This window comes from Streptomyces luomodiensis (assembly GCF_031679605.1).
GTDB lineage: Bacteria > Actinomycetota > Actinomycetes > Streptomycetales > Streptomycetaceae > Streptomyces > Streptomyces luomodiensis.
Window position 1 is genome coordinate 3376950 of sequence record NZ_CP117522.1, and the last position, 57671, is coordinate 3434620.

At 72.2% G+C, this 57671-nt stretch carries 50 protein-coding genes and 2 pseudogenes (1 of these 52 only partly in view); 16 read left to right on the top strand and 36 right to left on the bottom strand.

Annotation, left to right across the window (positions count from 1 at the left end; all coding sequences use genetic code 11):
• Positions 1–114: 114 nt before the first annotated feature.
• Both PS467_RS14630 and PS467_RS14635 read left to right on the top strand, forming a co-directional pair.
• The gene (locus PS467_RS14630) at positions 115–2367 is read left to right on the top strand and encodes a hypothetical protein (protein ID WP_311035657.1); all 2253 of its coding nucleotides are present in this window, start codon (positions 115–117) and stop codon (positions 2365–2367) included.
• Position 2368: 1 nt separating this feature from the next.
• Positions 2369–2602, top strand: coding sequence for a hypothetical protein (locus PS467_RS14635; RefSeq protein WP_311035658.1), 234 nt, complete (start codon positions 2369–2371; stop codon positions 2600–2602).
• Between the two features lie 27 nt (positions 2603–2629).
• Here the strand turns inward: PS467_RS14635 and PS467_RS14640 are convergent, their stop codons facing one another.
• Entirely contained in the window at positions 2630–3655 is a 1026-nt protein-coding gene (locus tag PS467_RS14640; protein WP_311035659.1) for an Lrp/AsnC family transcriptional regulator, read from the bottom strand.
• A 141-nt stretch (positions 3656–3796) separates the two neighbouring features.
• On the opposite strand from PS467_RS14640, the gene PS467_RS14645 reads away from it, so the two are divergent.
• Positions 3797–4519, top strand: coding sequence for an SDR family NAD(P)-dependent oxidoreductase (locus PS467_RS14645; RefSeq protein ID WP_311035660.1), 723 nt, complete (start codon positions 3797–3799; stop codon positions 4517–4519).
• 8 nt (positions 4520–4527) lie between these two features.
• Positions 4528–5595: an amidohydrolase family protein gene (locus PS467_RS14650; RefSeq protein ID WP_311035661.1), complete on the top strand. Its 1068-nt coding sequence runs from the start codon at positions 4528–4530 to the stop codon at positions 5593–5595.
• Here the strand turns inward: PS467_RS14650 and PS467_RS14655 are convergent.
• Genes PS467_RS14655 through PS467_RS14670 form a run of 4 tightly spaced genes read right to left on the bottom strand, consistent with a single transcriptional unit; the run spans position 5558 to position 9122 of the window.
• Positions 5558–6499, bottom strand: coding sequence for an SUKH-3 domain-containing protein (locus tag PS467_RS14655; RefSeq protein ID WP_311035662.1), 942 nt, complete (start codon positions 6497–6499; stop codon positions 5558–5560). The two genes, PS467_RS14650 and PS467_RS14655, sit on opposite strands and share 38 nt — an antisense overlap.
• Positions 6496–6885, bottom strand: a complete 390-nt coding sequence (locus tag PS467_RS14660; RefSeq protein WP_311035663.1) for a YwqJ-related putative deaminase — start codon at positions 6883–6885, stop codon at positions 6496–6498. Before PS467_RS14660 ends, PS467_RS14655 begins: the two co-directional genes overlap by 4 nt.
• On the bottom strand, positions 6878–7354 hold the full coding sequence (locus PS467_RS14665; protein WP_311035664.1) for an SUKH-3 domain-containing protein: 477 nt from the start codon (positions 7352–7354) through the stop codon (positions 6878–6880). The genes PS467_RS14660 and PS467_RS14665 overlap by 8 nt, the downstream gene beginning before the upstream one ends.
• A 37-nt stretch (positions 7355–7391) precedes the next feature.
• Positions 7392–9122, bottom strand: a complete 1731-nt coding sequence (locus PS467_RS14670) for a WXG100-like domain-containing protein (RefSeq protein ID WP_311035665.1) — start codon at positions 9120–9122, stop codon at positions 7392–7394.
• Positions 9123–9338: 216 nt separating this feature from the next.
• On the opposite strand from PS467_RS14670, the gene PS467_RS14675 reads away from it, so the two are divergent.
• Positions 9339–9812, top strand: a complete 474-nt coding sequence (locus tag PS467_RS14675; RefSeq protein ID WP_311035666.1) for a carboxymuconolactone decarboxylase family protein — start codon at positions 9339–9341, stop codon at positions 9810–9812.
• A 90-nt stretch (positions 9813–9902) separates the two neighbouring features.
• Here the strand turns inward: PS467_RS14675 and PS467_RS14680 are convergent, their stop codons facing one another.
• Positions 9903–10310 carry a YndA family protein gene (locus PS467_RS14680; RefSeq protein WP_311035667.1) on the bottom strand — a complete coding sequence of 136 codons (408 nt, stop codon included), beginning with the start codon at positions 10308–10310 and terminating at the stop codon, positions 9903–9905.
• A 349-nt stretch (positions 10311–10659) separates the two neighbouring features.
• Between PS467_RS14680 and PS467_RS14685 the strand changes: the two genes are divergently transcribed.
• Together PS467_RS14685 and PS467_RS14690 are read left to right on the top strand one after the other, a co-directional pair.
• Positions 10660–12012: a S8 family peptidase gene (locus PS467_RS14685; RefSeq protein WP_311035668.1), complete on the top strand. Its 1353-nt coding sequence runs from the start codon at positions 10660–10662 to the stop codon at positions 12010–12012.
• Positions 12009–12296, top strand: coding sequence for a hypothetical protein (locus tag PS467_RS14690; RefSeq protein ID WP_311035669.1), 288 nt, complete (start codon positions 12009–12011; stop codon positions 12294–12296). Before PS467_RS14685 ends, PS467_RS14690 begins: the two co-directional genes overlap by 4 nt.
• A gap of 30 nt (positions 12297–12326) precedes the next feature.
• Here PS467_RS14690 and PS467_RS14695 read toward each other — a convergent pair whose 3' ends face one another.
• On the bottom strand, positions 12327–12842 hold the full coding sequence (locus PS467_RS14695; protein ID WP_311035670.1) for a GNAT family N-acetyltransferase: 516 nt from the start codon (positions 12840–12842) through the stop codon (positions 12327–12329).
• A 151-nt stretch (positions 12843–12993) separates the two neighbouring features.
• Here PS467_RS14695 and PS467_RS14700 point away from each other — a divergent pair, with 151 nt between their 5' ends.
• Positions 12994–13635 carry a GNAT family N-acetyltransferase gene (locus tag PS467_RS14700; protein ID WP_311039854.1) on the top strand — a complete coding sequence of 214 codons (642 nt, stop codon included), beginning with the start codon at positions 12994–12996 and terminating at the stop codon, positions 13633–13635.
• A 57-nt stretch (positions 13636–13692) separates the two neighbouring features.
• Positions 13693–14775 (top strand): glycoside hydrolase family 18 protein, encoded by a 1083-nt coding sequence (locus PS467_RS14705; RefSeq protein WP_311039855.1) that lies wholly within the window; start codon positions 13693–13695, stop codon positions 14773–14775.
• Positions 14776–14843: 68 nt separating this feature from the next.
• Here the strand turns inward: PS467_RS14705 and PS467_RS14710 are convergent.
• The 3 genes and pseudogenes from PS467_RS14710 to leuA form a co-directional block, all read right to left on the bottom strand.
• Positions 14844–15170: pseudogene (locus PS467_RS14710) on the bottom strand (response regulator transcription factor); the annotation flags it as partial.
• Between the two features lie 530 nt (positions 15171–15700).
• Positions 15701–16414 carry a TerB family tellurite resistance protein gene (locus PS467_RS14715; protein ID WP_268971957.1) on the bottom strand — a complete coding sequence of 238 codons (714 nt, stop codon included), beginning with the start codon at positions 16412–16414 and terminating at the stop codon, positions 15701–15703.
• Positions 16415–16698: 284 nt separating this feature from the next.
• Positions 16699–18492 carry a 2-isopropylmalate synthase gene (gene leuA, locus PS467_RS14720; RefSeq protein ID WP_311035671.1) on the bottom strand — a complete coding sequence of 598 codons (1794 nt, stop codon included), beginning with the start codon at positions 18490–18492 and terminating at the stop codon, positions 16699–16701.
• A gap of 345 nt (positions 18493–18837) precedes the next feature.
• Between leuA and PS467_RS14725 the strand changes: the two genes are divergently transcribed.
• Entirely contained in the window at positions 18838–19965 is a 1128-nt protein-coding gene (locus tag PS467_RS14725; protein ID WP_311039856.1) for a M4 family metallopeptidase, read from the top strand.
• A gap of 27 nt (positions 19966–19992) precedes the next feature.
• Positions 19993–20259: a protealysin inhibitor emfourin gene (locus tag PS467_RS14730; protein ID WP_268971959.1), complete on the top strand. Its 267-nt coding sequence runs from the start codon at positions 19993–19995 to the stop codon at positions 20257–20259.
• Between the two features lie 57 nt (positions 20260–20316).
• Here PS467_RS14730 and era read toward each other — a convergent pair whose 3' ends face one another.
• The 17 genes from era to hrcA all read right to left on the bottom strand — a co-directional run bounded on the left by era (position 20317) and on the right by hrcA (position 39238).
• Positions 20317–21273, bottom strand: coding sequence for a GTPase Era (gene era / locus PS467_RS14735; protein WP_268971960.1), 957 nt, complete (start codon positions 21271–21273; stop codon positions 20317–20319).
• Between the two features lie 107 nt (positions 21274–21380).
• Complete coding sequence (locus PS467_RS14740; protein ID WP_311035672.1) at positions 21381–21731, bottom strand: cytidine deaminase-like protein; 351 nt, start codon at positions 21729–21731, stop codon at positions 21381–21383.
• A 70-nt stretch (positions 21732–21801) separates the two neighbouring features.
• The gene (locus PS467_RS14745) at positions 21802–24783 is read right to left on the bottom strand and encodes a beta strand repeat-containing protein (protein ID WP_311035673.1); all 2982 of its coding nucleotides are present in this window, start codon (positions 24781–24783) and stop codon (positions 21802–21804) included.
• A gap of 536 nt (positions 24784–25319) precedes the next feature.
• Positions 25320–26633 carry a hemolysin family protein gene (locus tag PS467_RS14750; protein ID WP_268971963.1) on the bottom strand — a complete coding sequence of 438 codons (1314 nt, stop codon included), beginning with the start codon at positions 26631–26633 and terminating at the stop codon, positions 25320–25322.
• Complete coding sequence (ybeY, locus tag PS467_RS14755; protein ID WP_268971964.1) at positions 26630–27127, bottom strand: rRNA maturation RNase YbeY; 498 nt, start codon at positions 27125–27127, stop codon at positions 26630–26632. Before ybeY ends, PS467_RS14750 begins: the two co-directional genes overlap by 4 nt.
• 12 nt (positions 27128–27139) lie before the next feature.
• Positions 27140–28144, bottom strand: coding sequence for a PhoH family protein (locus PS467_RS14760; protein ID WP_268971965.1), 1005 nt, complete (start codon positions 28142–28144; stop codon positions 27140–27142).
• A gap of 167 nt (positions 28145–28311) precedes the next feature.
• Positions 28312–29424 (bottom strand): carbohydrate kinase family protein, encoded by a 1113-nt coding sequence (locus tag PS467_RS14765; RefSeq protein ID WP_268971966.1) that lies wholly within the window; start codon positions 29422–29424, stop codon positions 28312–28314.
• Positions 29425–29509: 85 nt separating this feature from the next.
• Positions 29510–30430: a ribonuclease Z gene (locus tag PS467_RS14770; protein ID WP_311035674.1), complete on the bottom strand. Its 921-nt coding sequence runs from the start codon at positions 30428–30430 to the stop codon at positions 29510–29512.
• Between the two features lie 3 nt (positions 30431–30433).
• Positions 30434–30793, bottom strand: a complete 360-nt coding sequence (locus PS467_RS14775; RefSeq protein WP_311035675.1) for a histidine triad nucleotide-binding protein — start codon at positions 30791–30793, stop codon at positions 30434–30436.
• A gap of 77 nt (positions 30794–30870) precedes the next feature.
• On the bottom strand, positions 30871–31590 hold the full coding sequence (locus PS467_RS14780) for a hypothetical protein (protein WP_311035676.1): 720 nt from the start codon (positions 31588–31590) through the stop codon (positions 30871–30873).
• A 118-nt stretch (positions 31591–31708) separates the two neighbouring features.
• Positions 31709–32608: a short-chain dehydrogenase/reductase gene (locus tag PS467_RS14785; protein WP_311035677.1), complete on the bottom strand. Its 900-nt coding sequence runs from the start codon at positions 32606–32608 to the stop codon at positions 31709–31711.
• A gap of 139 nt (positions 32609–32747) precedes the next feature.
• Positions 32748–34379, bottom strand: a complete 1632-nt coding sequence (locus PS467_RS14790) for a phytoene desaturase family protein (RefSeq protein ID WP_311035678.1) — start codon at positions 34377–34379, stop codon at positions 32748–32750.
• A complete protein-coding gene (locus PS467_RS14795; RefSeq protein ID WP_311035679.1) occupies positions 34372–34875 on the bottom strand; it encodes an SRPBCC family protein in 504 nt (167 codons plus the stop codon). Before PS467_RS14795 ends, PS467_RS14790 begins: the two co-directional genes overlap by 8 nt.
• 199 nt (positions 34876–35074) lie before the next feature.
• On the bottom strand, positions 35075–35818 hold the full coding sequence (locus PS467_RS14800) for a 16S rRNA (uracil(1498)-N(3))-methyltransferase (RefSeq protein ID WP_311035680.1): 744 nt from the start codon (positions 35816–35818) through the stop codon (positions 35075–35077).
• Positions 35815–36906 (bottom strand): nitronate monooxygenase, encoded by a 1092-nt coding sequence (locus tag PS467_RS14805; RefSeq protein ID WP_311035681.1) that lies wholly within the window; start codon positions 36904–36906, stop codon positions 35815–35817. The genes PS467_RS14800 and PS467_RS14805 overlap by 4 nt, the downstream gene beginning before the upstream one ends.
• A gap of 181 nt (positions 36907–37087) precedes the next feature.
• Positions 37088–38221: a molecular chaperone DnaJ gene (gene dnaJ, locus PS467_RS14810; RefSeq protein ID WP_311035682.1), complete on the bottom strand. Its 1134-nt coding sequence runs from the start codon at positions 38219–38221 to the stop codon at positions 37088–37090.
• Positions 38222–39238: a heat-inducible transcriptional repressor HrcA gene (gene hrcA / locus PS467_RS14815; protein WP_268971976.1), complete on the bottom strand. Its 1017-nt coding sequence runs from the start codon at positions 39236–39238 to the stop codon at positions 38222–38224.
• Positions 39239–39401: 163 nt separating this feature from the next.
• Between hrcA and PS467_RS14820 the strand changes: the two genes are divergently transcribed.
• Both PS467_RS14820 and PS467_RS14825 read left to right on the top strand, forming a co-directional pair.
• Positions 39402–40124 (top strand): MBL fold metallo-hydrolase, encoded by a 723-nt coding sequence (locus tag PS467_RS14820; RefSeq protein WP_311035683.1) that lies wholly within the window; start codon positions 39402–39404, stop codon positions 40122–40124.
• 272 nt (positions 40125–40396) lie between these two features.
• A complete protein-coding gene (locus tag PS467_RS14825; protein WP_311035684.1) occupies positions 40397–41221 on the top strand; it encodes a DUF3097 domain-containing protein in 825 nt (274 codons plus the stop codon).
• Between the two features lie 83 nt (positions 41222–41304).
• Here PS467_RS14825 and hemW read toward each other — a convergent pair whose 3' ends face one another.
• From hemW to lepA, 4 genes are all read right to left on the bottom strand, one after another.
• The gene (gene hemW / locus PS467_RS14830) at positions 41305–42537 is read right to left on the bottom strand and encodes a radical SAM family heme chaperone HemW (RefSeq protein ID WP_311035685.1); all 1233 of its coding nucleotides are present in this window, start codon (positions 42535–42537) and stop codon (positions 41305–41307) included.
• Between the two features lie 147 nt (positions 42538–42684).
• The gene (locus PS467_RS14835; protein WP_311039857.1) at positions 42685–44697 is read right to left on the bottom strand and encodes a SpoIIE family protein phosphatase; all 2013 of its coding nucleotides are present in this window, start codon (positions 44695–44697) and stop codon (positions 42685–42687) included.
• 242 nt (positions 44698–44939) lie between these two features.
• Positions 44940–46829, bottom strand: coding sequence for an AMP-dependent synthetase/ligase (locus PS467_RS14840; RefSeq protein ID WP_311035686.1), 1890 nt, complete (start codon positions 46827–46829; stop codon positions 44940–44942).
• Between the two features lie 284 nt (positions 46830–47113).
• Positions 47114–48991 carry a translation elongation factor 4 gene (gene lepA / locus PS467_RS14845; RefSeq protein WP_311035687.1) on the bottom strand — a complete coding sequence of 626 codons (1878 nt, stop codon included), beginning with the start codon at positions 48989–48991 and terminating at the stop codon, positions 47114–47116.
• A gap of 204 nt (positions 48992–49195) precedes the next feature.
• Between lepA and rpsT the strand changes: the two genes are divergently transcribed.
• Together rpsT and PS467_RS14855 are read left to right on the top strand one after the other, a co-directional pair.
• Positions 49196–49462, top strand: a complete 267-nt coding sequence (rpsT, locus tag PS467_RS14850) for a 30S ribosomal protein S20 (RefSeq protein WP_268971983.1) — start codon at positions 49196–49198, stop codon at positions 49460–49462.
• 233 nt (positions 49463–49695) lie between these two features.
• A complete protein-coding gene (locus PS467_RS14855; RefSeq protein ID WP_311035688.1) occupies positions 49696–50574 on the top strand; it encodes a hypothetical protein in 879 nt (292 codons plus the stop codon).
• Positions 50575–50603: 29 nt separating this feature from the next.
• Here PS467_RS14855 and holA read toward each other — a convergent pair whose 3' ends face one another.
• The gene (gene holA, locus PS467_RS14860; RefSeq protein WP_268971985.1) at positions 50604–51593 is read right to left on the bottom strand and encodes a DNA polymerase III subunit delta; all 990 of its coding nucleotides are present in this window, start codon (positions 51591–51593) and stop codon (positions 50604–50606) included.
• 44 nt (positions 51594–51637) lie between these two features.
• On the opposite strand from holA, the gene PS467_RS14865 reads away from it, so the two are divergent.
• On the top strand, positions 51638–51916 hold the full coding sequence (locus tag PS467_RS14865; protein WP_432280583.1) for a hypothetical protein: 279 nt from the start codon (positions 51638–51640) through the stop codon (positions 51914–51916).
• 139 nt (positions 51917–52055) lie between these two features.
• Here PS467_RS14865 and PS467_RS14870 read toward each other — a convergent pair whose 3' ends face one another.
• The 4 genes and pseudogenes from PS467_RS14870 to PS467_RS14885 all read right to left on the bottom strand — a co-directional run.
• Positions 52056–52724, bottom strand: a complete 669-nt coding sequence (locus PS467_RS14870) for an O-methyltransferase (RefSeq protein WP_311035689.1) — start codon at positions 52722–52724, stop codon at positions 52056–52058.
• 91 nt (positions 52725–52815) lie between these two features.
• Positions 52816–55473 (bottom strand): annotated as a pseudogene (locus tag PS467_RS14875) (ComEC/Rec2 family competence protein); the annotation flags it as partial.
• A gap of 164 nt (positions 55474–55637) precedes the next feature.
• Positions 55638–56858 (bottom strand): helix-hairpin-helix domain-containing protein, encoded by a 1221-nt coding sequence (locus PS467_RS14880; protein ID WP_311035690.1) that lies wholly within the window; start codon positions 56856–56858, stop codon positions 55638–55640.
• 160 nt (positions 56859–57018) lie between these two features.
• Positions 57019–57671 carry the 3' portion of a DegV family protein gene (locus PS467_RS14885; protein ID WP_311035691.1) on the bottom strand. It continues 193 nt past the right edge of the window, so the window shows 653 of its 846 coding nt (coding positions 194–846); its start codon lies beyond the right edge, outside the window; its stop codon occupies positions 57019–57021.

A 57671-nucleotide genomic window follows, 5' to 3' on the forward strand; every position in this document is an offset into this window, starting at 1 on the left:
TGCCGGGGCGTCGCTGCCGTGAAGGCCCGTCACAAGTGCCCTTACTGATAAGCGATGTGATGCCGTATCTTGCCAAAGCGCGAGCACGGGCGGAAGCGACTTGGGGGAGTCACCGTGGGCGACCACTACTGGCAGAACACATCCGGCAAGCCTCAACTGCCCACCTGGCAGCAGACCCCCCGAGCCGTGCCACCGCCGCTGGGACAGCCGGCACCGCCACCGGACCCGGCACAGCAGCCGCCACCTTCGGGCGGGCAGCCTTCCTCGGGCGGGCAGCCGTCTTCGGGCAAGCAGGCGCCAACGGCGCCGCCGCCGTCCTCGGCGCGGCCCCCGTCCCGCACGCCGGATCCGGCCCGGACCCGCGGCGCAGGGACCTCGACGTGGTCCGGCAGTGCGCCGAAGCCCACCACCACGCCAACCCCCACCCCCACCCCCGCCCCCACTTCCTCTCCCGCCGCCTCATCCGTCTCGCCCCAAGGCGGCAGCCACCGCCCGGCCGCCGCGGCGGCGGCCCTCGCCGCACTCCGGCGCCGCGCGGGCCTGCGCACCGCGGCGATCGTGGTCTTCTGCGCGGTCGCGGCCCTCGTCGCGGGACTGCTGATCTTCCTGCCGCCATCGGACGACGACCACCGGCCGGCCACGCGGTCCATCGCGCACCGGGAGCCCTTCAACCGGGCGCTGGCCAATCTGGCGGCGGCCCGGGGCCTGCGGTACAAGGACACCTCCGCCGACGGCTCACAGAGCCGCGACATCACGGTGTCCCAGGGCGGGAACCTGTACGGCACCACCGGCTCGGCCACGGACCCGCAGGACGTGCTCCGGGTCGACGGCAAGACCTACACCAAGGGGAACGCCACCCCGTCGGACGCCGGGGACGGCACGCGACAAGACGAAGGCCGGCGCTGGACCGTCGGCGCTCCGCAGGACGCGGTGTCGACCGGCGCACTCGACCGGTTCACGTCGCCCGGTGAACTGGCCGCCCAGCTGTGGATCGCGCTGGACCGCACCGACAGCCTGCCGGACCCCGACGACCCGCGGTCGACGCCCGAGTCCGTGGACGGGGTGCCCGCCCTGCGCGCCGACACCCCCGCCGGCAGCCTGCTGGTGGCCAAGGACGCGCCGTACCGGGTGCTCCGCCTGGAGCCGCACCGGCCGTCCGGCGGACAGCCGTCCGGCGCGCGCAGCCAGCTCACTCTGTACGCCCCGGCATCGTCCGGCGCGCGCAGCCAGCTCACTCTGTACGCCCCGGCATCGTCCGGCCCCTCACAGGTGAGCACGGGGCCCCTGCCGGGCACCGACTCGGCGGGCGTGGATCTCGCCCCGCTCTCCGACGAGCAGGCCGACCGGATGTACGACGCCCTGGAGACGGGCACCCGGCAGCTCGCCGACGCGGTGGACGCCGGGGTCACGTTCACGCTGGACACCGACGGCAACATCAGCTGCGGCAGCTCGGGCTGCTCGGTCCACCAGCAGTTCACCGGCACCCTGACCACGGACGCCCGCACCCGGCTCACCGGCGGCAGCGTCACGGCCAGCATGGACGCGTCCATCGCCATCGACGGGCAGGACGCCGGCACGTGCAGCAGCTCGCGCAGATCCTTCCCGATCACCGGCAGAACGGTGACGGGGACCCTGTCCTGCTCCGCCCCCGGCGCCGGTCCCATCTACGCCGCCGTCGACGCCAAGTACCGGGCGCAGGCGGAGGCGGAGTCCCAGGCCTCCGGCGGGCAACCCGTTCCGTACAGCTTCCCCTACACGGCCAGGACCTTGGTCGACGCGGCAGCCCTCGCCACGGCCGAGGTGGACCGGCTGGTCGGGCAGGTGCGGCAGGACCGGCAGGGCGGCGACTGCCGCACCACCGGCGCCCGCGGCACCTCCGTCGTGGCCTCCTTGGCGGGCAGGCGGGCGGCGCTGCCGGCCGTGTTCGTCATCGCGGCGCGCTCGGCCCCTGGCTGCGCCGGGCTGCCCGCCGGCGTCACGGTCAGCCGCGACGACGGGTCCATTACCATTTCCCACCCGGAAAGCGGGTCCATGGCGCTCGCCCTGCTGGACAGGCAAGGCAAGCTGACGCTCGGTATAGACCGGCTGAAAGGATCCACCATCTCCGGAAAGCAGATGTTTCAAATGATCATGAAGCACTTCGGTGACCGGGTGCGGAGCATCGAGGGAAACTGGTCGTACGGCGACAACCTGGCCGCCTTCAACAAGGCGGTGGCCGACGGCGTGCCCCTGAAGAGCGCCGCCCGACAGACCTGGACCGGAAAGCGGGCGGCCGAGTACGGCTTCACCGGCGTGCGGATCACGCGCGCCATTCCGGCCGCGGACGGCGGATACGCGGCCGTGTCGGCGCTCTACCGGAGGCCGTAGCGTGCCCGGGGAGTGGGTCGCGGAGCTCCGCCGGCTGGCCGGGGCGGGGCTCGACATCGTGCAGATCGCCGAGTACATGCGTGAGCACCACGCGGAGTTCCAGGAGAGGTCGCTCGTCACGCTGAACGAGTACCGGCTGGCGTTCGACCTGTCGGTGCGGCAGATGCAGGACATCGGCGGCTGGTACGAGGGCGGCCTCACGTCCGAGTACCTGCGCAGCGTCATCCCGCTGTAGGGCGGCGCCGTGAGCCCGGTGCCCGGTTCACCGGCCCCGGCGCCCGGCGAGACGGTCACCGGACAGAAGCGTGCCGGCCTGCTTGATCTGCTGGAACAGCGGAGAGACCGCCAGGCTCTGGAGGCCGGGCAAGGACCCGATGCGGTCCGATGTGAATTCGAACAGGTCATCGAGATCCCGGCAGTGCGCGACGGCGTGGATGTTGTCGGGCCCGGAGACGGCCGCCGCGAAGGCGATCTCGGGTTCCCGCGCGAGTGCGCGTCCGACGCTTTTGACCGCCGACGGGTGCACGCGGAGCCAGAGGTGGGCCTGAGCGTGGTAGCCCAGTGCCGCCGCGGCGATCTCGACGTCGATGTGGACGACGCGGCGCAGGATCAAGGCGTGCAGGCGGCGTGATGCGCGTCCAGGCGTGAGGTCCGCCGCCGCGGCGAGATCGACGAGGCTGGCACGACCGTCCGCGGCGAGGACGTCGAGCATCTTCTCGTCCCCGGGGGTGAGGCGCACCGGATCGCGCGCGACGATCGGGGACTCCGTGAAAGGGGCTTCGTCGTTCCCGAGGAGCGCTTCCTGCTGCGGGGTCAGCGCGCCGCGCAGTGCGGCCCAATAATGGCCGCGGCCGCCGAGGAACTGACGGAGCATCACCGACGCGTTGATGTCGAGGACCGCCGCGGTGCGCGGAAGCCGCTGGCCGAGCAGGTCGTCGCGCTGTTCCGGAGTCCGCGACCGGACCGCGCAGGTGACTTCGGAGCCCGCGGCGCCGAGGGCCACCCAGTTGACATCGTCGCGCTTCGCGAGTGCGTCGGCGATCGCCGCCGCACTGCCGGGGCGGCAGCGCAGCCGCACCAGCCACTTGCTCTGCCCCAGCGCCCCCGGGTCGACGACGCCGGCGACGCGGATGACGCCATCGGCGCGCAGCCGGCGATAACGGCGGCCGACGGCGCCCTCGGTAAGGCCGAGCGCGTCCGCGATCGAGGCGAACGAGGCCCGCGGAGCGACCTGGAGTGCCCGAATGAGACGCACATCATCAGGCTGCACAGCGCCGGATTCGGTCATGGACGCGCTTGTCATGCGGGCAATCGTACAAATCTGCCCTGTGGACGTGCCCCGGAGGCGGCGTAACGGCAAGACTCCCACGAGGCAGCTCGGTGCGAGCTCGCCATCGTTCGAATGTTCGAAGAAGGAGGATGACCCGAAGTGTCATCAACGGAAACCGACGCGGACCGGCACCCGCCGACCGCTCTCATCGTCGGGGCGTCGCGCGGTCTCGGCCACGCGATGGCGGCCGAACTTTTCGACCGGGGATGGAACGTCATCGGAACGGTCCGGGACGCCACGGCCCGGACCCTCTTGCACGATCTCGCGGACCGCTCCGACGGGCGCGTCTCCGTCGAGCACCTCGACATCAACGAGCCCGATCAGCTGGCGCCCCTGCACGAGCGTCTCGGTTCACGAGAACTCGACGTGCTTTTCGTCAACGCGGGGACCACGAGCCATGAACAGGCGCCGATCGGTGCGGTTCCGACGGCCGATTTCATCGACGTGATGGTCACCAACGCGCTCAGCCCCATGCGCGTCATCGAAACACTCGAAGACCTCGTGTCTCCGACGGGACTCATCGGGGTGATGTCCTCCGGACAAGGCAGCATCACGAACAACACGTCCGGATCGCGCGAGGTCTACCGGGGCAGTAAAGCGGCCTTGAACATGTTCATGCGCAGCTTCTCGGTCCGGCAGTCCGAGACCCAGCGCGCCTTCGTCCTCATGGCACCTGGCTGGATCCGTACGGCCCTGGGCGGGCCGGACGCGCCCTACACCATGGAAGAGGCCGTCCCGCGGGTGGTGGACGTCCTGCTGTCGAGGCTGGGGAAGCCCGGTCTCGAGTATCTGGACCGTTTCGGTCAGACCGTGCCGTGGTGAACCGGAGCATGAGGAACGTCATCGCCATCGAGGAGCACTGGACCACCGACGGCATCGACCGGGCGCTCCGGGCGCGGCCGGTACCGTCGCGCGACGAGAGCGTGGCGTTGAACGACAGTGGGGACATCCCCGAGCGGCTGCTCGACATCGGCGAGCGACGTATCGCGGCGATGGACGCGGCGGGGGTCGACCTTCAGATCCTCTCGATCGCCCCGCCGGGGACCCACGGACTCCCGGCCCGTGAGGCCATCGCGCTGAGCCGCGAGGCGAACGACCGCGCCGGCGAGGCCGTCAGCCGCTACCCGACGCGTCTGCGGGCGATGACGACGTTGCCGATGTCGGATCCGGACGCCGCCGTGACCGAGCTCGAGCGCACCGCGAACGCGCCCGCTCATGTCGGGATCATGTCCTACGGCCGCAGCGGCGACCGCCCGCTGGACGATCCCGCCTACGACGAGTTGCTCGCGACCGCCGCCGCCCTGCGACGGCCGGTGTTCATCCATCCCCAGATCCCGCCGAACGCGGTCAGGGACGCCTCCTACCGCGGGTTCGACCCCACCGTCGAGCTCGCGCTGGCCACCTTCGGCTGGGGCTGGCACATGGAGGCGGGACTCGCGGCGCTCCGCCTGATCCTGCGCGGCACGTTCGACCGGCACCCGGATCTCCAGATCGTGCTGGGGCACTGGGGCGAGATGCTGCTGTTCGCCCTCGACCGGGTCGACAGCCTCTCGAACGTCGCGACCGGCCTCGATCGTCGTGTCGCCGAGTATGTCCGGACCAACGTCCACATCGCGACCAGCGGCATGCTCACCCCCCGTTTGCTGCGGCACGCGCTGGACTTCACCAGCGTCGACCGGATCCTGCTCTCGGGCGACTATCCCTTCCACCGTCTCGACACCGCGACGCTCGCCGACTTCCTCGGGACGCTCCCCGACCGCGAGGACCAGCACAAGATCGCGTACGCCAACGCCCAGGCGCTCTTCCGCCTGGAACCGTCGTCGTCCGGCCCGGACGGCGGGACAGCGCCGATCGGCTCCCTCACCGGGTCGCGGCGTAGCGCTCCACCTCCGCCGTAGCGTCGTCCACGGCGCGCCTGCGGTCCGCGTCGAGCATGAATCCCGCACGGGCCGTCAGCTGTACGAGGATGCCCTGGACCGGGATTCCGCCGACGCGCTGTCCGCCCACGGCCAGCGAACAGCCGATGGCGGGCCGCTTCGCCCCGGAACCGGCCGGGCGCAACTCCAGACGCACCTCGGTGGTGTCCAGGGGCGCCGGCCCGAGTGCCTGCCCGATGTCGTCCGCCAGCGGGGCCGCGTTGGCCTCCAGTGTCTTGCGCCGCAGCCGGAACTCGCGGTCCAGGTAGACCCCGCCGAAGCCCCGGAAACCGACGGCACGGGCCCGTATGGCACGCGTCACCAGGAGCCCGTGGCGGTGCAGTACGTAGGCGAGCACCAAGGCGGTCTTCACCAGGTCGGTGACGACGTCCTCCGCCGTCCGGACGAGCTCCCGGTCCCGGCTCCATGACGTCACGCGCTGGGGTGCCCGTCCCTCGGCCAGTGACACCAGCCCCTCGGCCACGGACTCGCCCAGCAGCCACCAGCCGCTGTGGTCGACGGCGAAGAGCCGGCCTTCGTCGTCCACCGCCAGCAGGGCGTCGGCGTCGGTGCGGCCGAACGGGAACAGCCGGTGCCCGAGCCCCTCCTGGAACGCCGCGAAGGTGCGCAGGGCATGGCGCCCCAGGGTCGGATCGACCACGCACCCCGTCGCGGCGACGTCGGCGCCGGGCCCTGCCGGGGTCACGGCGAGCCCGTGGAACTCCCGCAGCGCGCGCTCCGCGGCGGGGAAGGTCTGCCAGGCGGTGACCCCGTCGACGGCCACCGTGCTGGTCGTCTCGAGAATCCCCAGGAGCGCCCGGTTCCCGGCGTCCCTTCCCGGTTGCCACCCCGCGGCGACCAGCGCCTCGTTGCCTCTTCCGGTCACGGCCGCATGATCTCCACACCGAGACGCTCCAGGAGAGCGGTGCAGGAACGGCACGGTGTGGTCGTGCGGCCGTGCTCGGGGTCGCCCTCTTCACGGATCAGCTTGGACACGATCACGGCTCCGGCGAAGTGCGGACCGGCCTCGTCGAGCCCGGTCCAGCGCCCGTCCGAGCGGCCCTCGTCGAGCGACCACAGCTGGTCCGAGATCAACGCGGATTCGGCGCAGTAGCCGATGAAAGGCTCACGAAGTGCGTGGGGAAGGGCGGTGAAGAAATCCGTCACGGCGGGGTGGAGGTCGGGGGTTCCTTCGCCGGAGAGATTGGTCTGGCTGAAGATATGACCCTGGATCAGCAGGCTCGACGAAACGCCGAGATCGATGTCAGACATAGAATTCCTCCGCATCGGACTGATCTCCGGTCAGGAGACTGTTCAGCACATCGTCCCGCTCCTCACCCAGGTAATAATATCCCGACCAGTGAGTGTAGAAGACCCTGCCGAGCGGATCCATGACGGCGGTGCCCCGCTCCATCCGTTCGAAAGCCACCGGAAACAACGGCTGCTCCAGCAGCTCGGACAGCTCCGCAATCTGCTCGGCCCTGATCGCGTCGACGAATCGCACCTCGAATACGCAGTGTTCCTGCGGAGGCGCACCAGGAGATTCGAGATCGAGAAAAGCGAACTCCCGGAGAAAGTCGGTGGCAGCCGGGAACGGGCTGACGGAGTACCCATGGGAGCGCAGTTCGGCAGCGGCGGACTCCATGAGTTCGCCCACGTCCTCCCCGACATCTCGTCCCGGGTGCCAGCCTGCCGCGCGCAGTCGTTCTTCGATCTCTTCGTGGGTGAGCCGACGAGGCATGAGGTAGTGCTTCCTGTCTCTCTGTTTCTGAGCCGGTCTAGTGGGTGGTAGTGATACCGAGGGCCGGCAGGGCATGCCGGCACGAGTGACATGCCGGCAGAAAGTCTCCGTGCGGTATGACGTCTCCGGTGTCCGGATCAACCTGCTCCCCGATGGAACGGGTATCGATCACCGCTCCGGAAAGAGCGTTTCGCGCGTCTTCGACGGTTCTGATCGATTGTCCGGTCGGATCCATCTGATGCAAACGGTCCGAAATGAGGGCGACCTCGGCACACTGACCGTGACCTCGCCCCGTCCGCTCCCCGGAATCCGCGATCTGCTGGTAGAGGTCACGCACAGCCGGGTGGAGGTCCGGTGTCTGCGCGGCCACCGCCTGGTCTCTGGCATCCCCCGTCAAGTTCTTGGATATCTTCATCCGCTGCATGCTGGTGTGGGCCGTGATCTCGCCATTGTGCAGCAGACTGCCCGCACACCCCGAGTTGACGCGGCTCTTGCCGATCGGCGCCACACCCTTCTCGCTGTCCGGTCGCTTTTTCTGCGCCTCGTTCGCCAGCCGCTGCGACTCCGCCTCGAGCTCGCGCCGCTGGGCTTCGGGAGACAGATGACGCACGTCCCGCGTGTCCAGCCGATGGTGCCGTGTCTGCCGAGCCGTGCGGCCGTGCCAGTTCTGACCGCCGCCTGAGCCGTTGCCGCCGCCACCGGGCGGTTGGCCTCCGCCGCCGCCTCCGTTCGCCGGCGGCTCACCGGAGTGCGACCCGCGTTCCTTCTGGAAGCTGTCGCGCGTCTTCTGGTTCTGCGTCTTCTGGCCCTCACCGGCCTTGACCAGCCCGTCTCCGACCTTGTTCAGATGCGTCCGCAGCTTTCCGTGCGCATCTCCCAGAGACGTCATCGCCTCCTCGACGACCCCCTCGATCGCTTGCGCCAGCGAGCCGCGGCCCTTGGTCCTGCCCAAGGCCGTACGACCGCGCCGGAGGTGGGCGCTGCCCTTCTCGTCGAGGTGCTTCGAATGGTCGTACACCCGCGAGGCGAACAGCCCGTGTTCGTGGTCGTCGAAGACGAGGTCACCCACGCCTCCGCCCGCTCCCCCGCCGCCGACCCCCGCGAGCACCAGTCCCCCGCCCCCGGCGCTCGCCAGCTGCATGCCGTCCTTGCCCGCCTGCGCCGTCTGGCCGAGATCGATACCGTCCTGGATGCCCGCGCCATCGGCGGCGACCTGCACGATGAGATCGGTCGTCATGGCCCCCAACGCGGCGAACACCGGGCCGGTGGCGACGGCCAGCAGCTCCTCGGCCGCATACTCCGCGGCCTCCCTCAGGAGGCGTTTGACGATCGTGCGCGTGGTCGCCACGCCGGCCACTGCCCCGAGTTCCGACAGACCCAAGGTGAAGGGGGCCGCGGCCTGCGCCGCCGCCACCTCCGCCGCCAGGATGCCGAGTTGGACGATCGCGGCGCCTTTGGCGCCCTCGACGAGGATCGCCGCCCCGTCCAGCCCACCGGCCAACAGCCGCCCGGCCTCGGCCAGATTGTGCAGATGTTCCGCGTTGAGCTTTCGCATGTGCGCGTCGATGGCATCGGCCATCTCGCCGCGGTTGGTCGAGATCAATCGGTTCAGGGCCGTGTTGGTGTCCCCGCGCCCGGTGTCCACGTCGTCCGCGAACGTACGCAGCGCGTCGGCCATGTCGCGGTAGTCGTCCTCGTCCACGTTCGGCCAGCTCACGCCGATCAGATCGAGCACGAAGGCCAACTCGTCAGGCAGCACGACGCCCATATCTGCACCCCCCAGTGACGTTCCGGGCCCAGTGAGCCCGAACCAGCTTACGGGGGCGTGTCAGGTCTCCACCTGTGCTGTGACCTGCTGTGACAGAGTCGTTGAGATATACATGCACAAGGAGAGACGCAGGTCACACCCACCCCTGTCACATTCCGCCGAGCCATTCCGTCAGTGAGGTGTAACCAGCAGCAAGCAACCGCATAGGAGCCCACCATGGACGCTCGCCTGAACCTCTTCGACAGCCCGCTCGCGACCACATTCGTGAAGCACCTCGTCTCGGCGGGCAAGGTGTTCGCGGACTCGGCGCTGCCGGCCGCGACACAGGAGCTGGTGAAGATCCGCGCCAGCCAGATCAACGGCTGCGGCTTCTGCACCGACATGCACACCAAGGAGGCCGCGCACGCCGGGGAGACCTCGGTGCGCCTCAACCTGATCGCCACCTGGCGGGAGGCCACCGTCTTCACCGACGCCGAGCGCGCCGCGCTGGAGCTGGCGGAGCAGGGCACCCGCATCGCCGACGCGGCCGGTGGGGTCACGGACGAGGCGTGGGCGAACGCCGCCAAGCACTACGACGAGGAGCAGCTGGCCGCTCTGGTGTCGCTCATCGCCATCATCAACGCCTTCAACCGCCTGAACGTCATCGTCCAGCAGCCGGCCGGCGGCTACCAGCCCGGTCAGCTCGGCTGACGAGGAGTGCCCCGCCGGGGCCGCCGGGGCCATCGCGGAGGCGCGATGGCACCGGCGGCCCCGTGAGGCGCTGGAGCGGCGCGCGGCGCCTCAGTCGTAGAAGTCCACCTTGTACGCCCACGGGTCGTTGGTGGCGATGTACAGCTCTGCCCTGTTGTTGCTGCCGTCGACGTAGGCGCTGACGTTCCAGGTCTCGCAGCCGCCGGCCGTCTGGGTGCGGATGCTCCCGATCCGCTCGTGGGAGCTGTCCGGGTCGGATTCGTAGAGGGCGTACTGCGCCTGGCCGGTCAAGCTGGTGTGGATGCAGGCGTGGAATTCGCCGCCGTGCGACTCGGCGTTGTAGCTGTAGTAGACGCCGGCGATCTCGAAGAACTTCGTGGACGTGACGTAGTCCCAGCTGGGCGGCACGTCGGCGGTCGTGGCCGACGCGGGGACGGCGAGTCCCAGGGTCGCGGCGGCCGCGATGCCCGCGAGTGTCAAACCGCGTGTCCTGGTCATGGTGTTCCCCCGTGGTTCGGCTGCGCGTCAAGGGATTTGACCATCTCATGGGAGAAAAGTTGCCGGGAAGAGGTGCTTCGGCGCATTGTCCGGTTCCGTTGCGTGAGTGACCGGTTCCGGGCGCACCTCCCCCCGGGTTGCGGGCCCCCGCGCGCGGGGTGACGGTGGAACCGGGGGCACACGGGGGTGGGCTGAAGAAGACGAAGAGGACCGCGCCGGTTGCGGGCAAGCACCGGACCGTCGTCCTTGGGGCCTTGGCTGTCCGCGCGGTGGCGCGGGTCCGCGATCCGGGTGGGGGGAGTCCCGGTGGGGGGAGCGCACTGAACGCGCGAAGGAAGCGGAGAAGGCAATGACGAACGGACCTGGGCCCATGGGGCCCATGGGTAAGGGCCCGAACGGGGACCGGCCGGAGCGGCCCGGCATTCCGCTCGGGAAGCAGACGACGACCGAGTACACCGGACGCTATGTGGTCCTGCTCGACCAGCAGGAACCCGAGCGCGGTATGGACGCGCTGCGCTCGTCCGTCGGGATCGCGGCCGTGGAACGGGTCCGCGGGGCGGACCCCGGCGCCGCCGCCGAGCTGCTGCGGCGGTCCGATGTGTCGGTGGTCCTCGACGAACTCGGCGTCGCCGTCGTCGATGTGCAGCCCGACCAGCGCCATGCGCTGGTGACCACGGCGGAGGCGGAGCCGGCGATCATCGCCACGGAGCCGGAGCGTGTGGTGTACGCGTCGGTGATCACGGAGCCGCAGCGCACGCTGACCGGGTTCTTCCCGACGTACCGCAGCGATGACGACGAGGTGACCCGGCACACCCGGGCTGAGCTCGCCACCTCGCTGGGACCGGCCTGGGACGAGCAGAACGTCACCTGGGGGCTCCAGGGAATCCGCGCCAACTGGTCGCATCTGACGGGCAGCGGGGTGAAGGTCGCCGTGCTCGACACCGGGGTGGACACCGACCATCCGGATCTGACCGGATGCGTCGAGGCGACGGCCTCCTTCGTGTCCGGTGCCGGTGTCGAGGACGGCCACGGCCACGGCACCCACTGCATCGGCACGGTGGCCGGTCCGGCCCAGCCCCAGCACGCGCCGCGGTACGGCGTGGCCGGTGAGGCCCGGGTGCTGGCCGGCAAGGTGCTCAGCGACCAGGGCATGGGCTCCGACGGCGAGATCCTGGCGGGCATGGCCTGGGCGGTCTCCCAGGGCGCCCGGGTGATCTCCATGTCGCTCGGGGCCCCGGTGGAGCCGGGCGAGCTGTTCCCGCAGACCTACGAGAACGTGGCGCGGCGCGCCCTGCGGCGCGGCACCGTGATCGTGGCCGCGGCGGGCAACGAGAGCCGGCGGCCCGGTTTCGTGGCGCCGGTGGGGCGGCCCGCCAACTGCCCGTCCATCCTGGCGGTGGCGGCGCTCGGCAAGGACCTGGGGACCGCGTTCTTCTCCTGCGGCGCCATCAACGGCGCGGGCGGGGAGATCGATATCGCGGCGCCCGGTGTCGACATCTTCTCGGCCGCGCCCGGCGGGACGTACCAGACGATGAGCGGCACGAGTATGGCGACACCGCATGCCGCCGGTGTCGTCACGCTGCTCGCCCAGGCGCATCCGGAGGCGTCGGCGGCCGACCTCAGCACCCGTCTGCGGTCCGGGGCCCATCCGCTGCCGCAACCGGCGGCGGACATCGGCTCGGGCCTGCTCCAGGCGCCGTGAAGCCCGCGAGCGAGGACCCCGCGAGCGGGGGCCCGGTGGGCGGAGCGTCGCGGTCCGGGCCGGTCGGAGTCATCCTCTCCGTCGACCCGGACCGGTTCGCCGAGGTCGTGGCGGCCGCGCGCGGGGTCGGGCTGACGGTCACCGGTGAGCAGCCGGTGCTCGGCTCGCTGTCCGGGACCATCGCCGAGGACCGGATTCCGGTGCTGGAGGCGGTGGACGGCGTCGAGTCGGTGGACCGGGAACGGATCGTCCGGCTCCCCCCGCCCGACTCACCGATCCAGTGACGGGCTCTGCCGTTTTCTCCGCGCGGGCGCTCAGACCCGGTCGAACGGTTCGGCGTAGGCGAACGGCCCCTTGAGCGTGGGCTGATAGGCGGTCAGGGTCCGGACCTGGAAGTACTCGCCCCAGGCCGGATCCGGGGCCGTGATGCCGTACTCGGCCGACGGGCGGAAGCCGAACCGTCCGTAGTAGGCGGGGTTGCCGAGCAGGGCGACCAGCGATTCGCCGAAAGCGTCCGCGGCGCCGAGCACCGCGTGGACGAGCGCGAGGCCGACGCCGCGACGCTGGTGGGCGGGGTGCACACTGAGCGGGCCGAGACCCAGGGCCAGCTCGGAGCCGACATGGCCACGGGTGCACACGACATGTCCGATCACCTCGCCACGGTCGCCGGTGGCGACGAACGACAGACCGGGCAACCAGGCGTCGCTGGAGCGGAGTTCGTCCAGCAGCGTGGACTCCACCGGAACCTCGGTGTCCGACTTCGCGAACGCGGCCGTGGTGACGGCGCGGACCGCGGCGGTGTCGGAGTGGATCTCTCGTCGGATGAACATCGGGTCAGGATGCGGTCCGGCCCGGCGCGGCGGCAACCGAATTGTTCAGCACCACGCGGTGCGGACGGTGGACGCACCGGGCCGTAAGACGGTGGACGCACCGGGCCGTAATTGGCTCGACGCGGCGCTGTACGTCCGGCAGCCTCCCGTCATGGACCCCCATCACTGGCCCCTGTACGGGCTTCGCCTGCGTACCCCACGCCTGGAGCTGCGGCTCCCCGACCTCCCCCGGCTCGACGCGCTCGCCGCCGTCGCGGCGGACGGGGTGCACGACCCGGCCGAGATGCCCTTCAGCGTCCCCTGGACCGACGCGCCCCCGAAGGAGCGCGGACGCGCCACCTTCCAGCATCTGCTGCGCACGATCGCCGAGTGGCGCCCGGAGCGGTGGACGCTGAGCCTCGCGGTGCTGCACGAGGGGGCGGTGATCGGGCGGCAGGACCTGACCGCGACCGCGTACGCGATCACCCGGGAGGCCGAGACCGGCTCCTGGCTGGGCACCGCCCACCAGGGCAAGGGCCTGGGCACCGAGATGCGGGCGGCGGTGGCGCACCTGGCGTTCGAGGGCCTGGGCGCGCGGTCGCTGACCTCGGGCGCGATGGTGGAGAACGGCCGCTCGCTCGGGGTCTCCCGGCGGCTCGGCTACCGCCCCGACGGGCTGTCCGTGGTCGCCGTGCGGGGCGAGGCCCGCACCATTCAGCGGCTGCGGCTGGACCGCGCGGCCTGGGCGGAGCACCGCACCGTCCCGGTCGAGGTGGCCGGATTGGAGCCGTGCCGCGCGCTGTTCGGCGCGTAACGGCCGAAGCCCACTGGCTACGCTCCCCCCGTGACGACACCCCGGATAGTCCTGGCCATGGCTTCCGCCCTGCGGCGGGCGCGCGGCACCCTCGTACGCGGCTGGTCGCACCCCCGGCTGCGTCGGCCCAAAGGCATCGCCCAACGCGTCGTGACCGGTCTGGCGGGATGTCTGCTGATCGCCGTGCTGGCCGCCGGGATCTCGCTGCGGCTGCTGTACGCGGGCGACCCCGGGCCCGATACCCGCACCCGGGGCCGGGACGCGGTGTGGCTGGGCCACGCCTGGGTGGACGGCCGCAACGGCGAGGCCGAGCTCACAGCGCTGGTGCGGCGGGTGCGCGACACCGGGATCCGCGATCTGTACGTCCACGCGGGCCCGTTGGAGCACGACGGCACCCTGCCCGAAGGGCGCTACCCGAAAGCGGGGTGGCTGCTGAAGGCGGTGCACCGGGACCTGCCCGGCGTCCGCGTCCAGGCGTGGCTCGGCGACGTCCTGGACACCGAGGGCCCGACCGGGCTCAGCCTGGCCGACCGCGACAACCGCACGCGGATCGTGGCCTCGGCGCGGCAGGTGCTGGACGCGGGGTTCGACGGCGTCCACTTCGACCTGGAGCCGCTGCACTCCGGGGACCGCGCCTACCTCGCCCTCCTCGACGCGCTGCACACCCTCACCCGGGCCCGCCACGCCCCGCTGTCGGTCGCGGCCCACCAGATCGACCCGCTGCCCGCCCTGCACTCGGTCGCGGGCTTCCTCACCGGCCACCCGAAGTGGTGGTCGCAGTCGTACTTCGGGCAGGTGGCCCGGCGGGTCGACCAGATCGCGGTCATGTCGTACGACACCTCGATGCCGCTGGAGCGCCTCTACGGCGGCTATGTGGCCCAGCAGACGCGCCTCGCGCTCGAGGCCACCCCGCCGACCACGGATCTCCTGATGGGCCTCCCCGGCTACCACACCAACAACCTCGGCCGGCACGCCTGGGCCGAGACGGTCCCGGCGGCCGTCCGGGGTGCCCGCCTCGGCCTCGGCCGCGAGGACCGCCACCGTGAGCGCTTCGGGGTGGCGCTGTACGTGGACTTCGCGGCGACGGACGACGACTGGGCGGCGTACCGGGAGGGCTGGGGCGAACGCGCGGCGGGCTGACCGGCCCGGCGCCCCTGGCCCCCGACCGGGCCGGGACCCTGACCGGGCCGGTCAGGGGCGCCGGCCGGTCAGGAGCGGGACGGGGTGACCAGGCCGGTCTCATAGGCGGCGATGACCAGTTGGGCGCGGTCCCGGGCGCCGAGCTTGCCCATGATGCGGCTCACGTGGGTCTTGGTGGTGAGCGGTGAGGGGCCGAGGGCCTGGGCGGCCTCGGCGTTGTTCAGGCCGCGGGCGACGAGGGCGAGCACCTGGCGTTCGCTCTCGGAGAGCACGGCCGGCGCGGCGGGGGCGGGGGCGCCGGGCGGCGGGGCGTCCGGCAGGCGCAGGGCTCGGGCGATGAGGCGGGCGGTGGGGCCGGGCGAGAGCAGGGACTCCCCCACCGCCACGGTCCGGGTCGTGCCGTCCCGGGACGGGACGCCGCGCGGTGCCGTGCCGCCCACCAGGTCATGGTGTTCCGCGACCTCGGCGACCTGCCCGCCGGCCGCCTTACGGTCGGCGTCGGTCAGCCCGCCGTCGCGGTGGTGGACGAGGACGAGGTCGATGGTGTCGCCACCGGGCAGCCGCTCCTGGAGCCGGGCCACCTGGGTGGAGTCGGCGCCCGCCGGGAGGTAGTCGACGGCCGTGTCCCGTTTGGCGCCGTCGAGCTCGCCCGCGAAGGGGACGGCGACGAGGAGCAGCAGCGCCCAGCCCGCGAGGACCGCCCAGGGCAGCGAGCGGCGCCGCTCCGGCCGGTCGCGGCGGGCGGTGACGCGCCCGGTCGATGGGGATCGCTCGGATTCCGTGACGATGTCGTCTGCATGCCCCCAGGCTTCCGGCGCCGGAGGGTCGATACGTCGCGCCGACGGCGGAGATGGCGACTACTGCGCCGGGGGCGGGAGGGGCGCGATCACTCCCCGGGGAGTACGGACGCGGGCCGGCCGCCGGATCAGAAGGCCGCCCTGGTGGCGGCGAGCAGCCGGGCCGTGTCGTCGGGGCAGATCATCAGGGCCCGGCCGACGGTCTCCAGGACCGCGCGCTCGGCCGGGCGGTACGCGCCGTCGGCCACGGCGATCCGGGCGCCCTGGAGCAGGATGGCCTCCCGGCCGGCCGGAGCCAGATGCGGGGCCAGCGGCTCCAGGGACTCGTGCAGCTCGATGGCGAGCGCCGTACCGCACGGGTCCAGACCGTCGCGCTCACCGCTGCCCGCGCCCGGCAGCCGCCCGGTGTCGGCGGCGAGCGCCTCGATGAGCGCGAGCAGCTGCTCCTCGCCGCAGTCGGCGAACCCGGCGGCGCGCACCGCGCCGACCGCGACCTGCCGGACCGCCGCCGATTCGGTGCCGCCCGCGGCGAGGACCGCGAGGGCCACGGTGTGCACCGCGTCGCGGAGCATCGCGGAGAAGCGGGTGGTGGTCGGGTGGTCGAGCACGTCCGTGCCGTGGCGGCTGCCGCAGGCCGCGCATTCGACGATGGGCGCGGCCGGGCCGCGCGGCAGCAGCGGCAGGCCGAGCACCACGATGCGGCGGCGGCCGGTGCGGCGGCGGTAGTTCCGGTCGCCTCCGCACTCGGGGCAGAAGAATTCGCCATCGCCGACGGTCCGCCACAGAGTGCGTACGCCTACCACACACAGGTCCCGGTCACGGCGGGCTCGCCGGTGCACCACGTCACACCTCCATAACGCTTCGGCCACGTTGCCGCGTTGACGTGATGCTAGCCACATCCATGATGTGGCGTCAGTACCCCGAACGGAGACAACAGGCCAAACCCGAGGCCCCGCCCACCTCATGCGGTGAACGGGGCCCATGTGGGTGACGGGTCAACGGGGTGACGGACCCGTCCGGTGAGAGACCGGCCGCGCGGCCGAAGGATCACCTGCGCAACGGCGGGATCACCTGTACAGCAGCGGGATCACCCGTACACCGCGGGATCAGCCGCGCCGCCGAAGGGTCACCTGCGCGCCCGGTTCACCGCGGAGACGACCGCCTTGAGGGAGGCCCGCACGATGTTGGCGTCGATCCCGACGCCCCACAGCACCTGCCCGTCGATCGCGCATTCGATGTACGCGGCGGCCTGGGCGGCGGCGCCCTCGCTCAGGGTGTGCTCGGAGTAGTCCAGCAGCCGTACGTCCACGCCGATCGCGGCCAGGGCGTCGAAGAAGGCCGCCAGCGGGCCGTTGCCGGTGCCGGTCAGCACGGTCTCGGCACCGTCCACGACCGCCTCGACGGTGAGCGCGTCGGTGCCCTCGCTGGTGGTGGACGTCTGCGCGCTGCGCAGCGCGATCCGGCCCCACCGGTTGTCCTCGGTCGGCAGGTACTCGTCCCGGAAGACCGCCCAGATCTGGTCCGGGGTGACCTCGCCGCCCTCGGCGTCGGTCTTGGCCTGAATCGTCTTGGAGAACTCGATCTGCATCCTGCGCGGCAGGTCCAGGTTGTGGTCGTTCTTCAGGACATAGGCGATCCCGCCCTTGCCGGACTGGGAGTTCACCCGGATCACGGCCTCGTAGGAGCGGCCGACGTCCTTGGGGTCGATGGGCAGGTACGGAACCGCCCACTCGATGTCGTCCACCGTCTTGCCCTGCTCGGCGGCGCTCGCCTCCAGCGCCTCGAACCCCTTCTTGATGGCGTCCTGGTGGGAGCCGGAGAAGGCGGTGTAGACCAGATCGCCCGCGTAGGGGTGGCGCGGGTGGACCTCCATCTGGTTGCAGTACTCGGCGGTGCGGCGGATCTCGTCGATCTGCGAGAAGTCGATCTGCGGGTCGACGCCCTGGGAGAACAGGTTCATGCCCAGCGTCACCAGGTCCACATTGCCGGTGCGCTCGCCCTGCCCGAACAGGCAGCCCTCGATCCGGTCCGCCCCGGCCATGATCGCCAGCTCGGCGGCGGCGACGGCGGTGCCGCGGTCGTTGTGCGGGTGCACCGACAGGCAGATGTGCTCGCGCCGGGACAGATGGCGCGACATCCACTCGAAGCGGTCCGCGTGGGTCGAGGGGGTCGAGCGCTCGACGGTGGCCGGCAGGTTCAGGATGATCTCGCGGCCCGCCTCGGGCTGCCAGACGTCCATGACGCCCTCGCAGACCTCCAGCGCGAAGTCCAGCTCGGTGTCGGTGAAGATCTCCGGGCTGTACTGGTAGCCGAAGACCGTCTCATCACCGAGGATCTTGTCGGCGTACTCCATCACCAGCCGGGTGCCGTCCACCGCGATCTGCTTGACCTGCTCCCGGGTGCCGCGGAAGACGACCCGGCGGAAGGTGGGGGCGGTGGCGTTGTAGAGGTGCACGGTGGCCTTGTGCGCCCCGCGCAGCGACTCGATGGTGCGCTCGATCAGCTCCTCGCGCGCCTGAGTGAGGACGGAGATCGTCACGTCCTCCGGGATCGCGCCCTCCTCGATGATCGACCGTACGAAGTCGAAGTCGGTCTGGCCGGAGGAGGGGAAGCCGACCTCGATCTCCTTGTAGCCCATGCGTACCAGCAGGTCGAACATCTCGCGCTTGCGGGCCGGGGACATCGGGTCGATCAGCGCCTGGTTGCCGTCCCGCAGGTCGGTGGAGAGCCAGCGCGGGGCGACGGTGATGCGGTTGTCCGGCCAGGTGCGGTCCGGGATGTCGACGGCCTCGTACGGGCCGTACTTGTGGATCGGCATCCCCGAGGGGCGCTGGGCGACGGTCGCGGCGGTGATGGGCGTGGGACGGCCGACGGCGTTACCGGAGGTCTCGGAATGACCGGGCGTATCGGAGTGAGTCATGGTGCGCGGGGCTCCTTGTGTGAATCCGCTGTCCGCTGGACGGGTCCGCTGGTACGGAAGTCCTGGGGCGGCCGACGGGGCGTGATCACCGCAACGCCGAACTCCGCGGGGAGGGGGTCGGCCTTCGACTACAGGCCCTCGCCGCGGCAGCTAAGAAGAAGCAGCCCGAAACGCATGATGGAAGGCAGCCTAACCGAGACGGACGGGACACGGCGGGCCCGTATCACTATGCGGACCGATACATGGTCCGCGGGAGAATACACATCTACCACTCGATTTCAGCAATCATGGCCGCAAGGCGTGACACGGGCACCACGCGGTGCGACATTGCCAGCCATGGACGCCATGGACGCCAACGCCAACGCCCGCGGTCACCGCCGGACCGCTGCCCCCGGTGACCGCCGCACCGCCGCCTTCTGCACGATCGTGCCGCCGCATGTCCTCGACAAGCTGGCCCACGCCGACGACCCCGCACTGGCCGAGCCCGCCCGCCGCACCCTGGAGCGGGACGCCCTGGAGCGCACCCGCCGCCGGATCACCACCGTCCGCGGGGTCGTCGCCGCCGCCCCACCGGCCGAGCCCTCCGACCAGCCCCGGCGCACCATCTACGACGCCCAGCACACGACCTCGCTGCCGGGGCGGAAGGTGCGCGGCGAGGGCGACCAGGCGGGCGCGGACGCCTCGGTCAACCGCGCCTACGACGGGCTCGGCGCGACCTTCGAGCTCTTCCTGAAGGCGTACGGCCGGCACTCGATCGACGGCTCCGGGCTGCCGCTGAACGCGAGCGTCCACTACAGCGACGACTACAACAACGCCTTCTGGGACGGCGAGCAGATGGTCTTCGGCGACGGGGACGGCGAGGTCTTCCTGGACTTCACCATCCCGATCGACGTCATGGCCCACGAGCTCACCCACGGCGTCACGCAGTACACCGCCAACCTCGAGTACTTCGGCCAGTCCGGGGCGCTCAACGAGTCGATGTCCGATGTGTTCGGCTCACTCGTCAAGCAGCACGCCCTCGGCCACAGCGCCGAGCAGGCCGACTGGCTGATCGGCGCGGGGCTGCTGGCGGAGCGGGTCACCGGAGTGGCCCTGCGCTCGCTGAAGGCCCCGGGCACGGCGTACGACGACGACGTGCTGGGCAAGGACCCGCAGCCGGGCACGATGGACGACTACGTCCGCACCTCACGCGACAACGGCGGCGTCCACATCAACTCCGGCATCCCCAACCACGCCTTCTACCTGGCCGCCACCGCCCTGGGCGGCAACGCCTGGGAGCGCGCCGGGCAGATCTGGTACGACGTGCTGACCGGCGGCGAGCTGGCCTTCGACGCGCAGTTCGCCGACTTCGCCCAGCTCACGGTGGCCGCGGCACAGGCCCGCTACGGCGAGGGCGAGGAGCAGGCGGCGGTGCGGGAGGCATGGGCGGAAGTGGGCATCACCGATCTGCGGAGCCGCGTGGGCGCGCGCTAGGGCACGCCATCGGGTAGTGATGGAGCCATGCGCATCTCCGTCATCCGCACCGGCGGATTCGCCGGCATCGAGCGCCGGGCCGAGCTGGACACCACCGGCCGGCCCGACGCCACCCATCTGGACGCCCTGGCCCACCAGGCCGTCGAGGCCGGCCACACCACGGCCACCCGCGGCGTCCCCGACGGCTTCCAGTACGAGATCACCATCGACGGCCGCACCGTCCACGCCGCGGACCCCCACTTGAGCGACGCCCAGCGGGAGCTGATCCGAACGGTGCTGAAGGAGGGGGCGTAAGGACCACCCGGCCCGCCTCAGAACGCGCCGGCCTCCGGCCGGCGGTCAGGGCCGGCCTCAGAACCCCAGCTTCCGCAACTGCTTCGGATCACGCTGCCAATCCTTCGCCACCTTCACATGAAGATCCAGAAAAACCGGCGTCCCCAGCAGCGCCTCAATGTGTTTGCGGGACTTGGTGCCGACCTCTTTCAGGCGGCGCCCCTTCGGCCCGATGATGATGCCCTTCTGGCTGGGCCGCTCGATGTACAGGTTGGCGTGGACGTCGAGGAGCGGCCGGTCCGCGGGGCGGCCCTCGCGGGGCAGCATCTCCTCCACGACCACCGCGATGGAGTGCGGCAGCTCGTCCCGTACGCCCTCCAGCGCGGCCTCCCGGATCAGCTCGGCCACCATGACCTGCTCGGGCTCATCGGTGAGGTCGCCTTCGGCGTAGAGCGTCGGTCCCTCGGGCAGCAGCGGGACCAGGAGATCCGCCAGCAGATCCACTTGCCGATCCCCGACGGCCGAGACCGGCACGATCTCGGCCCACTCGATGCCCAGCTCCTTGCCGAGCCGGTCGATGGCGAGCAGTTGCTGGGCCAGCTGCTCGGACTCGACCAGATCGGTCTTGGTGACGATCGCGACCTTGGGGGTCTTCTTGATCCCCGCGAGTTCGGTGGCGATGTAGCGGTCGCCGGGGCCCAGCTTCTGGTCGGCGGGCAGGCAGAAGCCGATGACGTCGACCTCGGCCCAGGTGGTGCGCACCACGTCGTTGAGCCGCTCGCCGAGCAGGGTGCGCGGCTTGTGCAGACCGGGGGTGTCGACGAGCACCAGCTGGGCGTCGGGGCGGTGCACGATGCCGCGGACGGTGTGGCGGGTGGTCTGCGGGCGGTTGGAGGTGATCGCGACCTTCGTCCCCACCAGCGCGTTGGTCAGGGTCGACTTGCCCGCGTTGGGGCGGCCGACGAAGCAGGCGAAGCCCGAGCGGTGCGGGGTCTCCCGCTGCTCGGTCGGGGACGGGGAGGTACGGGCAGTCATGGTCCCCATTCTCCCCGATGCCCCGACCGGCTCCGACCAGCCGCCCCTGCCTCGTGCGACCGCCGACGGCGTTGGGGGGCGGCCGGGTGGCGGTGGTTGGCGACGGGTCAGGCCGGCAGTGTGGCCCGCGGGGTGCCGTCGGGGCCCGCCAGCAGCACCGGGGTCCCGGTCCCGCCGAGGTCCCGTACGGCCGCGCGGTCCTCCTCGGACACGCTCTCGCTCTCGCTCACCACGGCCGCGGCCTCCAGGGAGGTGGCGCCGCTCGCCACGGCCATGGCGACGGCGGTCCGCAGCGCGCTCAGCTTCAGCGAGTCGAGGGCTACGGTGCCGGCGACATACGTACGCCCCGTCTCATCGCGGACGGCGGCGCCCTCCGCCACGGAGTTGCGGGCCCGCGCGGAGCGGGCCAGCGTGATGATCTTGCGGTCTTCGGGGTCCAGCTGCGCTGCTTCGCTCATGCGGATGAGCATATGCGGGGCGCGCCGGACCGCCGTGCGGCGGTCCGGCGCGGGCGTGCGGGTTCGGGCCTTACGGGAGCGGCGGTACGGGCTGGAAGGTCAGCGAGGCCGACCCCGACGACGGGCTCAGGCCCGGGGCACCGGCGAAGGAGGCGGTGTACGTCGAGGCGGTGAGGACGGTCGGGGACACGGTGACGTTGCTGAGCGTCGCCGTGCCACTGGCGTTGGTGACCGCGCTGCCCAGCGGGATCGGGCCCAGTACGGAGTTGGCGACGAAGGTGAGGGTCTGACCTGGGATCGGGTTGTTCGACGCGTCCCTCAGCGTCGCGCTCATGGTCGGGATGACCAGCGTGCCGTTGAACCGCAGCCGGATGGTGGCCGGGTTGGCGGTCACGGTGGTCCCGGTCGGCGCCGCGACCACGTTCTGGGTGAGCGTCGGCGAGGTCGAGCCGTTGAAGCAGCCGTCGCCGCCGTAAGCGGCGATGACCGTGTGCGGTCCGGCGGTGAGGATGTTGGTGCTGACGCTGGCCTGTCCCAAGGCGTTGAGCGTGCCGGTGAGGGTGGGGCCACCGCTGATCACGAACGTGACGGTTCCGGTCGGGGTGCCCGTCGCCGGCGGCACCGCGGTCACGGTGGCGGTGAAGGTCACGGTCTGGCCGGGGGTGGACGGGTTCGGCGAGGAGGTGAGCGTGGTCATGGTGTTGGCCTGGCCGACGGTGACCGATCCGGAGGCCGACGAGCCCCCGACACCGGTGTTGCCCGCGTAGGTGGCCGTCACCGCGTGCGTCCCCACCGGAATGGCACTGGTCGTCACACACGCCTGACCACTCGCGTTCAACGTCCCGGTCAACGTCGGACCACCCGCGATCGCGAACGTCACCGTCCCGGTCGGCGCACAGGTGCCGGGCGACGTCGTGGCCACCTGAGCGCACAACGTCACCGGCTGGCCACACACCGGAGCGGCGGGCGTGATGGTCAGCGTGGTCGTGGACGCGGCCTGGCCGACGGTGATGGTGCCGGAGGCCGACGAGCCCGCGACACCGGTGTTGCCCGCGTAGGTGGCCGTCACCGCGTGCGTCCCCACCGGAATGGCACTGGTCGTCACACACGCCTGACCACTCGCGTTCAACGTCCCGGTCAACGTCGGACCACCCGCGATCGCGAACGTCACCGTCCCGGTCGGAGCACAGGTACTGGGCGACGCGACCGTCACCTGAGCGCACAAGGTCACCGGTTGGCCGCACACCGGAGAGCTGGGCAAGAAGCTCAGCGTGGTGGTGGAGGTGCCCTGGCCCACCGTGACGGAACCGGATGCGTTCGAGCCCGCGACACCGGTGTTGCCCGCGTAGGTGGCCGTCACCGCGTGCGTCCCCACCGGAATGGCACTGGTCGTCACACACGCCTGACCACTGGCGTTCAACGTCCCGGTCAACGTCGGACCACCCGCGATCGCGAACGTCACCGTCCCGGTCGGAGCACAGGTCCCCGGCGCCACCGTGGTCACCTGCGCGCACAGGGTGACCGCCTGTCCGCACACCGGAGCGGCGGGCGTGATGGTCAGCGTGGTCAGGGAGGACGCCTGATTCACCGTGATCGGCGTGGTCACCGTCGAGCCGGTGACATCCCCGTCGCCCGCGTAGGTGACGGTCACGATGTGCGTGCCGACCGGGATGGCGCTGGTGGTCACGCACGCCTGACCACTGGCGTTCAACGTCCCGGTCAACGTCGGACCACCCGCGATCGCGAACGTCACGTTCCCGGTGGGCGTGCAGGTGCTGGGCGGCGCGACGGTCACGTTCGCGCAGATGGTCACCGGCTCGCCGCAGACGGAGGGGCTGGGCGAGACGCTCACCGAGGTGGCCGACGTGCCCTGGCCCACGGTGATCGGCGCCGAACCGCTGGAGCCCGCGACGTCCGTGCTGCCCCCGTACGTGGCCGTCACGGTGTACGACCCCGCCGTCAGCGCGTTGGTGGTCACACATGCCTGGCCCGTCGCGTCGAGCGTGCCGGTCAGGGTCGGGCCACCGGTGATCGTGAAGGTCACCGTGCCCGTGGGCGTACAGGTGCTCGGCGGCACCACCGTGACCTGTGCGCAGATGGTGACGGCCTCGCCGCACACCGGGGCGGCGGGCGACACCGTGACCGATGTGGTCGACGCCCCCTGGCCGACCGTGACCGTTCCGGCGCCGGAGGAGCCCGCGACGTCCCCATTGCCGCCGTAGGTGGCCGTCACGGCATGCGTCCCCACCGGGATGGCGTTGGTCGTCACGCATGCCTGGCCGGTCGCGTCGAGTGTGCCCGTGAGCGTCGGCCCGCCCGCCACCGAGAAGGTCACCGTGCCCGTCGGGGTACAGGTGCCGGGCGCCACGACCGCCACCTGCGCGCACAGGGTCACCGGCTCACCGCAGACCGGCGAGGCGGGGGACACCGTGAGCGTCGTGGTCGAGGACGCCGGGTTGACGGTGAGCGGGGTCAGGGGCGAGTTGGACGCGGCGAAGTTGGTGTCGCCGTTGTAGAACGCGGCGACCTGGTGGGTGCCCACGCTCAGGGCCGGCACGGTGACGGAGGCGTTCCCGGAGCCGTCGAGGGTTCCGTTCACCGTGGGCCCGTCGGCGCTGATGATGAAGGTGACCGTACCGGTGGGGGTACCACTGCCCGGGGGCACCGCCGCCACATGGGCGGTCAGCGTCACGGTCTCCCCGCAGACGGGCGCGGGCGGGACGAAGGTGACGGTGGTGCTGGTCGCGGCCAGGTTGACCAGCTGGATGGTCGTGCCGGACGAATTGTCGGTCGGGTCGGTGGAGTTGGCGAAGTTCGCCGTGACCAGATGGGAGCCGACGGCGAGGGACGAGTCGGTCACGCTGGCCGTGCCGGAGTCGGGCCCGGTGGGGGTGAGCGTCACGGGGCCGATGGTCGGGCCACCGGCGAGGATGAAGGTCACGTCTCCGAACGGAGGGGATCCGGCGGTGATGCCGGTGACGGTGGCGGTGTAAGTGACGGACTGACCGAAGACCGAGGGGTTTGGTGTGGAGGTCACCGTGGTGGTGGACATGGAAGCGGCCACCCTTTCCTGCTCGCAGGGGATGAGCCGCCCGGCTCCGCGCGGCGCGGGCTGCGCGGAGCCATGGCCTCTGCGCGGGGGTGCCCATACGGTCGGCCTGTCTACGTCAAGCGGACAGGCCGACCGTCCCCCGACAGAGGTATGGGCGACCCACCAGTCGGTATCTGCAAGTAAGCGGGCTGCTACGCCGGATGGGCCAGGGAGGGGACGGCGTTTCCACTCGGATGGCGCAGCGCGGCCCGCGCGTTGCCGATGCGCGGGCGCACGGACGCGCATCGGCCGCGGCGAACGCCGCGCCCAGGCGCACGGGAGAGCGCGTGGGGGACGCGGCAGACCGAGCGACGTACGGCATGCCGATCCGGTCCGGCCCCGTAGAAGACGCCCGCGGCCCCGCCCCTCAAGAGGGGGCGGGGCCGTGGCGGGCTGAGCGGCGGTCCGGCGGCCCGCCGGACCGCCGCTCAGCTCTCTCGACTCGGCCGCGGCGGGCAGGGGTCCGGGCTCCCCGACTCGGCCCCGCCCGGCGGGGCCTAGCTCTCCGACTCCGCCGCGGCGACCTCGCGGACCGGCTCGACCAGCACCGTGACGATGCGGTTGCGGCGGCCCGCCGGGGATTCGGCGGTCAGCCGCAGCGCCTTCAGGGCGGGGTCGGTGCCGCCCTCGGGGACGTCGACCTCGGCCTTGGCGCCCGCGATCGGCACCCGGCCCAGCGCCTTGGCGAGCAGCCCGCCCACCGTCTCGACGTCCTCGTCCTCCAGGTCGGTGCCGTACAGCTCGCCCAGGTCGCCGAGGGCGAGCCGGGCGGTCACCCGGTGGCTGCCGTCGCCGAGGTCCTCGATGGGCGGCAGCTCGCGGTCGTACTCGTCGGTGATCTCGCCGACGATCTCCTCGAGGATGTCCTCGATGGTGACGATGCCGGCCGTGCCGCCGTACTCGTCGATCACGACGGCGACGTGATTGCGCTCCCGCTGCATCTCGCGCAGCAGATCGCCCGCGTTCTTGGTGTCCGGGACGAAGGCGGCGGGCCGCATCGCGGTGGAGACCAGCTCGGACTCGGCCTCGCGGTTGATATGCGTCTTGCGGACCAGGTCCTTGAGGTAGACGATCCCGACCACGTCGTCCTCGTTCTCCCCGGTGACCGGGATGCGGGAGAAGCCGGAGCGCAGTGCGAGGGTGAGGGCCTGCCGGATGGTCTTGTAGCGCTCGATGACCACGAGGTCGGTGCGCGGCACCATCACCTCGCGCACCAGGGTGTCGCCGAGCTCGAAGACGGAGTGGACCATGCGCCGCTCCTCGTCCTCGATCAGCGACTCCTGCTCGGCGAGGTCCACCAGGGCGCGCAGCTCGGCCTCGGAGGCGAACGGGCCCTTGCGGAAGCCCTTGCCGGGCGTGAGCGCGTTGCCGAGGAGGATCAGCAGCGGCGGGATGGGGCCCATGACCCGGGCCAGCGGGATCAGCGCATAGGCGGCGGCCGTCGCGGTGTTGAGCGGGTGCTGGGCGCCGATGGTGCGCGGGGAGACGCCCACGGCCACGTACGACACCAGGACCATCACGCCGATCGCGACGGTCAGCGCCTTCCAGGTCTCGTCGAACTGGTGCAGACACGCATAGGTGACGACGGCGCCCGCCGCCATCTCGCAGGCCACCCGGACCAGCAGCGCCACATTGAGATAGCGGGTGGGGTCCGCGGCGACGAGCATCAGCTTGGCGCTGCCCCGCCGCCCGGAGCGCACGGCCTCCTCGGCGCGGAACCGGGTGGTGCGGGCGAGACCGGCCTCGGCGCAGGCCGCCAGCCAGGCCACCACGACCAGCAGGACGGCCGCGGTGACGAGCTGCGCGGTCATCGGACGGTGGGGGCCGGGGAGGGGCCGGTCAGGCCCTGCTCCGCACGCCAGCCGTCGATGATGGCGGCCTGGAGGCCGAACATCTCGGCCCGCTCGTCCGCCTCCTCGTGGTCGTAGCCGAGGAGGTGGAGGACGCCGTGGACGGTGAGCAGCTGGAGCTCCTCGTCCATGGAGTGCCCGGTCGGCGCCTCCTCCCCCTGCCGCTTGGCCACTTCAGGGCAGAGCACGATGTCCCCGAGGAGGCCCTGCGGGGGCTCCTCGTCGTCCTTGGCCGGCGGACGCAGCTCGTCCATCGGGAAGGACATGACATCGGTGGGCCCCGGCAGGTCCATCCACTGGATGTGCAGCTGCTCCATGGCGTCGGCGTCGACGACGATCACCGAGAGCTCGGAGAGCGGGTGGATACGCATCCGGGCGAGTGCGTAACGGGCGACGTCGAGCACCGCCCGCTCGTCGATATCGGTACCGGACTCGTTGTTGACGTCGATCGCCATGAGCGTTTTGGGTTACTTTCCGTTGCGGCTGTCGTACTGGTCGTACGCGTCGACGATACGGCCGACCAGCTTGTGACGGACCACGTCGGTGCTGGTGAGCATGGAGAAGTGCACGTCCTCGACGCCCTCCAGGATCTCCCGCACCTGGCGCAGACCGCTCTTGGTCCCGCCCGGGAGGTCGATCTGGGTGATATCGCCCGTGATCACTACCTTGGAGTCGAAGCCGAGCCGGGTGAGGAACATCTTCATCTGCTCGGGGTTCGTGTTCTGCGCCTCGTCGAGGATGATGAACGCGTCGTTGAGCGTCCGGCCGCGCATGTACGCCAGCGGCGCGACCTCGATCGTGCCCGCGGCCATCAGGCGCGGGATGGAGTCGGGGTCGAGCATGTCGTGCAGCGCGTCGTACAGCGGCCGCAGATACGGGTCGATCTTCTCGTAGAGGGTGCCGGGAAGGAAACCGAGCCGCTCCCCCGCCTCGACCGCGGGCCGGGTGAGGATGATCCGGTTGACCTGCTTGGACTGCAGGGCCTGGACCGCCTTGGCCATGGCCAGGTAGGTCTTGCCGGTGCCGGCGGGGCCGATGCCGAAGACGACCGTGTGCTTGTCGATGGCGTCGACATAGCGCTTCTGGTTGAGCGTCTTGGGACGGATGGTGCGGCCGCGGTTGGAGAGGATGTTCTGGGTGAGCACCTCGGCGGGTGTCTCCGCCACTCCGTTCTCGCCGTTCTCGGCCGCGCGCAGCATGGAGATCGAGCGCTCCACCGCATCCTCCGTCATCGGTTGACCGGTGCGGAGCACCAGCATCATCTCGTCGAACAGACGCTGGACCAGGGCGACTTCCTTCGGGTCCCCGGTGGCGCTGACTTCGTTGCCCCGTACGTGGATATCGGTCGCCGGGAACGCGTTCTCGATCACACGCAGCAACGCGTCACCGGATCCCAGGACCATGACCATGGGGTGCTTGTTCGGGACCGTGAACTGCGCATGCGCCTGCGGTGCTGTGGTTGGTTGCGTCATGGGCTGGCTCTCGGGCCTGCTTCTACCTCCTGTGACAAGGGTTCCCGCCGCTCGACAACCCCGGCTTCCAGAGTACGACGGAGCACCGACAAGACCCGAGCCTTTTACTCCACACCCACGCCGCACGCACACCACGCGCCCCGGCTGCCCCGGGTGCGGGCCCGGTCCTACGCCTGGCGGAAACCGATCGTCGGGACGGCCCGGCGCAGCGGCCAGGGGCGGGCGACGGCCGGGAGCAGACGGTCGAGGAAGGCATAGCGGCGCAGCGCGCGGGCGGGCTGGTCGTCGTAGGCGCGGGCGTGCTGCCACCAGGCGGCGATCTCGACCCAGCCGGGCGCGGACAGCGACCCGCCGAACTCCTGCACCGACAGCGCCGCGGTCAGCCCGGCGAAGGCCAGCCGGTCGGCGAGCGGCCAGCCGGCGAGCGTGCCGGTGACGAAACCGGCGACGAACACATCCCCGGCGCCGGTGGGGTCCAGGGCCTCCACGGCGATCGCGGGCACCTCGGCGGTCTCGCCGGTGCCGCCGTCGACCGCGTACGCCCCCTCGGAGCCGAGGGTGACGACGGCGAGCGGGACCAGGTCGGCGAGGGCCCGCGCGGCGGCGCGCGGGCAGTCGGTGCGGGTGTAGCGCATCGCCTCCTCGGCGTTGGGCAGGAACGCCTCGCAGTGCTCCAGCTCGGCCAGGTCGGCCGGGTCCCAGCGGCCGGTGTCGTCCCAGCCGACGTCCGCGAAGACCCTGCTGCCGCGGCGGGCGGCCTCGGCGACCCACTCCTGGCGGCGGCCGGGCACCAGGGAGGCCACGGCGGCGCGGGCCGGGGGCGGGCAGCTGGGCGCGGGCTCCTCGGGCGGCGGGGCCTCGTGGCCGTGGGAGACCATGGTCCGCTCGCCCTCGTAGGCCATGGAGACCGTCACCGGGGAGTGCCAGCCGGGGATCGTGCGGGACGGCGACAGATCGATGCCCTCGCCCCGGTCCAGGGCGTCGCGGCAGTAGTCCCCGTAGTGGTCGTCGCCGAAGGCGGCGGCGAGCGAGGTGCGCAGGCCGAGCCGGGCCAGGGCGGTGGCCATGTTGGCGACACCGCCGGGGCTGGAGCCCATGCCGCGGGCCCAGGACTCGGTGCCGCGGACGGGGGCGGTGTCCAGGCCGGTGAAGATGATGTCGAGGAAGACGGTGCCGGTCAGATAGACGTCGCACTCCGGGTCACCGGGCCGGCGCACGGCCGCGAGCGGGTCGAGCAGCGGGCAGCCCGCCGCGAGCTTGTCTCCGTCGTGTGTCGTCACCGCGCTCTCCCAGGTCTGACCGGTCCGCTCCGTCGTCGGATACGGGTGCGGCCAGTGTGCACGATGGCACGGACAACCGGCCGCCTCAGCGCCGTTTGGGCAGCGCCACGGTCATCAGGTCCCGGGCCACCGTGAGCTCCCCCTCGAACCCCGCGGCCCGCGCCTGGCGCTCGAAGTCGGCCGGATCGCCGTAGCGCTGCGAGAAGTGCGTCAGCACCAGATGCCGCACCCCCGCCCCGGCCGCGACCCGGGCCGCCTGCCCGGCGGTCAGATGCCCGTACTCGACGGCCAGCGCCTCGTCCTCGTCCAGGAAGGTCGACTCGATGACCAGCAGATCGCACCCCTGGGCCAGCGCGTAGGCGCCCTCGCACAGCCGGGTGTCCATGATGAACGCGAAGCGCTGCCCCCGGCGCACCTCGCTGACCTCCTCGATCGCGACCGTACGCCCCTCGTGCTCCAGCACCCGCTCCCGCTGGAGCCGGCCGATCTCCGGGCCCCGGATACCGAGCGCGGCCAGCCGCTCGGGCAGCATCCTGCGGCCGTCCGGTTCGACCAGCCGGTAGCCGTACGACTCGACGGGGTGCGAGAGCCTGGCCGCCTCCAGCGTGTACCCGGGGGTGCGGGCGAGCACCCCGCCGTCACCGGCGACCGGCTCCTCGGCCAGCGCCACCGTCTCGCGGTAGGCGGTCGCGTACCGCAGCCGCTCGAAGAACCGCCGGCCCTCGGCCGGGTAGTGGGCGGTCACCCGGTGCGGCACCCGGTCGAGGTTGATCCGCTGGATCACCCCGGCCAGCCCCAGGGAGTGGTCCCCGTGGAAGTGCGTGACACAGATCCGGTCGATGTCATGGGCGGCGACCCCGGCCCTCAGCATCTGGCGCTGGGTGCCCTCGCCGGGGTCGAAGAGCAGGCCCTCGCCGTCCCAGCGCAGCAGATAGCCGTTGTGGTTGCGGTGCCGGGTCGGCACCTGGCTGGCGGTGCCGAGGACGATCAGTTCCCGTGCGGACAAGGGTTATCCGGGGGGCCAGTTGAGCCCACGGCCGCCCAGGACGTGGGCATGGGCGTGGAAGACGGTCTGGCCGGCGCCGGAGCCGGTGTTGAACACCACGCGGTAGCCGGTGCCGTCGATCTTCTCATCGGCGGCGACCGCGCCCGCCTCGCGCAGCACATCCGCGGTGATCCGCGGGTCGGCGGCGGCGAGGGAGGCCGCGTCCGGGTAGTGCGCCTTGGGGATCACCAAGACGTGGGTGGGCGCCTGGGGGTTTATGTCGCGGAAAGCGACGGTGGTGTCCGTCTCGCGGACGACGGTGGCCGGCACCTCCCCCGAGACAATCTTGCAGAACAGGCAGTCGGTCTGCGGTTCTCCCGCCACCGGTGGCTCCTTACGGATCGTCGGCACGTACGGTCCGGATGGTACCGGGAGGCCCTGCCGACGGTCGCGCTCGCGCCCTATCCGCCCTGGGCGGCACCGATCACGGTACGGTCCGGGGCCGTGCCGCTGCCGGTGCCGCCCGGAGCGGCGCCGCTCTCGGTGGGGTCCGGAGCGGCGGTGCGCTCCGTGACGCTCGGGGCGGCGCCGCGCTCCGTCACGCTCGGGGCGGCGGTGCGCTCAGGAGCGGCAGGACCGGTGGCGCTCTCGGTGGTCCGGTGCTCCCGTGGGTGGCTGAAAGTCGGGCGGGGGCTTGCGGTGTCAAGGGCGCGGCCCTGGCACTCCCCGATCACGTTCGCCTGGAAGACCTTCCGGCCGTCCACCTCGCCGGTCAAGTCGCCCCGGACGCAGTGGTTCTCCCGTACGTAGGTGACCCGGCCGCTGACCCTGATGTCCTTGTCGCTGTCGGTCCTGCCGCGGCAGTCCACCCGCGCGTCGGTCTCCTGGGCCCGCTCGGTCTCGCGCGGGGAGTCACTCGCGCGTGTCCGCTCGCTCTCGCGCGCGGGCGAGGCGCCGACCGTACGGCCCTTCCTGAACTCGGCGTTGCAGCTCATCCAGCGGACGCCGACACCGCCCCGCTCCAGCGCGTGTGAGGCAACCTTGTCCGTGGTGATCGCGATCGTCACGGAGCTGAGGCCGCCCTCGGCCGGCTCGCACCCCGTCACCGCGACCGCCGCCGCGCCGACCGCCACGACGGCCAAAGCCGCCCGCCCCCGCTCCACTCGGCTGAATACCCCCATGGGGGACAGATTCCCATTGGTCGCCACGAACCGGAAGACGGTCATCGGCCAGCTGGAAACCGCCTTCGGGCAGCCGGCCGGGCGGCTCGCGCGCCCGTACGGACGGCAGGGGCCGGGGCTATGGCTCTCCGGGCCGTTCGTCGGCTCGTCCGCCCACACATTCGTCGGCTCGTCCGCCCGCGCCCAGCAGGCCGGTGGGGCGCAACGGCCGCTCGGCCTCGATGCGGGGCAGCGCGCGGCGGGACACGCGCAGCACGACGGGCGGCAGCGCGGCCCGTGCCACTTGGGCGAGGCGGAGCCATGTGGGCACGTAGAGCGCGGTGCGGCGCCGCTCCACGGCGCGCGCCAGCCGGATGGCGACCGCGTCCACCTCGGAGACGCGACGGACCGGTGGCGGCATATGGGAGCGCAGCGCACGCAGCGCCTCGGCTGAGTCGTCGTCACCGATCATGTCGGTGTCGACCCAGTTGAGGTAGGCGATGCCGACCGCGACGCCGTGGTGTGCCACTTCGGCTCGGAGCGAGTGGGCGAACGCCTCCACACCCGCCTTCGACGCGCAGTAGGCGCTCATCGTGGGCGCGGCGCCGAACGACGCCAGCGATCCGATCTGGAGGAAATAGCCGGCGGAGGCCATGAGGTCCGGGAGGAAGGTGTGTGCCGTAAGGGCGCTCGCGCTGAGGTTCACATCGATCACCCGACGCCAGACGGCCGGATCCGATGCGGCCAGCAGCCCGGCCACCGCGACCCCCGCGTTGGCGACCACGACCGACGGGCGGCCCAGGTGTCCGCGGACCTCCCGGGCCGCGCTCTCCAGGGCGGTGACGTCGGTGACATCGACCTCGAGGGCCAGCGCGGCGGTCGGCAACGAGGCGGCCACCTCGTCCAGCGCCCGCTTCTCATGGCCGAGAAGTGCCGTCCGGGCGCCGCGTCGTGCGAGCTCGCGCGCCAGTGCCGCGCCCAGCCCGCGGGCGGCTCCCGTCACCACCACGGTCCGGTCCTCGAGCGGACTGTCTCTCATGGTCCGTCCCTTCGTCACCGGTCCCCGGCGCAGTCGGCTTGATGGCACGTCGCCAGGCTTTCGACATGCGGTCGGCTTGATGGCACGTCGCCGATTCCTCGGCTCAGTCGGCTTGATTGGCGCGTCGCCGGCCCGCGGCTCAGCCACCGGGCGGTGGTCGCCTGCCGAGCCGGTCGCGCCGGGCGAGCAGGCGCTGGGCCCGTGCCAGGCCCGGCGGCCGGTGCCGGCGCAGTGCGGCACGTGCGGCGTTGGCGCCCGGAGCGCCGTGGACTCCGCCGCCCGGATGGGCGCCGGCGGAGGCGAGGAAGAGGCCGCCCACCGGTGTCTCCGGCCGCCCGGTCCCGGGCAGCGGACGGAAGACGAGCTGCTGGTGGAGGTTGGTGGTGCCGCCGTTGAGGGCACCACCGAACAGGTTGCTGTCGAGCGACTGGAGCGTGGGCGGGGCCAGGATGCGCCGGGAGCGGATCAGGGACCGGAAGCCTGGCGCGAACCGTTCGACCTGACGTTCCACCCGGTCGGCCATGATCTCCTGCTCCCTGGTGTCCCAGGCGCCGGTCAGGCCCTCCTCCGCCGCGTCGGCCGCTATCCGGTGGGGCACGTGGGTGTAGGCCCAGGCCGACTCGGTGCCCCGGGGCGAGCGCGCCGGGTCCGCGGTCGTCATCTGGCCGAACAGCGCGAAGGGGCGGTCGGGGACCTGGCGCATGGCGATCTGGGCCGCGAACCGGGTGAGCTCGTCCAGACCGTCGGCCAGGTGGACGGTGCCGGCCCGCGCCGCCCCCTCGGCCTGCCACGGCACCGGTCCGCCGAGTGCCCAGTCCACCTTGAAGGTGGCGAAGTCCCACTGGAAGCGGCGCAGGTCGGACAGGAGCGGGGACGGCAGGTGCTCGGCGTCGACGAGCTCGCCGTACAGGACCGGCACGGATACGTCCGCGAGCACGGCACGCCGTGCGGTCACCGTCTCGCCGCCGGCCGTACCCACCCCCCTGGCCCGTCCGGCACGGACGATCACCCGGTCGACGCGCTGTCCGCAGCGCAGCACCCCACCGCGCGTCCGCAGCCGCTGGACCAGGGCCGCGACCAGGGCGCCCGAGCCGCCGACCGGCACCGGAAAGCCGTAGGTCTGGCCGAGCATGGACATCAGCCACCCGAATCCGCCGCTGCCCGCGGCCTCCGGAGCGAGGTCGGCGTGCAGAGCGTTGCCCGCCAGGAGGAGCCCGCCGCCCTCGCCGCGGAATTCCTCCTCCGCCAGGCGCCGCACCGGCAGCACCATGGTGCGGGCCATCCGCAGCCCGCCCGCGCCCCGCAGCCGGACGAAGAGCCGGGCCACCGCCCTGACCGGGGGAAACGGGGTGAACAGGGCGTCCAGCACATCCGGCCGGAGACCGTCCCACATCTCGTGCAACCGGCGCCAGGCGACCCCGTCCCCCGCCGCGAAGGCATCGAGGGAGTCGGCCGTGATGTCGATCGCGCGGTCGAGCACCACGCACCTGCCGTCGCCCAAGGGGTGGGCCAGCACATGCGGCGCATGGCTCCACCGCAGTCCGTGCTCCTCCAGCCGGAGCCCGGCCATGACGGGGGACGCGGCGGCGAGCGGATAGAAGGAGCTGAAGACGTCGTGGACGAAGTCGGGATCGACGCCGCTGTCGTGGCGCACGGCCCCGCCGGGTTCCGGCTGCTCCTCCAGCACCTCCACGCTCCAGCCCGCGTCGGCCAGCACATTGGCCGCCACCAGTCCGTTGGGTCCGGCCCCGATCACCACCGCGTCAGCCACGGCCGCCTCCCGTCCCGGGGAGCCGGCCGGCCGGATGCGGGGCGGGGCCGGTCCCGCGCCCGGCGGCTTCGACCTCGCACACCTTGGCCAGCCGGGCGAGCATCGTCCGGTGCCGCAGCTGGATCAGCGCCTCCATGCCCATGTTGTGGAGCACACCGCCCGCCCCCTGGAGCGGATGCTCGTCCACGATCACCAGGCAGTGCTCGCCCCAGGGCCGCAGCTCGATGGCGATCCGCGCCGTGCCCAGGAAGCCCGCATGGGCCTCGAGCTCCACCGCGGCTCCCTCTTCGCAGCGCCGTACGACGGTCTCGTTGGTGAGCCGAAGCGGGCCCAGCCGTACCTCGTAGTCGATGACCGAGTCCTTCCCCGGCCAGTCGCCCCGTACCGGCTGGGACGTCGAGGTCCCCACCACCCACTCGCCGTACCGGCTGCCGTCCGCGAGGACGGCCCACACGGTCTGCGGGCTGGTCTTGATCAGACGATGACGTCGTGCCATACGCCCCTCCGATACGCGCCTCCGCGGCCGGAACCGGCATCGCCGGACACCACCGGGTCCCCGCCGTGCCGCGGGTCAACCAGGACGCGTACGGAGAGTGCCGTGAGGTACGGGCTACCGCCCGAGCGGGCGGCCGGGCGAGCAGGCGGCCGGGCGAGCGCTCAGACCAGCCGGGCTCGCTCAGACCAGCCGGGTTCGCTCAGCTCCAGCGGCCGGTGCGGCCCAGCAGCAGCGCGGCGGCGGCCGTCCCGGCCGTGGAGGTGCGCAGCACGCTCGGACCCAGCCGGTACGGCCGCGCGCCCGCCTCGGCGAATGCCGCCAACTCCTCGCCGGACACGCCCCCTTCCGGCCCGACGACCAGCACGATCTCACCACTGGTCGGCAGTGGGGCGGTGGCCAGCGGTTCGCTGCCCTCCTCGTGGAGCACCGCCGCGAAATCGGCCCCGGCGAGCAGCCCGGCCACCTGCTTGGTCGTCATCGCGTCCATGACCTCGGGGAAGGTCAGCCGACGGGACTGCTTGCCCGCCTCGCGCGCGCTCGACCGCCACTTGCCGAGCGCCTTGAGGCCACGTTCGCCCTTCCACTGGGTGACGCAGCGGGCGGCCGACCACGGAACGACGGCGTCCACGCCCGTCTCCGTCATGGTCTCCACCGCCAGCTCGCCCCGGTCGCCCTTGGGCAGCGCCTGGACGACGGTGATCCGAGGGGTGGGGGCCCTCTCCTGGCGCACCTCGTCCACCGCGACCTGGAGCCGGTCCTTGCCCTCGACGGCCGCCACGGTGCCCTGGACGCCCGTACCGCGGCCGTCCGTCAGCACCACGGGCTCACCGACGCGCAGCCGCCTTACGGACACCGCATGGCGCCCTTCGGGGCCCTCCAGCCAGACCCGGGCTCCCGGGGCCGCCCCCGCCAGGGAGTCGGCCACGAACACAGGGGCGGTCATGACACCACACCCCGCTGCGGCTGAAGCCCCAACGCGGCCCGCGCCGCGTCGAGTTCCACCGCGAGCGTCTCCACCAGCCGCGCGGCGGGCAGCTCACGCGCCAGCCGGTGTCCCTGCCCGGCCCACAGGGCCATGCCCTGCGGATCGCCCGCCTCGGCGGCCGCCTTACGGAGGCCGGCAGTCATGTGGTGCAGCTGAGGGTAGGCGGCGGGCGCGTGCGGGCCGTGCTCGCGCAGGAAGCGGTTGACCAGGCCCCGGGCCGGGCGGCCGGAGAAGGCGCGGGTCAGCTCGGTCCGGCCGAACAGCGGATCCGTCATCGCCCGCTTGTGCAGGGTGTTCGCCCCGGACTCGGGGCACACCAGGAACGCGGTCCCCATCTGGCCCGCGGCCGCGCCCGCGGCCAGCGCCGCGGCGATCTGCGAACCGCGCATCATCCCGCCCGCCGCGATGATCGGGACCTGGACGTACTCACGGACCAGGGTGATCAGGGACAGCAGCCCGAGTCCGGCGCCCGTCCCGTCGGCGGCCGGGTCATCGCTGTACGAGCCCTGGTGGCCGCCGGCCTCCACACCCTGCACGCAGACCGCGTCGGCGCCCGCCCACTGGGCGGTCTGCGCCTCGACGGGCGAGGTGACGGTCACGACCGTGCGGGTGCCGACCTTGGCGAGGGCGTCGAGGACCGCGCGGGTCGGACAGCCGAAGGTGAAGGAGACGACCGGAACCGGATGGTCGAGGAGTACGGCGAGCTTGGCGTCGTACGCGTCGTCCGAGCCCGTGTCCGGATCGCCCAGCGAGGTCTCGTACCGGGCCGCCTCACCCGTGAGCCGCTCCCGGTAGGCCGCGACGGCGGCCGGGTCGGCGTTGGCCGGCTGGGGCATGAACAGATTGACGCCGAAGGGCCGGTCGGTCAGCCCCCGCACCTGTTCGATCTCTTCGTGCATCGCCTCCGGCGTCTTGTAGCCGGCGGCGAGGAAACCGAGACCACCGGCCCCGGAGACAGTGGCGGCAAGGTGCGGGCAGGAAGCTCCGCCCGCCATCGGCGCCTGCACGATCGGGTAGCGGAAAAGACCGGTCAGCGCGGAGGACATGGTCACATCGTGTCATGCCCTCCGCACCGGCTCACCATGGGATCACGGGCGCCGCGGTGGGCCAACGGCGACTCGGCGACGGGCCGCGACCTCGGCCCCGAGGGCTGCGGATACCAGCGCCGCGAGCCCCCGTACCCCCGGCCGGACCGCGCCTACCGCCCGTTGAACGCCTCGGCGAGCCCTACCGCCCGTTGAACGCATCCTTAAGGCGCGAGAACAACCCCTGCTGCCCCGGCTTGAACTCCCCGGTCGGGCGCTCCTCGCCGCGTAGCTTGGCCAGCCGCCGCAGCAGCTCCTCCTGCTCCGGGTCGAGCTTGGTCGGGGTGGTCACCTCGACGTGCACGATCAGATCGCCCCGGCCGCCGCCCCGCAGATGGGTGACGCCGCGCTGGTGCAGCGGGATCGACTGGCCGGACTGGGTGCCGGGCCGGATGTCGACCTCCTCCAGGCCGTCCAGCGTCTCCAGCGGCACCTTGGTGCCCAGCGCCGCCGCCGTCATCGGGATGGTCACCGTGCAGTGCATGTCATCGCCGCGCCGCTGGAAGACCGGGTGCGGGACCTCGTGGATCTCCACGTACAGGTCGCCCGCCGGGCCGCCGCCCGGCCCGACCTCGCCCTCGCCGGCCAGCTGGATCCTGGTGCCGTTGTCCACACCGGCGGGGATCTTCACGGTCAGGGTGCGCCGCGAGCGGACCCGGCCGTCGCCCGCGCACTCCGGGCACGGGGTCGGCACCACGGTGCCGAAGCCCTGGCACTGGGGGCACGGCCGCGAGGTCATGACCTGGCCCAGGAAGGACCGCGTCACCTGGGAGACCTCACCGCGGCCACGGCACATGTCACAGGTCTGCGCCGAGGTGCCCGGCGCCGCGCCCTCGCCGCTGCACGTCGTGCAGACGACCGCGGTGTCGACCTGGATGTCCTTGGTGGTCCCGAACGCGGCCTCGTTGAGCTCCACCTCGAGCCGGATCATCGCGTCCTGACCGCGCCGGGTCCTGGACCGCGGACCGCGCTGCGAGGCGGTGCCGAAGAACGCGTCCATGATGTCGGAGAAGTTGCCGAAGCCCCCGCCGAAGCCGCCGGCGCCGCCGCCGCCCGCCCCGGACATCGGGTCCCCGCCCAGGTCGTAGACCTGCTTCTTCTGCGGATCCGACAGGACCTCGTAAGCGGCGTTGATCTCCTTGAACCGCTCCTGGGTCTTCGGATCCGGATTCACGTCCGGATGCAGCTCGCGTGCGAGCCGACGGAATGCCTTCTTGATCTGGTCCTGCGAGGCATCACGCGGCACGCCCAGGACTGCGTAGTAGTCAGTCGCCACTTACGACTCCGCCAGGATCTGTCCGACGTAACGTGCCACTGCGCGTACCGCTCCCATCGTTCCGGGGTAGTCCATGCGGGTCGGTCCGACCACGCCGAGTTTGGCGACCGCCTCGTCGCCGGAACCGTAGCCGACCGCGACGACCGAGGTGGCGTTGAGCCCCTCGTGAGCATTCTCATGCCCGATGCGCACGGTCATACCCGAGTCCTTCGCCTCGCCCAGCAGCTTGAGGAGGACGACCTGCTCCTCAAGTGCCTCCAGAACGGGCCGGATCGTCAGGGGGAAATCATGCACGAAACGCGTGAGGTTCGCGGTGCCGCCGATCATCAGCCGCTCCTCGGTCTCCTCCACCAGCGTCTCGAGCAAGGTCGACAGTACGATCGACACGGTCCCCCGGTCCTCCTGTTCGAAGGACTCCGGAAGATCCTGCACCAATTGCGGCACATCCGCGAAACGCCGCCCGACGACCCGGCTGTTGAGCCGGGCCCGCAGATCGGCCAGCGAATCCTCGGTGACCGGGGCCGGGCAGTCCACCATGCGCTGCTCCACCCGCCCGGTGTCCGTGATCAGCACCAGCATCACCCGGGCCGTGGCCAGCGGCAGCAGCTCCACATGGCGCACCGTGGACCGGGTCAGCGACGGATACTGCACCACCGCCACCTGCCGGGTCAGCTGCGCCAGCAGCCGGACCGTGCGGCCCACCACGTCGTCGAGGTCGACCGCACCGTCCAGGAAGTTCTGAATGGCCCGCCGCTCCGGGCTGGACAGCGGCTTGACTCCGGCCAGCTTGTCCACGAAGAGGCGATAGCCCTTGTCCGTGGGGATCCGGCCGGCGCTCGTATGCGGCTGGGCGATGAAGCCCTCGTCCTCCAGAGCGGCCATGTCGTTACGCACCGTGGCCGGGGAGACCCCCAGCCGGTGCCGCTCGGTGAGCGCCTTGGAGCCGACCGGCTCCTCCGTCCCCACATAATCCTGGACGATGGCACGCAGCACCTCGAGTCTGCGTTCGCTGAGCACCCCGCGCACCTCCAGTCCAGCGGTCTCATCAGGTCGTCCGTCTGGCACTCACGAGGCACGAGTGCCAGAACCCCTCCGCCAGTGTACGGCGGGGTGCGGTGGCATGGGCAAGAGCCGACGCTGGCAGCAACTCTCCCCACCCCCGCTGAGCTAGCGTCGCGGTATGGAGACGTGTTGGGAAGAGGCAGGCTGGGAGCGGCTCGCGCCGGATGTGGCCCGCCGCCGGATGCCGGAGTGGGACGAGACGGTCGGCGTGGTCGTCGGCCGGACCGACATCCTCGTCGTGGACACCGGCGCGACCCTGCGCGCCGGGGCCGAGCTGCGCACCCGGATCACCCGGCTGACCGGCCGCCGCCCCACCCGGATCGCGTTCACCCATCCGCATTTCGACCACGTCCTGGGCTCGGCCGCCTTCGCGGGCTGCGAGGTGTACGGGGCCACGGGCGTGGACGAGCTGCTGTGCCGGGAGCGGGAGACGCTGCGCGAGGACGCGATCCGCCACGGGGTGGAGCGGGGCGCGGCCACCGAGGCGGTGGACCATCTCGTCGGCCCGCACCATCTGGTCTCCGGGGAGCTCACCCTCGACCTGGGCGACCGGCCGGTGCTGTTGGCCAATGTGGGACCCGGCCACACCGCCCACGACCTGGCCGTTCTGGTGCCCGGCCAGCCCGAGGTGGTCTTCTGCGGCGATCTGGTGGAGGAGTCCGGCCCACCCCAGGCGGGGCCCGACGCGATCCCCGGCCACTGGCCCGCCGCGCTGGACCGGCTGCTCGCCCTCGGCGGCGAGGACGCGCTGTACGTCCCGGGACACGGCTCCGTCGTGGACGCCGCCTTCGTCCGCACCCAACGCGACGAACTGGCCGCCCGCTTCGGCGTGTCCGCCTAGGGCGTGTTTCGAAAGTCCCGCCTGCCCCGCGACGCCTGGCACGCGCGCTCGCCGCGTTGTCGGGATCGTCCGAGTAGGCCCACTACGAGGACGACCCTCCGCCTTGCGATCACACGCACCAGACGCCGCGGGGCCCGCCCTCCGGGCGGACGGCGCTACTTTCGAAACACGCCCTAGGCGGCTTCTAGTTGTTCGCCTAGTCGTGCGCCTGGCCGTTCGCGTGGTCGTGCGGCCATGGGGGCGGGTGGTCGTCGCACGCTATCGTCAGCCGGATGCGACAGTACGACCCGGACCTGACCCCGCCCTGGAAGCGGCAGCGGCCCGCCCCGGAGGTCCCCGCCGAACCGGACCTCGTCGTGGAGGAGGTCACCACCGGATTCTGCGGTGCGGTGATCCGCTGTGAGAAGACCGCCCAGGGTCCCACGGTCACTCTGGAGGACCGCTTCGGCAAACATCGCGTCTTCCCCATGGAGCCGCGCGGTTTTCTTCTCGAGGGGCGTGTCGTCACCCTCGTACGCCCGCGCGCGGCGGCCCCCAGCGCGCCCCGGCGCACGGCCTCGGGGTCGATCGCCGTTCCGGGAGGAGCGCGGGCCAGGGTCGCCCGCGCGGGACGCATCTATGTCGAGGGGCGGCATGACGCGGAGCTGGTCGAGCGGGTCTGGGGCGACGATCTGCGCATCGAGGGCGTCGTCGTGGAGTACCTGGAGGGCGTCGACGACCTGCCCGCCATCGTCGACGGCTTCTCCCCCGGCCCGGACGCCCGGCTCGGCGTCCTCGTCGACCATCTGGTGGCGGGCTCCAAGGAATCCCGGATCGCCGCGCAGGTGACCGGCGAGCACGTGCTGGTCCTCGGCCACCCCTACATCGACATCTGGGAGGCCGTGAAGCCGTCCTCCGTCGGCATCCCGGCCTGGCCCGCGGTGCCGCACGGCCAGGACTGGAAGAAGGGTGTCTGCCGCGCCCTGGGCTGGCCGGAGAACACCGGAGCCGCCTGGCAGCGCATCCTGTCCTCGGTCCGCTCCTACAAGGACCTTCAGCCGGAGCTGCTGGGACGGGTGGAGGAACTGATCGATTTCGTGACGGCCCCGGAGGGCTGACGGTCCAGGAGTGCTGGCGGCCCCGGGAGGACTGACGGCTCCCGTCCCGGCTCGCCGGATCACGTCAGTCCGCCTCGATCGCGTCAGTCCACCAGATCCCGCACCACCGCGTCCGCCAGCAGCCGTCCCCGCAGGGTGAGCACGGCCCGCCCCCGCCCGTACGGCTCCGGCTCCAGCAGGCCGTCCTCCAGCGCGCGTGCCGCGGCCGCCGTCCCGGCCGGGCGCAGCAGGTCCAGTGGGCACCCCTCGGCCAGCCGCAGCTCCAGCAGGATCCGCTCCACCCGGCGCTCCTCGCCGGAGAGCAGCTCCCGGCCCGCGCCGGGCGACCTGCCCTCGCCCAGGGCCTGTGCGTACGCCCCGGGGTGCTTCACGTTCCACCACCGCACGCCGCCCACATGGCTGTGCGCACCGGGTCCGGCGCCCCACCAGTCGGCGCCGCGCCAGTACAGCTCGTTGTGCCGGCAGCGCGCGCCGGGCGAGGTCGCCCAGTTGGAGACCTCGTACCAGGTGAATCCGGCGGCCGACAGGGTCTCCTCGGCGATCAGATAGCGGTCCGCGTGCACATCGTCGTCGGTCATCGGGACCTCGCCGCGCCGGATCCGCCGCGCCAGCTGGGTGCCCTCCTCGACGATCAGCGCATACGCCGACACATGGTCCGGCCCGGCCCCGAGCGCGGCTTCCAGGGAGGCCCGCCAGTCCGCGTCGCTCTCTCCCGGTGTCCCGTAGATCAGGTCCAGGTTCACATGGTCGAATCCGGCCGCCCGCGCCTCGGTCACACACGCCTCCGGCCGCCCCGGGGTGTGCGTACGGTCCAGCACCTTCAGGACGTGCTGCCGGGCGCTCTGCATCCCGAAGGAGATCCGGTTGAACCCCGCCTCCCGCAGCTCCGCCAGATACTGCGGATCGACGGACTCCGGATTCGCCTCGGTCGTGATCTCGGCCTCTTCGGCCAGCCCGAACTCCTCCCGGATCGTCCCGAGCATCCGCCCGAGGTCCGCCGCGGCGAGCAGGGTCGGGGTCCCGCCGCCCACGAATACGGTCCGCACGGGCCGCGGGTCGTCCCCCAGCACCTTCCGCGCCAGCCGCACCTCCTCGGCGACCAGCTCGGCGTAGTTGTCCCGGGAGGCGAGCACGCCGCCGGAGCCGCGCAGCTCACTGGCGGTGTAGGTGTTGAAGTCGCAGTAGCCGCAGCGGGTGGCGCAGTACGGCACGTGCAGATAGAACCCCAGTGGCCGCCGCTCCGCCCCGGCCAACGCGGTCGCGGGCAGTGCGCCGTCCTCGGGCACGGGCTCACCATCAGGCAGTACGGAAGGCATGCCCCCATTGTCCGCCACGGCCCGCCGCGCGGGGCGCGCCCGTCCCGGCGCCACCGCTCCCGGCGCCACCGGTGACCGCGGGACCCGGCCCCCCGGGATCCCCGCCCTCGAGACCCAGCCCCCTTGGATCCCGCCCTCGGGATCCGGCTAGGGCTTCGGCTCGGCCGCCTTCAGGACCAGCATCGCCAGGTCGTCGTCCGGCGGCTCCGCGGCGAACTCGTCCACCGCCCGCCGCACCCGCTCCGCGACCTGCCGCGCGCTCATGCCCGCGCACAGCGCGAGCGCCGCCGCCAGGCCGTCCTCGTCGTCGAACTGCCGGTCACCGGATCGGTGCTCGGTGACCCCGTCCGTCACGCACAGCAGCGTTTCCCCGGGCGCCAGGTCGAACGATTCACTCGCGTACCCGACCTCGTCCACGACGCCCAGCAATATCTGCGGCTCCGCGACGGTCCGCACCTCGCCCCCGGGCCGCAGCACCAACGGCAGCGGATGTCCCGCGCTGGCCAGGGTGCAGCGCACCCCCTCGCCCTCGCCCAGCGGCTCCAGCTCCCCGTACAGCAGCGACAGGAACCGGGGGACCCCGCCGCCCGAGGGGAGCCCCGTGCCGATCAGGCCCCCGTCCACCAGCTCCACGACCCCGGAGGAGCCTTCCGCGGCCTCCACACCGGCCGCCACGGCCTCCGCGGCGCCCTCGACGGCCTGCTCCACCGCCTCCTCGCCCAGCAGCTGGTTGAGCCGGTCCAGGACCTCCCCCACGCCGTACCCCTCGCGGGCGAGCAGCCGCAGCCAGGGCCGGACGAGCCCGGTCACCACGGCCGCCTCCGGGCCGTTCCCGCAGACGTCGCCCAGGACGAAGCACCAGCGGCCGGCGCCGGCCTGGAAGACGTCGTAGAAGTCGCCGCCGGCCGAGATGTCGCCGGTCGGCTCGTACACGACCGCCGACTCGACCCCGGGGATGCGCGGGATGACGGAGGGCAGCAGCCCGCGCTGGAGCACCCGGCTGATCGTCGCCTGCCGGGTGTAGCGGCGGGCGGAGGCGAGGGCCAGGGCGACGCGGCGGGTGAAGTCCTCGATCAAACCGACCACTTCGGTCGGCATCCGCACCAGCCCGGCTCGCCCCAGCAGCAGCGTGCCGAGCGCGCGGCCGCCCGCGACCAGCCGGCAGGCGAGGGCCGCGCCGCCGGGCCCGTACGCGGCGGGGTCGGCCGGCCAGGGCCACTCCACGGCGCCGCCGCGGACGGCGGCGGGCACCTGGGGCGGCTCCTTCTCCAGCACCTGCCGCAGGCCCTCGATGCGCCCTTCGCTGGCGTGCCAGACCCGGGCGAGCCGCGGCGGGCCGCTCGCGGAGTCGAGCCAGATCGCGCACCAGTCGGCGAGCCGGGGCACCAGCAGCTGCCCGGCCAGCGAGGTCACCATGTCCTCGTCGAACTGTCCGGCCAGCAGATCGGACGCCTCGGCGAGGAAGGTGAGCGCACCGCGCTGGATCCACTCGGGGTCGCGGCGGACGGGGACGCGGCCCGGTGCGGGGGCGACGATCTCGACGGCGTCCTTACGGCCGTCATGAACGGCCCCCGCCCCGAATGCGCCCTCCGGCTCCCCCACGGTGGCGGGCGCCGCGTCCACGGCGGACGCCGCGTCGTGGAAGGCCGAGCCCATGGCGCTGGGCCCGGCGGCGGGCCCGGCCGTGGGCGCCACCGCCATCTGGAACCACACCGACTTGCTCGTCCGCCGGTACGTCGTCCCCCATGACTCGGCGATCTCGGCCACCAGCCGCAGTCCGTGGCCGCCGGCGTACTCCGGCCGCTCGTCCGGATCCGGTGGATCGCCGCGCAGCACCCGGGTGGGGTGGTGGTCGGTCACCTCCACCACGAGGGACGGCGGTTCGCCCTCGCGGTCCGACACATCCAGCGCACAGCTCACCTCGACGGCGGTGCCGGCGTGCACCACCGCGTTGGTGACCAGCTCGCTCACCAGCAGTACGGCCTCGTCCGCGACCCGGTCGGTGATCCGGTCGGCGGCCGGGACCTCGAGCGCGGCCCAGTCGGCGAGGGCAGCACGGACGAACCGGCGCGCGGCCGAGGCCGCGAGCGGAGTACCGGGCAGGCTGGCGCGTGCCGAGGCGCTGGTGCGGACGGGGCCGATGCCACCCCCCACCGGCAGAACCACCCCACCGCCCTCAACCGACCCACCAGACGTGGCAGAAGATGACGTCCCCACTGTGCGGCTCCTGAAGAAGCTCCGTCATAACGCCGTATCCGTAACCGTATCCGGCACGGACAGAGTGGCAGACCGACCGCCCTCATATGCACCGAGTTACGCAAGTGAACCGCGATAAGGGGAAAATTCATGTGTCCGGCAGGCCGGTCAACTGGAAATCCGGCGTCGGACCGTATCCTTGCCTGTTAAACCTCTTTCGTGCCCGCGTACATGTCCTCGATCAGAGCCTTGTACTCACGCTCGACCACCGGCCGCTTGAGCTTCAGGCTGGGGGTCAACTCGCCGTGCTCCACGTCCAGATCGCGCGGCAGCAGCCGGAACTTCTTGATCGTCTGCCAGCGCTGAAGCCCCTCGTTGAGCGTGCGCACATAGCCCTCGATCAGCTCCCGCACCTCGTCGGTGGCCACGACCTCCGCGTAGGACTTGCCCTCGAGCCCGTGGTCGCCCGCCCACTTCATGATCGTCGGCTCGTCGAGGGCGATCAGCGCGGTGCAGTAGTTGCGATCGGCGCCGTGCACCAGGATGTTGGAGACGAACGGGCACACCGCCTTGAACTGGCCCTCGACCTCCGCCGGGGCGACGTACTTGCCGCCCGAGGTCTTGATCAGGTCCTTCTTGCGGTCGGTGATCCGCAGATAGCCGTCAGGGGACAGCTCCCCGATGTCCCCGGTGTGGAACCAGCCGTCGGACTCCAGCACCTGCGCGGTCAGCTCCGGCAGCCCGTGGTAGCCCTGCATGATGCCGGGGCCGCGCAGCAGCACCTCGCCGTCCTCGGCGAACCGCACCTCCAGGCCCGGGAACGCCTTGCCGACCGTGCCGGTGCGGTAGTCCGCCGGGTTGAGGAAGCTGGCGGCGCTGGACTCGGTCAGGCCGTAGCCCTCCAGGATGTTGATGCCGGCGCCCGCGAAGAAGTAGCCGATGTCGGGCGTGAGCGCGGCGGAGCCGGACACCGCGGCCCGCAGCCGGCCGCCGAACGCCTCGCGCAGCTTGGCGTAGACGAGCTTGTCGGCCAGCGCGTGCTGGGTCTTGAGACCGAAGGGCACGGAGGCGGTGCCGGTACGGCGGAAGTTGTCCTGAGAGGTCCTGGCGTACTCCCGGGCGACCCCGGCCGCCCACTGGAAGATCTTGTACTTGGCCGCCCCGCCCTCGCGTGCCCGCTGGGCCACTCCGTTGTAGACCTTTTCGAAGATCCGCGGCACGGCACACATGTAGGTCGGCCGGACCACCGGCATATTCTCGATGATCTTGTCCACCCGGCCGTCCACCGCCGTGGCGTGGCCGACGTAGATCTGCCCCGCCGTCAGCACCTTGCCGAAGACATGCGCGAGCGGCAGCCACAGGTACTGCAGATCGTCGGGGTAGAGCAGCCCCTCCTGGGTGCCGATCACGATGGCCATGTACGACCAGGAGTCATGCGCCAGCCGTACGCCCTTGGGGCGCCCGGTGGTACCGGAGGTGTAGATGAGCGTCGCCAGCTGATCGCCGCGCAGGGCGTCCATCCGCCCCCGTACGGCGTCCGGATGGCGCTCCAGATGAGCCGTGCCCCGCTTCTCCAGTTCGGCGAGCGAGAGCACCCAGCCCTCCGGGTCGTCCGCGGCGGGGACCGCGTCCTCGGCCTCGATCACCACCACATGGGCGAGCTCGGGGAGCTCATCGCGCTGCGCCCGCACCTTGGCGAGCTGCGCCGCGTCCTCGGCGATCAGCACCCGGCTGCCGGAGTCGGAGAGGATGAAGGCGGTCTCGTCGGCGTTGGTGGTCGGGTAGACCGTGGTGGTCGCCGCGCCCGCGGCCAGCACGCCGAGGTCGGCCAGGATCCACTCGACACGGGTGGCGCAGGCCAGCGCCACCCGCTCCTCGGGGCGGATCCCCAGATCGATCAGCCCGGCGGCGATGGCGTACACCCGGTCCGCGCATTCCCGCCAGGTCAGCGACCGCCAGTCGTCGGGACCCTCGCCCGAGGCGGAGGGCACCGGGTAGCGGTACGCCTCCTGGTCCGGGGTCGCCTCGACGCGCTGGAGGAAGTGCGTCGCCAGGGACGGCGGCCGGTTCTCGAGCAAGATCTGTGTGTCGGTCACGGCATCCTCCGGGGCCCGCATCATTGCTTGGTGACTCGCGAGTAACCTTCAAGTGGTGATCAGAGTAGGGGCCGAATCCTTACCGCGTAAGGGGTCCGCGCCACGTTGTTCCCCTGAAGTGCCCAGTTGTTCCGCTGAGGTGCCCACGAGGCTCTGAGGTGTCCAGCCTGAGGTGCCCAAGAGCCCCTGATGAGGGCCCAAGAGGCTCCCCGGCACGCAGCGGGCCCGGCGCGTCCAGCACGCCGGGCCCGCTGACCGAAGTCTCCTCGGCTCGCTCTCGCTCGCTACTTCTTCGCCTTGGAGTCCTTGCCGTCGGAGTCGGAGGACAGCACCGCGATGAACGCCTCCTGGGGGACCTCCACGCTGCCGACCATCTTCATCCGCTTCTTGCCTTCCTTCTGCTTCTCCAGCAGCTTCCGCTTACGGGAGATGTCACCGCCGTAGCACTTGGCGAGGACGTCCTTACGGATGGCACGGACCGTCTCACGGGCGATGACCCGGGAGCCGATGGCCGCCTGGATGGGCACCTCGAAGTTCTGCCGCGGGATGAGCTCGCGCAGCTTGGCGACCAGCCGGACGCCGTACGCGTACGCCTTGTCCTTGTGGGTGATCGCCGAGAACGCGTCCACCTTGTCGCCGTGCAGCAGGATGTCAACCTTGACCAGGTCGGAGGTCTGCTCACCGGTGGGCTCGTAGTCGAGCGAGGCATAGCCGCGGGTCTTGGACTTCAGCTGGTCGAAGAAGTCGAAGACGACCTCGGCGAGCGGCAGGGTGTAGCGGATCTCGACCCGGTCCTCGGAGAGGTAGTCCATGCCGAGCATCACCCCGCGGCGGTTCTGGCACAGCTCCATGATCGCGCCGATGAACTCGCTCGGAGCGAGGATGGTGGCCCGGACGACCGGCTCGTGCACCGTGTCGATCTTGCCTACCGGGAACTCGCTGGGGTTGGTCACCGTGTGCTCGCTGCCGTCCTCCATCTCCACCCGGTAGACCACGTTGGGCGCGGTGGCGATCAGGTCGAGATTGAATTCGCGCTCCAGGCGCTCACGGATGACCTCCAGGTGCAGCAGCCCGAGGAAGCCGACGCGGAAACCGAAGCCGAGAGCGGCCGAGGTCTCCGGTTCGTAGACCAGCGCGGCATCGTTGAGCTGCAGCTTGTCCAGGGCCTCGCGCAGCTCGGGATAGTCCGAGCCGTCCAGCGGATACAGCCCCGAGAACACCATCGGCTTCGGGTCCTTGTAGCCGCCCAGCGGCTTCTGCGCACCGCCGGTGACCTGGGTGATCGTGTCGCCGACCTTGGACTGGCGGACATCCTTCACACCGGTGATCAGATAGCCCACCTCGCCCACGGACAGCCCGTCGGCGGGGGTCATCTCCGGGGAGTTGGTGCCGATCTCCAGCAGCTCATGGGCGGCGCCGGTGGACATCATCTTGATCCGCTCGCGCTTGCTGAGCGTGCCGTCGACGACCTTCACATAGGTCACGACGCCCCGGTAGGCGTCATAGACGGAGTCGAAGATCATCGCGCGGGCGGGGGCGTCCTCGACACCGACCGGAGCCGGCACCAGCTCCACGACCCGGTCCAGCAGCTCGGCCACGCCCTCGCCGGTCTTGGCGGAGACCTTCAGCACGTCGGAGGGGTCGCAGCCGATGAGATGGGCCAGCTCGGCGGCGTACTTCTCGGGCTGGGCGGCGGGCAGGTCGATCTTGTTGAGGACCGGGATGATCGTGAGGTCGTGCTCCATCGCCAGGTAGAGGTTGGCGAGGGTCTGTGCCTCGATGCCCTGGGCCGCGTCGACCAGCAGGATGCACCCCTCACAGGCGGCGAGGGAGCGCGAGACCTCGTAGGTGAAGTCCACGTGGCCGGGGGTGTCGATCATGTTGAGGATATGGGTGGCCGACTCGCCGCCCTCGTCCTTCGTCGGCGCCCAGGGCAGCCGGACCGCCTGGGACTTGATCGTGATGCCGCGCTCGCGCTCGATGTCCATGCGGTCGAGGTACTGCGCGCGCATCTGCCGCTGCTCGACCACACCGGTCAGCTGGAGCATACGGTCGGCGAGCGTCGACTTGCCGTGGTCGATGTGCGCGATGATGCAGAAGTTACGGATCAGAGCCGGGTCGGTACGGCTCGGCTCCGGCACATTGGTAGGGGTCGCGGGCACGCAGGGTCCTGTGTCTAGGCGGGACTCGGTGTTATCGGTATGGGTTGGTCCCGTCCATGGTCCCATGAATGGCGACCTCTTCCGGGTTTGGGACGCCATCGACCCTGCTGGTAACCTGGCCGACTGTGTCTCGTGCCGCCCTCGCGCGGACACGGAGACACACCGAAGCAAACGAAACCCGACGAACCTGCGAAGGCTTTTTACGTGGCGAACATCAAGTCCCAGATCAAGCGGAACAAGACGAACGAGAAGGCGCGCCAGCGCAACAAGGCGGTCAAGTCCGAGCTGAAGACCGCCATCCGCCGCACCCGCGAGGCCGTGGCCGCCGGTGACGCCGAGAAGGCCACCGAAGCCGCCCGCGTCGCCGCGCGCAAGCTCGACAAGGCCGTCAGCAAGGGCGTTCTGCACAAGAACAACGCCGCCAACAAGAAGTCGGCGCTCGCCCAGCAGCTCGCCGGCCTCAAGGGCTGACCTCGAGGGCTGACACCTTCCGGGGCGTCACCGCCCCATAGCGCCGGTTTGGGCACAGCGGTCCCTCTCACCCGCTCCGACCGGCAGCCGACGGATTCGTCAGCACCACCGCGCCGCACGCGGCCTGCGTTCGCCACGCGGGTGCGGCGCACATGATCGACACAAGGGCCCCGCCCTGTCCTTTCCCCAGGACAAGGCGGGGTCTTCGCGCTTCATTCGGGTATGTTCACGTCATGTCGATACCGGGGGAGACACCCAACCCGTACGGGCAGCCGCAACCGCACCAACCGCCTCAGCCGCCTCAGCAGAGCCCGCCGCAGAGCCCGTACGGGCAGCCGCAACCGCACCAGGCCCAGCCGCTCCAGCACAATCCATACGCCCAGCCGACGATGCCGTCCGTACCCCTGGGCGGATACGGGCCGATGGGCACGCCTCCCGGGGCGCCGCCCACGGGCTCCGGGGGCGGCCGCAAGGGCTGGCCGTGGGCGCTGGGCGGGGCCGTCGTCGCCTCGGCGGTCTGGGCCGGGGTGCTGTTCGCCACGGGAGGGTTCGACGGGGAGGCGAAGGCCGATCTCGCGGGCTACCGCTATACGAACAATCTGTGCACCGCGACCGACGCCCAGACCATCGAGGACGCCGGGTACCAGCAGGAGGACGGGTCGGCGAACCCTCAGCACAGCAGCTCCGAGGACCCCGCACTGGACTCGATGACCTGCAACATCGACTTCGAGCCGAACGACGCGGACAGTGACGACTACTCCTCGGTGTGGCTCTACACCACGGCGTCGCTGCACAAGAAGACCGACCCCGCGCCCGAGTTCGAGGCCCAGTACCGGGCGTACGAGGAGCAGAAGACGTCCAGCTACAGCTACAAGGTGAGCCCGGTCAACGGGCTGGGCGCCGAGGCGTATGTGGTGACGCAGGTGAGCAAGAGCGGCTCCGACACCGGCGCCTACGTGATCCTCGGCGTGCGCGACGGCTGGATGACCTACCAGTCGACCTGGTCGGAGTATCTCTCGTCGTCCTCCAGCGCCACGGCCAAGACGCCCGAGGAGGCCACCGCGATGCTCAAGAAGAGCGCCAGGGCCACGCTGGAGAAGATGAAGGAGTGATCGCGGGCCGGTCCCGGACCGGCTCTCGGCTAGCCTCGGCCCGCCCGAGCGGCGCGGGCGATCGTGACGACCGCCTTCTCCAGGGCGTACTCCGGATCGTCCCCGCCGCCCTTGACCCCCGCGTCGGCCTCGGCGACGGCGCGCAGCGCGACCGCCACCCCGTCCGCCGACCAGCCGCGCATCTGCTGCCGCACTCGGTCGATCTTCCAGGGCGGCATGCCCAGCTCACGGGCCAGGTCACCGGGGCGGGCCCCGCGCGGCGCGGAGGCCAGCTTGCCGATGGCACGGACGCCCTGGGCCAGGGCACTGGTGATCAGCACCGGCGCCACCCCGGTGGAGACGGCCCAGCGCAGCGCCTCCAGCGCCTCGGCCGCACGGCCCTCGACGGCGCGGTCGGCGACGGTGAAGCTGGACGCCTCGGCCCGGCCGGTGTAATAGCGGGCGACGACGGCCTCGTCGATGGTGCCCTCGACATCGGCCACGAGCTGGGAGACCGCGCTCGCCAGCTCGCGCAGATCGCTCCCGATGGCGTCGACCAGCGCCTGGCATGCCTCGGGGGTGGCGGACCGGCCGGTGGCACGGAACTCGGACCGCACGAACGCCAGCCGGTCGGCGGGCTTGGTCATCTTCGGGCAGGCGACCTCGCGCGCCCCGGCCTTGCGGGCGGCGTCGAGCAGCCCCTTGCCCTTGGCCCCGCCCGCGTGCAGTAGCACCAGGGTGATCTCCTCGGCGGGGGTGCCGAGGTAGTCCTTGACGTCCTTGATCGTGTCGGCCGCCAGATCCTGTGCGTTGCGCACCACCACGACCTTGCGCTCGGCGAAGAGCGAGGGGCTGGTCAGCTCGGCGAGGGTGCCGGGCCGCAGCGCGTCGGGCATGAGGTCGCGCACATCGGTGTCGGGGTCGGCCGTGCGGGCGGCCGCCACCACCTGCTGCACGGCGCGGTCGAGCAGCAGCTCCTCCTGGCCCACGGCGAGGGTCACGGGGGCGAGCGGATCGTCGGTCGTCGATTTCCTGGCCATCGCGGTCCAGCATCCCACGGACCTCGGACAACCCGGCCGTCCGGATGTCCGACAATGTTCCGGTGATCGATGAAGAGCTGACCGGCGCCCGGCACATCCTGGTGCTGCCCGACCGCGACGCGGCCGAGGAGGTGGCCGAGGCGCTGCCCGAGCGGTTCGGCGTCACCCAGGAGCCCCAGCTGGTACGGGACGCGCTGGCGGGCGAGGACGACGCCGAGGACGCCCAGTGGCTGGTGGTGGTCGAGGACCCGGCCGGGGCGCTGGACGCGGCGGCGCTGGACGCGTTCGCGGACGAGTACGACGGCTGGCTGGAGACCGAATAACCCCTGCCCGGCGCCGGATATCCCCACGCTGGATGCCCTGCGCTGGATGTCCTCGGGCCGGATGCCCCGCACCGGCCGTCTCCGCACCGGATGCCCTCCGCACCCCCCGCGCCGCCAGCCGTCCCCGCGCCGGCCGTCTCTAGCCGGTGACCAGCGCCAGCGCGAAACCGTCGTACCCCTTCTCGCCGACGGTCTGTATCGCGGTGCCGGTCAGCCGGGGCTCCTGGGCGATCAGCTCGGTGAACCGCCGCACGCCCCGCACCTTCGGGTCGGTGCTGGCCGGGTCCGCCACTGCGCCGTCCCGCACCACGTTGTCGCCGATGATCAGGCTGCCCGGTCGGGTGAGCCGCAGCGCCCACTCCAGGTAGCCCGGGTTGTTGGGCTTGTCCGCGTCGATGAAGACCAGGTCGAAGGGGCCGGCTCCCTCTTCGGCCAGCCGGGGGAGCGAGTCCAGCGCCGGGCCGGTGCGGATTTCGACCACCTCGCCCAGCCCGGCCCGCGCCACATTGGCCCGCGCCACCTCGGCGGACCGCGGATCGGCCTCCAGGGAGATCAGCCGGCCTCCCTCGGGCAGCGCCCTGGCCAGCCAGATGGTGCTGTAGCCGCCCAGGGTGCCGATCTCCAGCACGGTGCGCGCGCCCTGGATCCGGGCCAGCAGCTGGAGCAGCTTGCCCTGGTTGGGGGCCACCTGATGCGGCGGCAGCCCCGACGCCGCGCTGTGCTCCAAGGCCGCGTCCAGAGCCGGATCCGAGGGTGCCAGCAGGCCGTTGAAATACGCGTCCACTTCGGTCCACCGCGCAAGCGACATGGGCATTCGTCCTCTCGGAACTGACGGAGTCCGCAAGGGGGAACTTACGCCGCGCGCGGCGCCGGTTGACGGAATATCCCGGAGCCGTGCGACGGCCCGCGAGCACCGCGCGCAAACCCGGGCCGCCCGTCACCGCGATCGGCCCATCGGTGTCGGTCCGCAGCACGGCCGCCCCTTGACCGCGCAGGGAAGCGATGGTGCGGGGCGACGGATGGCCGTAGGGGTTGTCGGCACCGCAGGAGATCAGGGCGAGGCGGGGCCTGAGGCGTTGGAGCAGCCGTGGGTCCTGGTAGGCCGAGCCATGGTGGGCCACCTTGAGGACGTCGACCTGGGGGAGGGCGGGGTGGACCGTCAGCAGGGCCTGCTGGGCCGGGGGTTCCAGGTCGCCCAGGAGGAGCAGGGTCAGCCCCGCCGTGCGGACGAGGAGGGTGACGCTCGCGTCGTTCGGCCCCTCGGCGGTGGCCGTGGCGGGCGGCGGCGCGGGCCACAGCACCTCCCAGGACAGCGGACCGAGGCGGCGTCGCTCCCCCGGCACCGCGGAGACCACCGGCACATGCGCCGACCGGGCCGCGCGCCGTACGGACTCGGCCTGGCCGGGCGGCTCTCGCAGACCGGTCGTCTCGATGGCGCCGACCGCCCGCCCGCGCAACGCCCCGGTCAGGCCCGCCACATGGTCGGCGTGGAAGTGGGTGAGCACCAGCAGCGGGATCCGCACGACGCCGAGCGTGCGCAGACAGCGGTCGACGGCCCGCGGCTCGGGTCCGGTGTCCACGACGACGGCCGTGCCGGGGCCCGCGGCCAGGACGAGGGCGTCTCCCTGCCCGACATCGCAGGCCACCATGCGCCAACCGGGCGGCGGCCACCCGGTGATGACCCGGGCCAGGGGTACCGGGCGCACCACGGCCAGCAGCACCAGCAGCGCGCATACGGCGCACATCAGGCGGTGGCGCAGCAACCGGCGGCCCGCGAGGACCACGGCCAGGGTGACGGCGGCCAGCAACACTCCGCCCGTCCAGCCGTCCGGCCAGTCCGCCTCGGCTCCGGGCAGCGCCGCACCGGTGCGGGCCACCCACGCGATCCACCCGGCGGGCCAGCCCGCCGGCCAGGCGATCCACTCGGCGACCGGCGGCGCGACGGCGGCCACCGCGAGCGCGGCGAACCCCAGGACGGTGGCGGGCGCGACCGCCACCTCGGCCACGAGGTTGCACGGAATCGCGACCAGGCTGACCCGCGCGGCCATCGCCACCACGACCGGCGCGCAGACCGCCTGGGCCGCCGCGGCGGCCGCCAGCGCCTCGGCTACCCGGGGCGGTACACCGCGGCGCCGCAGGGCCTCGCTCCACCCCGGCGCGATGGTGAGCAGCGCGCCGGTGGCCAGGACGGAGAGCAGGAAGCCGTAACTCCGGGCCAGCCAGGGGTCGTAGAGCACCAGCGCGAGGACGGCGGCGGCCAGGGCCGGGAGCAGGGAGCGGCGGCGGCCGGTGCCGAGGGCGAGCAGCGTGATCAGCCCGCAGGCCGCGGCGCGCAGCACACTGGGCTCGGGTCGACAGACGATGACGAAGGCGAGCGTGAGCCCGCCGCCGAGCAGCGCGGTGGTCCGCAGCCGGATGCCGAGCGCGCCCGCCAGACCGCGCCGCTCGGCCCGCCCGGCCAGCTGCGGCGGGCCCGTGAGCAGCGCGAGCACCAGCGTCAGATTGCTGCCGGAGACGGCCATCAGATGCAGCATGTCCGTGGCCCGGAACGCCTCGTCCAGTTCGGGCGGCACCCGTGAGGTGTCCCCCACGACCAGCGCCGGGAGCAGCGCCCGCGCGTCCGGGGAGAGCCCGTCGGTCGCGGTGCGCAGCCCGGCGCGCAGCCGCCCGGCCAGCCGCTGGACCGCGCTGGGCGCGCCCGTGACCCGTGGGGGCCCGCCGCTCAGCCGCACCACGGCCGCGACGCGGTCCCCGTCACGCAGCGGCGGCGCCAGGCGGCCGTGGACGCGCAGACGTGTGGACGGCAGCAGCCGGAGCCAGGCCGCCCGCTCCTCGGGTGTGCCGGGGTGGACCGTCACCAGGACGGGGGCGCGGGTGACGGTCGTGGTGCCGCCCGGTCCGGTGACCCGGGTGACCTCGGCGTCGAGGACCACGGACGCGGGCGCGAGCGCGGCGCCACGCACCCGTGGCCGGGTGAGCCGTGGATCCCCCGTAACGGTCACCTCGGCGGTGGCCTCGGCGTACTGCCGGGCCAGCGCGGGCACCGGGCCGCGACGCACATCCGCCCCGTGCAGCCCGGCGACCGCCCCCGCGGCGGCCCCGCACAACAGCGCCGCCACCACCGCCCCCACCGCACGCCGTCCTCGCCATGTGACGGCTCGTGGCGGCGATGCGGTCCGCTCCCCCGGCACGTGGTGGCTCTCGCCGGTGTCCGCCCGCCCACGCGCCCGGGGAGCGGCACAAGGTGTCGCCCCGGGGGGCGCTCCCGCCTTCGACGGCCGCCGCTCGGCCTTGGGCAGTGACGTCCGGCCCCGCCTCCGAGGTTCGGCGCCGTGCGACGGCGTCGCGGTGGCCCCGGGCGCGTCCCGGCCGTCCAGCGGCGGCCTCGGTGAGCGCGGCCCTGCCACGGACGGCACCGGTGGGAAGACGTCCGGCCCGCGCCGGGACCGGGGCGCGCCGCGCGGCCGTCCACCCGGCGCCGGGGTGACTCGTCGGCGGGCCCCGATGAGCAGGGCGACCGCCACGAGGGAGGCCGCGGCGCAGGCGAGGGCCACCATGGGAGCCGGTGCGTCCAGGGCGAGGGCCGCGGCGGCCCAGGCGGCCAGGGCCGGTGGTACGAGGCGGAGGTCGGGCGGGCCTTCCTGGCGTGGCTGTGAGGCACCGCGCGGGGACGCGGCCGTCGCGTGGACCGGGATGCGGGTCCGCGTCGGCTCCGTGGCCGTCATGGCCGGACCAGCGGGCGCAGATCGGCGAACCGGCGCTCACCGATGCCGTTCACCTCGCGGAGTTCGTCGATGGAGCGGAAACCTCCGTGCTGGGTGCGGTAGTCGATGATGTGCCGGGCCAGCACGGGGCCAACTCCTGGGAGGGTGTCGAGCTGTTCAGCGGTCGCGGAGTTGAGGCTGACCGAGCCGCCGGGCGCCCCTGGTCCGGCCGGTGCGTTCGGCGTCGGCGCGCTCGGCACACCGGCGGCCGGATCGGCGGCCGCGCCCGGCGCCGGCGGTCCGCCCGCGGGGGCGCCGACCACGATCTGCTCCCCGTCCACCAGCGGCCGGGCCCGGTTCAGCCCGCTCAGGTCGGTGCCGGGCCGTACCCCACCCGCCGCTTCGAGGGCGTCGGCGACCCTCGCCCCGGACGGCAGCTTCCGCAGCCCCGGACGGCGGACCTTGCCCGTGACATCCACCACGACCGCCCGACCGTCCCCGGAAGGGGCGGGCCGGCCGCCGGATGTCGGACCGGGTGCGGAGGGCGCGGCACGCGGGGGCTCCGGATCCGGTGCCCGTACGGTCTGGGGACGGCCGGTCCAGAAGTGGTAGGCCGCGAAGGCCACCGCGGTGAGCAGGGCGACGGCCAGCGCGGCGACCGTCCTGAGCTCCATACCGCAGCGGACCTGGAGCCACACCGGCAGCCGCTCCCGCAGGGCCAGTCCTGCCCGGTCACGGCGGCGCAGCGGACCGTCCCCGGGCGGCTCGTCCTTCCGTACCTCCGCCACGCCCTCGGTCGGCATGCCCTTGGCCGGGAGGCCCTCGGCCAGGGCGTCCCTGACCGGGCGCTCCTCGGCCTGAAGATCCTCGGCCGGAAGATCCTCGGCCAGGAGGTCCTTGGCCGGAAGGTCCTTGGCCGGAAGATCCCTGGCCGGGGACTCCCCGTCCCGGATCTCCGCGGCGCCCGTCGGGCCGTCCCGGCTGCCCAGGGCGAAGGACCCGACCGCGACCGGGGGTGCCGACGACGTGGCGAAGAGCGCCGCAGCGCGAGTGGCACGTGAGGGGCGCGTGGCGCGTGAAGGTGCGGTGGGGCGGGCATGGCGGTGGGCGCCGCCGAGGCGGCTCCCGGCCCGGGACGGGCCGGCGCCGGACGGCGGGCCTGGCCGACGGCCCGCCCCGCCGTCGCGATGGCGGCCGCGCCCCGGCCCTTCGGTTACCGTGCGTGATCGTGACCTCATGCCACCCGACGGTAGACACCCGCGGCCGATCACGCCGATCGGCCTCAATTCCCGGGGATAACCCTCAGATTGTGGACAACTTCGTCACCCTGTCGGGTGAGCCGCACCGCCAAGCACCGTCCGGCACCCCCAAGCACCGTCCGGGACCGCCCACCCTCCGCTACCGCGGAGAGACCACCGCCCCCAGCAGCCCCGGTCCGGTGTGCGCCCCGATCACCGCGCCGACCTCGCTCACATACAGCTCCTCCAGCCCCGGCACCCGCTCCCGCAGCCGCTCCGCGAGCGCCGCCGCCCGTTCGCCCGCCGCCAGATGCTGCACCGCGATGTCCACCGGGCTCCGGCCCGCCCGCTCGACCACGATCTCCTCGAGCCGGGCGATGGCCTTCGAGGCGGTGCGGACCTTCTCCCGCAGCTCGATCCGCCCCTCGTCGAGCTGGAGCAGCGGTTTCACCGCGAGCGCCGAGCCGAGCAGGGCCTGGGCCGCGCCGATGCGGCCGCCGCGCCGCAGATAGTCAAGGGTGTCGACGTAGAAGTAGGCGGCGGTGCCATCGGCCCGCTTCTCCGCCGCCGCCACCGCCTCGTCCAGCGTGCCGCCGCCCTCCGCCACCTCGGCCGCCGCCAGCGCGCAGAAGCCGAGTGCCATCGCGACCATTCCGCTGTCCACCACCCGCACCGGTACGGGCGCGTCCTGTGCCGCGAGCGCCGCCGCGTCGTAGGTGCCGGAGAACTCGGCCGACAGATGCAGGGAGACGATGCCCGTCGCGCCCGCCTCGGCGGCGGCCCGGTAGGCGGCCGCGAACATCTCCGGACTGG

What these genes read in the sequence shown, in the direction of transcription:
- PS467_RS14820 (WP_311035683.1), top strand. Translation starts at nt 39,402, where the DNA reads ATGGAGACGTGTTGGGAAGAGGCAGGCTGGGAGCGGCTCGCGCCGGAT.
- PS467_RS14785 (WP_311035677.1), bottom strand. Translation starts at nt 32,608, where the DNA reads ATGAGAGACAGTCCGCTCGAGGACCGGACCGTGGTGGTGACGGGAGCC.
- PS467_RS14760 (WP_268971965.1), bottom strand. Translation starts at nt 28,144, where the DNA reads ATGACGCAACCAACCACAGCACCGCAGGCGCATGCGCAGTTCACGGTC.
- PS467_RS14865 (WP_432280583.1), top strand. Translation starts at nt 51,638, where the DNA reads ATGTCCGACAATGTTCCGGTGATCGATGAAGAGCTGACCGGCGCCCGG.
- ybeY (WP_268971964.1), bottom strand. Translation starts at nt 27,127, where the DNA reads ATGGCGATCGACGTCAACAACGAGTCCGGTACCGATATCGACGAGCGG.
- PS467_RS14665 (WP_311035664.1), bottom strand. Translation starts at nt 7,354, where the DNA reads ATGCCTCGTCGGCTCACCCACGAAGAGATCGAAGAACGACTGCGCGCG.
- PS467_RS14825 (WP_311035684.1), top strand. Translation starts at nt 40,397, where the DNA reads ATGCGACAGTACGACCCGGACCTGACCCCGCCCTGGAAGCGGCAGCGG.
- hemW (WP_311035685.1), bottom strand. Translation starts at nt 42,537, where the DNA reads ATGCCTTCCGTACTGCCTGATGGTGAGCCCGTGCCCGAGGACGGCGCA.
- PS467_RS14745 (WP_311035673.1), bottom strand. Translation starts at nt 24,783, where the DNA reads ATGTCCACCACCACGGTGACCTCCACACCAAACCCCTCGGTCTTCGGT.
- holA (WP_268971985.1), bottom strand. Translation starts at nt 51,593, where the DNA reads ATGGCCAGGAAATCGACGACCGACGATCCGCTCGCCCCCGTGACCCTC.
- PS467_RS14670 (WP_311035665.1), bottom strand. Translation starts at nt 9,122, where the DNA reads ATGGGCGTCGTGCTGCCTGACGAGTTGGCCTTCGTGCTCGATCTGATC.
- PS467_RS14800 (WP_311035680.1), bottom strand. Translation starts at nt 35,818, where the DNA reads ATGACCGCCCCTGTGTTCGTGGCCGACTCCCTGGCGGGGGCGGCCCCG.
- PS467_RS14805 (WP_311035681.1), bottom strand. Translation starts at nt 36,906, where the DNA reads ATGTCCTCCGCGCTGACCGGTCTTTTCCGCTACCCGATCGTGCAGGCG.
- PS467_RS14725 (WP_311039856.1), top strand. Translation starts at nt 18,838, where the DNA reads ATGGACGCCAACGCCAACGCCCGCGGTCACCGCCGGACCGCTGCCCCC.
- PS467_RS14870 (WP_311035689.1), bottom strand. Translation starts at nt 52,724, where the DNA reads ATGTCGCTTGCGCGGTGGACCGAAGTGGACGCGTATTTCAACGGCCTG.
- leuA (WP_311035671.1), bottom strand. Translation starts at nt 18,492, where the DNA reads ATGACTCACTCCGATACGCCCGGTCATTCCGAGACCTCCGGTAACGCC.
- PS467_RS14705 (WP_311039855.1), top strand. Translation starts at nt 13,693, where the DNA reads ATGGCTTCCGCCCTGCGGCGGGCGCGCGGCACCCTCGTACGCGGCTGG.
- PS467_RS14780 (WP_311035676.1), bottom strand. Translation starts at nt 31,590, where the DNA reads ATGGGGGTATTCAGCCGAGTGGAGCGGGGGCGGGCGGCTTTGGCCGTC.
- PS467_RS14855 (WP_311035688.1), top strand. Translation starts at nt 49,696, where the DNA reads ATGTCGATACCGGGGGAGACACCCAACCCGTACGGGCAGCCGCAACCG.
- PS467_RS14695 (WP_311035670.1), bottom strand. Translation starts at nt 12,842, where the DNA reads ATGTTCATCCGACGAGAGATCCACTCCGACACCGCCGCGGTCCGCGCC.
- PS467_RS14680 (WP_311035667.1), bottom strand. Translation starts at nt 10,310, where the DNA reads ATGACCAGGACACGCGGTTTGACACTCGCGGGCATCGCGGCCGCCGCG.
- era (WP_268971960.1), bottom strand. Translation starts at nt 21,273, where the DNA reads ATGACTGCCCGTACCTCCCCGTCCCCGACCGAGCAGCGGGAGACCCCG.
- PS467_RS14740 (WP_311035672.1), bottom strand. Translation starts at nt 21,731, where the DNA reads ATGAGCGAAGCAGCGCAGCTGGACCCCGAAGACCGCAAGATCATCACG.
- PS467_RS14685 (WP_311035668.1), top strand. Translation starts at nt 10,660, where the DNA reads ATGACGAACGGACCTGGGCCCATGGGGCCCATGGGTAAGGGCCCGAAC.
- PS467_RS14675 (WP_311035666.1), top strand. Translation starts at nt 9,339, where the DNA reads ATGGACGCTCGCCTGAACCTCTTCGACAGCCCGCTCGCGACCACATTC.
- PS467_RS14660 (WP_311035663.1), bottom strand. Translation starts at nt 6,885, where the DNA reads ATGTCTGACATCGATCTCGGCGTTTCGTCGAGCCTGCTGATCCAGGGT.
- PS467_RS14750 (WP_268971963.1), bottom strand. Translation starts at nt 26,633, where the DNA reads ATGACCGCGCAGCTCGTCACCGCGGCCGTCCTGCTGGTCGTGGTGGCC.
- PS467_RS14795 (WP_311035679.1), bottom strand. Translation starts at nt 34,875, where the DNA reads ATGGCACGACGTCATCGTCTGATCAAGACCAGCCCGCAGACCGTGTGG.
- PS467_RS14640 (WP_311035659.1), bottom strand. Translation starts at nt 3,655, where the DNA reads ATGACCGAATCCGGCGCTGTGCAGCCTGATGATGTGCGTCTCATTCGG.
- PS467_RS14730 (WP_268971959.1), top strand. Translation starts at nt 19,993, where the DNA reads ATGCGCATCTCCGTCATCCGCACCGGCGGATTCGCCGGCATCGAGCGC.
- PS467_RS14880 (WP_311035690.1), bottom strand. Translation starts at nt 56,858, where the DNA reads ATGAGGTCACGATCACGCACGGTAACCGAAGGGCCGGGGCGCGGCCGC.
- PS467_RS14650 (WP_311035661.1), top strand. Translation starts at nt 4,528, where the DNA reads ATGAGGAACGTCATCGCCATCGAGGAGCACTGGACCACCGACGGCATC.
- PS467_RS14700 (WP_311039854.1), top strand. Translation starts at nt 12,994, where the DNA reads ATGGACCCCCATCACTGGCCCCTGTACGGGCTTCGCCTGCGTACCCCA.